This is a genomic window from Amycolatopsis iheyensis (assembly GCF_024703995.1).
In the GTDB taxonomy this organism is placed as follows: domain Bacteria; phylum Actinomycetota; class Actinomycetes; order Mycobacteriales; family Pseudonocardiaceae; genus Amycolatopsis; species Amycolatopsis iheyensis.
Genome location: NZ_JAMXQV010000012.1, coordinates 1 through 56,477, shown reverse-complemented (window position 1 = coordinate 56,477; position 56,477 = coordinate 1). Strand labels below are relative to the sequence as shown.

Genomic DNA, 56,477 nt, shown 5'->3' with positions numbered 1-56,477 from the left:
GAGCCAGCGCTTCCACCCGGTGAGGTGCGTCCAGTCGGTTTCCCAGTCGTCGTAGGGACCCGGCTGGCCCGGGACGTAGTTGTCCATGCTGCCCAAGAACAGGAAGGGCCGCGAGAGCCCGGACGCCGGCAACGGGACGTGGATGCTGCCGTCGATGTCGGCGCCCGCCCGGATGCGGCGGTCGGCCAGCATCGCCTGGGTGGTCACCGCCCCGCCCGCGGAGTGCCCGGTCATGCCGATGCGCGCCGGGTCGATCAGCGCGCCCCACTGCTTCGAGCGCAGCAGCTCGTCCAGCACGAACGACGTGTCCTTCGTGTGGACCTGGGCGTACTTCTCCCAGAAGCCGGGCTGGTCGTCCACCGCGCAGGCGTCGCAGCCGGTGACGTGCCCGTCCGGGAAGGTCGTGGCGCGGTTCTCGTAGGTGTGGTCGATCGCCGCGACGGCGTACCCGCGGCTGGCGAGGTCTTCGGCCAGCGCGGTGAGCGTGGCCCGCGGTTGCGTCCAGCCCGGCGAAAGGACGACCAGCGGCAGGTCGTGCGACCGCCCGGCCGGTTTCGCGTCGACGTGGGCGTTCGTCCGGACGGTGCTCAGGACGTCGAGCGGCAGCCCGGGGATGTTCTCCCGTTCGAGGTTGCGTTCGGATTCGAGCGGGGTCATGTACTGCTTGACCGGCCCGTGCGCCGAGGTCGCCGGGTAGAAGACGGAGACCATCAGCTCCCGGTAGGGCACCGACGGCACCCAGGGATCGGGCCGCGAAGTGTCCTTCAAGGACAGTGTGGTGACGCCGACGGGCGCGTGGCCGGTCGGGCGGGGCAGGTAAGGCGTCGTGGCCGCCGAAGCGACGGGCGACGCGGTCAAGGTGAGTGTCAAGGCGGTGGCTACCGCGAGGGTGTGCATGATTCCCCCAGTGGAATCGTCAGGACAGGTGGCGGACGCGGCGGAAGGAGAACCAGGTGAGCAGGGCGGTCATGGCGAGGTAGAGCGCGAGTTCGAGCCACTGCAGCGGCCAGAACCGCGAGCCGGGCTGGTAGGTCAGGCGCTGCTGGTAGCCGTGGGCGCCCAGCTGGGCCATGCACTGCTCGACGGTGCCGCGTTCCGGGATGGGGCCACCCGGACCGGGCAGGCAGTTCCGCACGAAGTCCGGCAGCGGGTCGGCCACGTTCCCGGCCGGGTCGATCGTTTCGTTCCCCAGCACCCACGCCCCGGGCGGGTTCCGCACGCCGATCTCCTTGACGCCGCTGGGATCGCCGTTGATGTTCGTGATGTTGTCGGTGATCGCGACGGTCAGCTGCTCCGGCGGCAGCAGGTACGGCCGCACGAAGCTCGTCACCACGAGCAGCACGGCGACGAGCGCCACGAGCGTGACGGCCATGGCGGCCACTGTCCGCTTCAGCAGCATCCCGACCGCGACACCGAGCGCGAGCGCGAAGGCCGCGTAGCCGATCGGGACGATGCCGCGTGCGCCGAACACCACCGGCGCGATGCGCGAGAGCATCCCGCGGTCGGTCTGCTGGGCCGCGAGCGCGTCGATCGGGCTCGCCCACCAGGACACCGCCACGCTCAGCAGGCCGGCCGCGACCATCGCGGCGAGCAGCCCGAACCCGAGCTTGGTGGTGAGCCACCGATTGCGCGTGACGGTCTGGTTCCACACCAGGCTGTGCGTGCCGGACTCCAGCTCACGCGTGATCATCGGGACGGCCCAGAACACGCCGATCACCGCGGGCAGCAGGTAGAGCGCCAGGATCGTCCCGCCGAACATCGTGTCTTCGTCGGAGAAGTTCGTGCGCCCGACCAGCTGCGGCCCGGTGATCGCGAGGATCACCGCGATCACGACCAGCGCGGCGAAGACGGACAACGCGGGAGTGCGGAACTGGCGCCAGGTCAGCCAGGTCATCGCAGCACCTCCAGGGTGGGACGGGCGGCGGCGGGGTTGCTCATGTACTCGAGGACCAGGTCCTCCAGGCCGAGCTGCCCGACGGTCCAAGCGGGATCGAGGATCGGCGCCTCGGTGCGGACGAGCACGGTGGTCTGGCGGTCGGTGTGCTTCGCGGAGATGACCTGCTGGTCCGCCGGCAGCGTCTCGATGTCCCGGCGCGCCCCGGTCAGCCGGTGGTGGGTGGCCAGCAGCTCTTCGACCTCGCCGATGACCCGGACCTGGGAGTCGACGAGCACGACGAGGTGGTCGCAGACGCGTTCGAGGTCGTTGACCAGGTGCGAGGACATCACGACCGAGAGCCCGTGTTCGGCGACGGCTTCCATCAGGTCCTGCAGGAACTCCCGGCGCGCCAACGGGTCCAGCGCGGCGACCGGCTCGTCGAGCAGCAGCAGCTCGGGCCGCTTGGCGATGCCGAGGGTGAGCGCGAGCTGCGCGCGCTGGCCGCCGGACAGCTTGCCGGCGTGCTGCTTCGGGTCGAGCCCGAGCCGCTCGATCCGCTTGGTGGCGAGGTCGTGGTCCCAGCGGGGGTTGAGGTGCGCGCCGAGGTGCAGGTGCTCTTCGATGGACAAACCGCCGTAGACCGGCGTGTTCTGGGCGACGTAGCCGACCTTCGCCAGCTGGGCCGGGCCGCTGCCGGGGATCCCGCCGCAGACCTCGATCGTGCCGGTCGTGGGCTCCAGCATGCCGGACGCGATGTTCAGCAGGGTGGACTTGCCGGCGCCGTTGGGGCCGACGAGCCCGGTGACGTGGCCGGCTTCGATTTCGAGCGTGCAGCCGGTCAGCGCCTGCTTGCGCTTGTACTTCTTGCCCAGTCCCTGGGCGCGCAGGACGGTCACGCTATGTCCTCTCTGGCGGAGTCGCGAAACGTGGACATCAACAGGGCCTCGATGCTCTCCTCGTCGAGACCGGCCTTGCGGGCCTTCGCCAGCCAGCGGCGCAGATCCTGGCGCAGCGGCCCGAGCACGGCGAACGAAGCCGCGCCGTTGAGCGTCGCGGTCACGAAGGTGCCGACGCCGGGCCGGGCCGAGACGAGCCCGTCGTGCTCCAGCTCGCGGTAGGCCTTCAACACGGTGTTCGGGTTGATCGCGAGGTTCGCGACCACGTCCTTGACCTTCGGGAGCTGGTCTCCCACTTCGAGCAGGCCCAGCCGGAGGGCGTGCCGCACCTGCTGCACCAGCTGCTGGTACGGCGACAGCCCCGACCGGGCGTCGAGGGTGAACTCGATCATCGGCAACTCCATTTATCTAGTTGCCTAGTACTATAGCTAAGTGGTGAGAGTCGGCGCCAGAGATTCTTTCGGGAACCCGTACCGCTCCGCGCGCGAAGTACCGGTGCAACCTCCGCGGGCGCCCGGCGTCTGGAGAGGTGATCGTTTCCGACGAAGGGATGGTTCGTGCGTCGTTTCACTGGGGGAGTGCGCGGCTTGGTCGTCGCACTCGGGATTTCGGCCGCCGTCGTGGCCGGGCCGGGCACCGCGTCGGCGTCCGTCGACAGCGTGCCGGCGCCGAAGCTGAGCTGGACCGGCTGCGAGGACGGGTTCCAGTGCGCCACCGCGTCGGTGCCGCTGGACTACGACCGGCCCGCCGGCGCGAAGATCGACCTCGCGCTCATCAAGGAACCCGCCACCGATCCCGCGCACCGGATCGGCACGCTGTTCGTCAACTTCGGCGGCCCGGGCGCGTCCGGCCTGCAACGGCTGCGGGAGCGCGGGAAGTGGCCGTGGCTGTTCTCCGACCAGCTGCGCGCGCGGTTCGACGTCGTTTCGTGGGACCCGCGGGGGATCGGCAACAGCACCGCCGTCCGGTGCTTCGACACGCTCGCCGAGCAGGAGTCGTTCTTCGGGGCGTTCCCGGAGCTGCCCGGCGACCCGAGCGGCAACGCCGCCTTCTACGCCAAGTCGAAGGAGCTGGCCGACCGCTGCGCGGCGAAGGCCGGCCCGATCCTCGAGCACGTCTCGACCGCGAACACCGCGCGGGACCTGGAGCTGCTGCGTCGCGCGGTCGGCGACCCGAAGCTGACCTACCACGGCATTTCCTACGGGACGCAGCTCGGCGCGACCTACGCCAACCTGTTCCCGAACCGCGTCCGGGCGATGGTCTTCGACGGCACGATGGACTTCGCCGGCAACGCGACCGGCCACGACGGCAGCGGCAAGAGCGTCCCGCTCGACACCCGCCAGGACGTCGCCACCGGCATCTCGCAGACGTTCGGCCAGTTCCTGAGGCTGTGCACCGAAGCCGGGCCGAAGTGCGCGTTCTCCTCCGGCGACCCGCAGGCCAAGTGGGCGGCGCTCACCGCACGGGCCAAGCAGGCCCCGATCACCGTCGACGGTGAAACCTGGACGTACTCCGGGATCATCAACGCGGCGGCCGACCTGTCCGACTCGCGGGGCTGGCCGGACATCGCGTCCTTGCTGCAGCGCCTGTACGACGCACCCGCCACACCCGCACTGCGTGCCGCGTCCGAGCCCTACACCTCGAACCGCACCGAGGCGTTCAACGCGATCCAGTGCAGTGACAGCGATGTCCCCACCGATCCGGCGATCTACAGCCGGTACGCGGAATCCGAGGACCAGCGGGTGCCGTACTTCGGCCGGATCGCCGTGCTGGACATGATGAGCTGCGCGTTCTGGCGGGCGAAGGACACCGACCGGTACACCGGCCCGTGGAACCGCCCGACGTCGGCGGAAATCCTGGTGCTGAACAACCGCTACGACCCGTCGACGCCGCTGCCCGGCGCGCGGGACGGCGCGGCGGAACTGGCGCGGGCACGCGTGTTCGTCACCGAGGGGTACGGGCATTCGTCGATGTACGTGCCGAGCACGTGCACCGAGCAGGTCAAGCGGGACTACCTGATCGCCGGTGTGTTCCCGGCCGCGGGCAAGACCTGCGCGATCGACGCCGGCCCCTTCGCGGGCTGACGCAAGGGCGGCACTTTCGTACCGAAAGTGCCGCCCTTGGGGGCTCAGCCGGCCAGCTCGATGAGCTGTTTCGCGGCCACCGCCGCGCCGTCGGTGCGGATCTCGACCCGGCTCGTCGCGGCGAACGCCCGGGTGAGCACGGCCGAGAGCGACTCGGTGGTCGGCACCGGATCCGGGTGGGCCGCGCCGATGCCCAGCTCGGTCACCCGCTCGGCCCAGTACGGCTGGTCCGCGATCCGCGGGACGATCACCTGCGGCGCCCCGGCCCGGGCCGCCGTCGTCGTGGTGCCCGCGCCACCGTGGTGCACCACCGCGGCCACCCGGCGGAACAGCGCCTGGTGGTTGACTTCGCCGACGACGAAGCAGTCCTCGGCGTCGTCGATCGAGGTCAGGCCCGCCCAGCCGCTGCCCAGCACGATCCGGCGGCCGTGCGCGCGGACCGCCTCGGTCGCCACCCGCGCGATGTCCGCGGGCGCGTGCGCGGCCATGCTGCCGAAGCCCACGTACACCGGCGGTTCGCCGGCGTCGAGGAACTGCGCCAGCCTGGCCGGCAGCGGCCGGTCGTCGGTCAGGACCCACGCTCCACTTCGGACGACGTCGAGGTCCGTCGGGCACAGCACCGGATCCGCGGCCAGCCACGGCCGGTCGGTGAAGACGTGGTCGCGCACGTTCGCCACGGGCGGCAGGCCGAGTGCGTCCCGGTGGCGGTGCAACGCCGGGCCGTACAAGGCGTTCACGCGCTCGGCGTCGTGCCGCCACAGCACCCGGTTGTCGGTCTCGCCCGCCGGCGACGGCGTGCCCGGCCGCGCACCCGGCGGCGTGTGCGGTGACGGCAGGCCGTGCAGGTGATAACACGCGTACACATAAGGGATTCCCGCCTGTTCGGCGACGTCCCGCGCGCCGGCGGGCAGGAGTCCCTGCGCCACTACGGCATCGCAGTCCGCCGCCACCTCGGTGAGCGTGGTGAACCGCGCGGTGACCAGCTCGTCGGCGAGTGCGAACGGGTCCGGCCGCTCGCGCGTCACCACCGAGCGCACCGACGGGCCAAGCGGCACGTGCGGCACGCCGGTCCGCTCCAGCAGCGCCGCGAAGTCCCCGTCCGGCGGTGCGCACACCACCGCGTCCGCGCCCAGCTCGCGCAGCGCCACGGCGAGCCCGGCCAGCGGCTCGACGTCCCCGCGCGAGCCCCACGTCGTCAACAGAAAACGCATTGCATTCCCCCTGTTTCGGCTGGTGAGCGGCCATTGTGGGGGACGACCCCGGCCTTGCGGCAAGCCCCGGGGTCGGCTATACCTTGAAGGGGGCGGGGAGTTCGTCGTTCCACTCAGGACGCGCGCCACCGGTCACGAAGGCGTCCCGCGGGTGCTGCACCGAAGCCAGCGAGAGGATGTCGCGGCCGAACAGCGCCGCCGTCAGCCACACCGCCAGCACGCGGATCTTGCGTTCCCAGCTCGGCACGGCCAGCACGTGGTAACCGCGGTGCATGAGCCACGCCGGCAGGCCGGTGAGCACCAGGCGCCGGTACTGGAAGATGCCGCGTCCGAGGCCCAGCGTCGCGATCGCGCCCAGGCTGTGGTGCACGTACGGCTTCGGCTCCCGGCCGCGCAGCGTCGCGATGATGTTGCGCGCCAGCAGTTTTCCCTGCCGGTAGGCGTGCTGCGCGTTGGGCACCGTGCGCGCCCCCGGGACCGGCGAGGCGAGGTCGGGCACCGCCGCGTCGTCGCCGGCCGCCCAGGCGTCGGGCACGCCCTCGACCCGCAGGTCGGGGCGCACGACGATCAGGCCGCGCTCGTCGACCGGGAGGTCGGTGTGCTTGCCGATGACCGGGTTCGCGCCGTTGCCCGCGGTCCAGACGATGAGCTCCGAGTCGAACTCCTCGCCGGTTTCGAGTGTCACGTGGCCGTCTTTCGCCGACGTGACCCGGGTGTTCAGGTGGACGTGCGCGCCGCGGCGTTCCAGCTCGCGCACGACCCAGCGGCCCGGGCGGTCGGTGACCTCGGGCAGGATCCGGCCCGACGCCTCGACGAGGTGGAAGGCGAGTTCGTCGCGGCGGAGCTCCGGGTAGCGCTTGAGCAGCGCCGTCGCGAGCGACAGCAGTTCGCCGAAGCCCTCGACGCCCGAGAAGCCGCCGCCGACGAAGGTGACCGTGAGCAGCTTGCGCCGCCGCGGGCCGTCGGGGAGCACAGCGGCGCGGTCGAACGAGGTGAGCAGCCGGTCCCGGATCGCGACGGCCTCTTCGACGTGCTTGAGGCCGATGGCCTGCTCGGCGACGCCGGGCACGGGCAGCTTCCGCGTGACGGCCCCGGCGGTGACGACGATCAGCTCGTAGCCGAGCTCCCGCGGCTCACCATCGGCCGGCTGCACGGTGACGACGCGGTGTTCGTGGTCGATGGCGGTCACGGTGCCGGCGATGATCCGCGTCCGGCGCAGGTGCCGCCGCAGCGACACGGCGGCGTGCCGCGCTTCGACGGCCCCGGCGACGACCTCGGGCAGGAAGGGCTGGTAGGTGAGGTAGGGCCGCGGGTCGACGAGGGTGACCTCGGCCTCGCCCTTGCGGAGCTTCTTCTCCAGCTTCCAAGCGGCGTAGAAGCCCGCGTAACCACCGCCGACGATCAGGATCTGGCGCATCTCGTCCTCTTTTCTCGCTTCACCCCGAGGACGAGGCAGCACCGGGCGACGTGACTGGGATCCGTGTCACAGCCCCGATCGACGAGTCACGGCCCCGATCACGCGAGTTCCGTCCCCAGTCACGCGAGTCACGGCCCCGATCACGCGGGTGACGGGTTCGGCGCACACGACGGCGGTGTGCCTCAGGACGGAACTCGCGTGATCGAAGGCGGAACTCGCGTGTCTGAAAGCGGATCTCGCGTGTTTGAAGCCGGAACTCGCTGTGGCGGGCTACGTGACTGGGATCCGTGTCACGGCGAGGATCCGCTCGCGGTGGTGCTCCTCGTGCAGGTCGCGCCGCCGGGCGTGCAGCAGCTGCGCGAGCGTGATCACCCCGCGCACCCGGTCCGGCTCCGCGCGGTCGACCACCACCGCCTGCGTGACGTGGCCCGTCGCCAGCTCGTTCGCGATCTCCCGCAGCGTGTTGTCGGGGTGGCAGCGGACGTGGGCGGGGGTCGTCGCGTCGGCGACCGTGCGGCCTTCGCACGTGAGCAGCGCGTGCCGGGTCGTCACGCCGGTCAGGCGGTCCTTGCCGTCCACCACTGGGTAGAGCGTCGCGTGGCGGGTGTGCGGCAGCGTCTCGTACACCGTTTCGGCGTTGCTCAGGACGACCGGGTTGGCCGTCATCACCTCGTGCGCGAAGAACGTCTCCAGCGGGTCGGTCGTGTACTCGCGCGTCAGGTGCAGCCGGCGCCGGGCGATCTTCTCGGTCAGCACCGACCGCTTGAGCAGCAGCACGGACACCGCGTAGGCCGACACCGACGCCACCACCAGCGGCAGCAGGTAGTTCCACGCGTGCGTCAGCTCGAGGGTGAACACGATGCCGGTCAGCGGCGAGCGCATGACGCCGCCGACCACCGCGGCCAGCCCGCATACCGCCCAGAACCCGGCCGCCACGTGCGGGAGCAATCCGCCCTCCGCGGCGCCGAGGGCCGCGCCGATCATGAACACCGGCGCCAGCACGCCGCCCGAGGTGCCCGAGCCGAGCGACAGCGACCAGATGAGCGTCTTCACGACCAGGATGCCGATGATCAGCGACGTCGTGGCCTGCCCGGTGAGCAGCTGGTCGATGACGTCGTAGCCGACGCCGAGGGCGTGCGGCTCGATCAGGCCGCCGACGCCGATGACGACACCGCCGATCGCGGGCCACCACATCCAGTGGAACGGCAGCCGGGCGAAGCCGTCCTCGGCGAGGTAGACCAGCGCCGTCGCGGCGATCGCGAGCAGGCCGCCGGTGATGCCGGGGACGAGCGCGAGCACGTCGGCGCCCGCGCCCGGCGCCGGGGCGGCGGGCAGGCCGAAGACCGGGTCGGTGCCGAGCAGGAAGCCGCGGCAGAGCGTGCTGGTGAGGACCGCGGCGGCGACCGGGACGAAGCTGCGTGGCCGCCACTCGAACAGCAGCAGCTCCACCGCCAGCAGGATCGAGGCGAGCGGGGCGTTGAACGTCGCGGCCATGCCGCCCGCGGCGCCGGCCACGAGCAGCGTCTTGCGTTCGTCCGCGGACAGGTGCAGCAGCTGGGCGAGGATCGAGCCGACGGCGCCGCCGGTCATGATGATCGGCCCTTCGGCGCCGAAGGGCCCGCCGGTGCCGATGCTGACCGCGGCGGAAACCGGTTTGAGGACGGCGACGCGAGGGGCCACCTTGCTTTCGCCGGTCAGGATGGCCTCGATCGCCTCGGGCATGCCGTGGCCGCGGATTTTCTCCGAGCCGAAGCGGGCCATCACGCCGATCACGAGCGCGCCGGCCACCGGCGCGGTCAGCACCAGCCACCACGGGTGCGCGGCGGCCCCGGGCGCCACGAGCGCGGTGTCGAACCGTTGGTAGAACACGAGGTTGGTGATCAACCCGATGAGCTTGAGCAGCGCCAGCGCGGCCACCGACGCGGCGGCCCCGACCGGGACGGCGAGCAGGGCGATCAGCAGCATGCGCGGCCGGACCTGGAAGTCGCCCAGGTGCGTGGCGCGGGGCTGCGCCGGGGTGCCGCCGCTCATCCGGCCTCCGTTCGCGAGAGTCATTGCAGTCAGCAATACTTGTAGCGGCGAACGGTTTGGGCAAGCCGGAGTGGCCTTGTTCACGCTGGTGGTGAAGCTCAGCCCCAGATGGCTTCGGGCGCGGCGGCGGCCGGGGGCTCGCCGCCCGCTTCGGCGAACGCCGTGAGCGCGTCGACCAGGCCCTGGCGGCTCTCTTCCGGCATCCGGGCGACGATCTTGGCGATCTCCTTGCGCCGCCGGGTCGTGACCTGGCGGACGATCCGGGCGCCCTCGCGGGTGATCTCCAGCACGATCTCGCGGCGGGACACCGGGCTGTGCTGGCGGTCGACGAGACCGCCGGCGACCAGCCGGTCGACCATGCGGCTCGCCGTCGACGGCGTGACCCCGAGGTGCTCCGCCAGCGTCGCGTGCTTGAGCGGGCCGCGGGTGTGCAGGACCACGAGGAGCCGGAACTGCGGCAGCGTCAGGCTGTCGGCGGCCGCGGTGACCGATCGGACGGACACCGCCACCAGCAGCCGGGACGCGGTGAGGACGGCGTCGGTCAGCGTGTCGAGGCTCGCGGCGTCGATGCCCGGGTTCGTGCGGGTCATCGGTCCAGTGTGCCGGAAACGGGAGTGCCCCGGCGGGGTGACCCCCGGCTTGACAGCGGGGCGCGCGTCTCGCACTATGCGAACAAGTGTTCGATGACTTTTTCTGGGTTCGCCCGGTGCGAGTACGTGGTGCTGGAGGTGAGCGGTGGTGGCGGTGCCGGAGGCGCTGGCCGGGCTCACGGCGATCCCGGGGGTGCGCACGGCCGCGCAGCTGGATCCGCCGGCGGCCGAGTTCTTGGCGGTGCTCCCACCACTGGCGGGGCTCTTGCCGGGCGGCGGGCTGCGACGCGGCACGACGGTCGCGGTCCGCGGGGCGACGTCGTTGGTGCTGGCCCTGCTGGCGGCCGCGACGCGCGACGGGTCCTGGGCGGCGGTGACGGGTCTCCCGGAGCTGGGCCTGGCCGCGGCGGCGGAGCTGGGCGTCGACCTGGAGCGGCTCGCGCTGGTGCCGCACCCGGGCGCGGAGCTGCCGGGGGTGGTGTCGGCTCTGGTGGACGGGTTCGACCTGGTGGTGCTGGGCCCGGCGCTGGTGGCGGGCATCCAGCCCCAGCTGGCCCGGCGCCTGTCGGGCCGGGTCCGCAACCGCGGCACGGTCCTGGTGACGGCGGGCCAGTGGCCGGGCGCGGAGCTGGAGCTGGGCGTCTCGGGCCGCCGCTGGCACGGCCTGACCCCGGACGGCTACGGACACCTCCGGGCTCGCGACGTGGTGGCGACCAGCCGCGGCCGCGGCCCGGCGGTCCGGCCCCGGGTGACGCCGCTGCGCTTGCCGGGGCCGGGTGGAGCGGTGGCGGCGGGCGAGCCACCGGGGCGACGGCTGGCCGAGGTGGCCGGATGAGTCCGGCGCCGCTGGGGCAAGTGCGGTGGGCGCCGGTTCCGGCGGCGCGAGGGTGTGGGCGGAAAGCGGTGCCGGGACCGACAGTTGCCGGCCGCCGCGAGTTGGCTGTGCGATTGGCCCGGGACTCGCGCGGTGCTGGGGCGGCTGCGCGGCCGGCCTGGAATCCGCGTGCTGCTGGGTGCCGCGAGTTGGCTGCGCGGGCGGCTCGGGACTCGCGTGGTGCTGGGTGCTGTGAGTCGGCCGGGGATCCGCGCGGTGCGGGGTGTGGCGGGTCGGCTGGGCGGGCGGCCCGGACCGCGCGCGCTGGGTGCCGTGGGTCGGCCGGGGACCCGCGCGCTGCTCGGCGTGCTGAGCCGGCCGGGAACCCGCGCGCTGCCGGGCGCTGCGAGCGAGCCGCGCGATCGGCCCGAAACCCGTGCGCCGCCGGGCGTCGAGCGCCGGACGTGCGGCCCGGCAGCCGGCGATCGGCTGTGGCCGCGGGGTGAACGGGTCTCCACGGCTGCTCGTGCTGTGGTGTCCCGACTGGCCGGTCGTCGCCGCCGGGGCCTGCTCGGGCACCCCTCCCTCCGCGGCCGCCGCCGTTTTCTCCGGCAACCGGGTGGTCGCCTGCTCCGCCGCCGCCCGGCGGCACGGGGTCGGGCGGGGGATGCGGCGGCGGGATGCCCAGTCGCGCTGTCCGGAGCTCGTTGTGCACCAGCACGATCCCGATCGCGATGCCCGGCTCTTCGAACCCGTCGCCGCCGCTGTCGAGGGGCAGGCCGTCGGGGTCGAGGTCGTGCGGCCCGGGGTCGTCGCCGTTCCGGTCGACGGCGCCGCTGCCTACTTCGGCGGCGAAGAAGCCCTCGCCGAGCTGCTCATCACCGAGGTCGAGGCCAAGGCCGGCGTCGAATGCCAGGTCGGGATCGCCGACGGGCTCTTCGCCGCGACCCTCGCCGCGCGCCGGTCGGCCTTCGTGCCGCGTGGCGACACCGGAACCTTCCTCGCGCCGCTTTCGATCGCCGAGCTCGACCAGCCGGGGGACGACCGCGGGGAGCTCGTCGGGCTGCTGCGCCGGCTCGGCCTGCGCACCCTCGGCGCGTTCGCCGCCCTCGCCGAACGCGACGTCGCCGGCCGCTTCCCGAAGGACGCCGTCACCGCGCACCGCCTCGCCCGCGGTCTTTCGCAACGCCCGCCGCTGCGCCGCGCCCTGTCGCCGGACCTGACCGTCACCGAGGAGTTCGACCACCCGCTGAGCCGGATCGACGAAGCCGCGTTCGTCGCGAAGACCCTCGGCGAACGCTTCTTCGCCGGCCTCGCGAACCACGGCCTCGCCTGCACCCGCCTGGCCATCGTCGCGGTCACCGAAGCCGGCGAGGAACGCGTCCGCGTCTGGCGCTGCGCCGAACCGCTGACCGCCCGCGCGACGGCGGACCGCGTCCGCTGGCAGTGCGAAGGCTGGCTCACCACCCGTGACCGGCCGAGCGCGGGAATAGTCCGGCTGCGCCTGGACCCCGAAGAGGTCGTCGGCGGCGAGGCACTGCAGCTGCAGCTCGGCTCGATGGGCCGCGACGCCGACGCCGCCGAACGCGCCGGCCGCGCCCTGGTGCGCATCCAGGGACTCCTCGGGCCCGACGCCGTCTTCACGCCCCTGCTCGACGGCGGCCGCGGCCCGGCCGAGCGCGTCCGGCTCGTCCCGTGGGGCGAACCGCGCCGGGCGGTCGCCGCGGACCAGCCGTGGCCCGGCCGGCTGCCCGCGCCGTCGCCCACCCGGGTGCCACCGACGCCACCCCCGGCCGCGGTGCTCGACGCGGTCGGCGACGTCGTCCGCTGCACCGAACGCGGCGAGCTCAGCTACCCGCCTTCGACGGTCGCCGTCGACGGCGGGCCGACGCGCCGCGTCCTGGGCAGTGCCGGTCCGTGGATCGTGCACCCGGCGCTGCCGGCGCACCGCGGCGAGCGGCCCACGGCCCGGATCCAGGTGGTGCTGGAAGGCGCGGAAGACGATCTCGCGCTGCTGCTGCGGGCGACGATCGGGCCCGATCCAGAGTGGAGGGTGGAGGGCGTTTACGACTAGCCGGAATGTCCACAGCGGACGCCGCCCTTTTCAAGGTATAGCGCACCCCGGGGCTTGCCGCAAGACCCCGGTCGTCCAGCAGAATCGCCGCCGAACCCGAAGAAAGCGAGTGACTTTGACTGACGTGATCGTCGTGGGCGCCGGACCGACCGGGCTGATGCTGGCCGCGGAACTGCGCCTGGCCGGCGTGCGGCCACTGGTCCTGGAGCGGCACCCGCGGCTGCGGGAGACCGCGAAGGCCGGTGGCCTCGGCGGGCAGATCCTGGAGCTGCTGCGCTACCGCGGGCTGCTGGAGCGCCTCGAAGCGGCTGTGACCGGCCCGGTCCCGCCGCCGGTGTTCCCGTTCGGCGGCCTGCACGTCGACCTCTCGGACCTGGCCGACCCGCCGATGCACGCGCTGCCGCTCCCGCAGGCCCGCCTCGAGCGACTGCTCGACGATCGCGCCCGCGAGCTGGGCGCCGAAATCCGCCGCGGGCACGAAGTCCTCGCGGTGACGCAGGACGGCGACTCGGTGACGGTGGGGGTCCGCGGCCCCGACGGGCCGTACGAGGTGACCGCGCGGTACGTCGTCGGCTGCGACGGGCCGCGCAGCCGGGTCCGGGAGCTGGCCGGCATCGGCTTCCCCGGCACGTCGTACCCGGAGGTCAACCGGATCGGCCAGGTCACCGTGCCGGCCGGGATCACCGTGCGGCCCGACGGCGACCTCGAAGTCCCCGGCCTGGGCACGGTCCACGCGGGCTTCACGCGCACCGACCGGGGCGTGTTCGGCTTCGGGTCGGTGACACCCGGGGTGCTGATGTTCTCGACCGTCGAAGAGGAGCCGGTCGAGTACGACGACGACGTCCCGATGGACCTGGCCGAGTTCCAGGCCAGCATCGGCCGCGTGCTCGGCGGCGAGTTCCCGCTGGGGGAGCCGCGCCGGCTGTCCCGCTTCACGTTCAAGGCCCGGCAGGCCTCGAGCTACGGCGCGGGACGCGTCTTCGTGGCGGGCGACGCGGCCCACCTGTTCCCGGCGACGGGCGTGGCCCTCAACGCGGGCCTGCTCGACGCGGTAAACCTGGCCTGGAAGCTGGCGGCCGGCGTCGACGGCTGGGCGCCACCCGGCCTGCTCGCCACCTACCACGAAGAACGCCATTTCGCGGGTGCCCGGACGATGCTGCACACGCAGGCCCAGGTGGCGCTGCGGCGTGGCCTCGACCCGGCGGCCGACGCGCTCCGGGAGGTCGTCGGCGAGCTGCTCACCGACGAAGTGGTGGTGCGCCGCGTGGGCGCGCTCATCGCGGGCACGGACATCCGCTACCCGGGTGGGGACCACCCCCTGACCGGCACGTTCGCGCCCGACCTCGCCCTGCACACCGACGACGGCCCGACGAGCGTCGCGGAGCTGCTGCGCCGGGCCCGGCCGGTGTTCGTGGACCTCGCCGGGCGCCCGGACCTGCGGGAGGTCGTCGCGGAGTGGCCGCGCGTCGAGGTGTGCGCGGCGAAGACGGACCGCCCGCCGGCCGACGCGCTGCTGATCCGGCCGGACGGGTACATCGCGTGGGCCGCGTCCGAGTCCCCGGCAGACGCGCTGCGGGCGGCGCTCACCGCTTGGTTCGGCTGAGCGGCTCGGGCCGGCGCTTCCGGGCCAGCAGGCGGGTCAGCCGCCGTCGCCACCGCCGGGCGGCGGCGAACTCCTGCTGGACCTCGGCGATGCGGGCGCGGAGGTAGGTCTCGGAAATCATCGTGGCTCCAGCTCTGTTCGGCAGTGCCGCCACGGTGCGCCGGGACCGTTCGGAAAACCTTGACCGGACCTTGTCCGGGCGGCGCCGATCCGCTAGTCCTGATGCAGGGAGGGGATCGGTCGTGGTGGAGCTGCGGGTGCTGGGCGCCGTCGAGGTGGTGGCCGGCGGGACCCGGTTCGACGTCGGGCACGCGCGGCAGCGTGACGTGCTGGCGGTGCTGCTCCTCGACGTCGGCCGGGTGGTGCCGGTCGACCGGATCGTCGACCGCGTGTGGGGGGACCGGCCGCCGCAGCAACCGAGGAATTCGCTGTACGCCTACGTCTCACGGCTGCGCGGGGTGCTGGCCGCGTTCGAGGGGGTGACGATCGAACGCGACCGCGGCGGGTACGTCCTCCTGGCCGACCCGCTGACCGTGGACATCCACCGGTTCGCGAGCCTCCTGGACCAGGCGCGGCGGACGCCGGACGACCACGCCGCGCTCGCGCTGTACGACGAAGCCTTGGCGCTGTGGCGGGGGACGCCGCTCAGCGAACTGGCCGGGCCGTGGGTCGACGACGTCCGCGCCGAGCTGGAGCACCAGCGGGAAACCGCTCTCCTGGACCGGGACGACCTCCGGCTGCGCACCGGCGCCCACACCGCCGTGCTCGCCGCGCCCGCACCGGACAGCGCGGCCGGCGAACGGGCGGCGGCGCAGCGGATCGAGGCGCTGTTCCTCGACGGGCGCCCGGCCGACGCGTTGCGCGAGTACGAGGTCGTCCGGGCGCGCCTGGCGGACGAGCTCGGCGCCGACCCGGGGCCGCGGTTGCGCGGGCTGCACGAGCGCATCCTGGCCGGGGACCGGCCGGACACCGGACGGCCGGCGCCCCGGCAGCTGCCGGCGGCGCCGCCCGCCTTCTCCGGCCGCGCCGGCGAGCTCGCGGCGCTCGAAGAGCTGCTTTCCGGCGACGCGGCGGTGGCGGTGATCTCCGGTGCGGGTGGCCTGGGGAAGACCTGGCTGGCGGTGCGGTGGGCGACCGACCACGCGGACCGGTTCCCCGACGGGCAGCTCTACGTCGACCTCCGCGGCTTCGACCCGGCCCACGAACCGGTGCCCGCCGACCGCGCCGTGCGCGGCTTCCTCACCGCGCTGGGCGTTCCGCCGGCGTCGATCCCGCCGGAGCCGGACGGGCAGGCGGCGCTCTACCGGAGTCTCACGGCGCGGCGCCGGCTGCTCGTGGTGCTCGACAACGCGCGCGACACCGGGCACGTCGTCCCCCTGCTCCCCGGCGGATCCGCGTGCTCGGTCCTCGTCACGAGCCGGCACGAGCTCGGTGGCCTGCTCACCACCCACGGCGCGAGCGCGCTGCCCCTGCGGACGCTCGACGAGCAGCAGGCGTGGGACCTGCTCGCGCACAAGCTGGGCGCGGCCCGGCTGGCCGAAGAACCCGAAGCGGGCCGGGAAATCGTGCGGCAGTGCGGGGGCATGGCCCTGGCGCTCGCGATCGCCGCCGCCCGGGTCGCGGCCCGGCCGGGGCGCCGGTTGTCCGCACTGGCCGCGGAACTGCGTGAAAGCCGGTTGGACGCCCTGGACACCGGGGAGCTGACCGCGAGCCTGCGGGCGGTGTTCGACGCTTCCTACCGGTCCCTCGACGACGCGTCCGCGGCCGCGTTCCGCCTGCTCGGGCTGGTGCCCACCGGCGACACCGAGCGGGCGGCCGCGACCGCGTTGCTCGGGAGCGCCCGGCCCCTGCGCGTGCTGTGCGCCGCCAACCTCCTGGAGGAGAACCCGCCGGGCCGGTTCCGGATGCACGACCTCGTCAAGCTCTACGCCGCCGAGCTCGGGACCGAGACGGACGACGCCGGCACCCGGCTCGCCGCGTCGAGGCGGCTGTTCGACCACTACCTGGGCCGGGCGGCGGCGGCCATGGACCGGTTCTCGCCCCACGAGCCCTACCTGCGGCCGGGCGGCCCGCGCCCGTCCTTTCCGGACGACGAAGCCGCGCGTGCGTGGCTGGACACCGAACGGGTCACCCTGCTGACGCTGGCCACCAGCGCTCCGGCCGAGCTGGCCGGGCACGTGGTCCGGTTGTCGGCGACGCTCTGGCGGTACCTGTACATCGCGGCGCACTACCAGGACGCGTTCACCCTCCACACGACCGCGCTCGCGCTGGCCCGGCCGGGCACGCCGGAGCACGGGTTCGCCGGACACGCCGTCGGCATGACCTTGATCCTGCTCGGCCGCTTCGACGAGGCCGCCGGCCCGATCGAGCAGGCGCTGGATCTCGCTTCGGCGCAGCAAAACGACCTTCTCGAGAGCATGGCCCGCAACAGCGTCGCGACGATCGACGACATCCGCGGCCGGCGCGCGGCCGCCCGGGCGCAGTACGAGCTCGCGCTCGCCGCCGCGCGCCGGACCGGTCACGCGCTGCTGGAAGGGATCGCGCTGTGCAACATCGGCGAGCACTACCGCTGGTGCGGCGACCACGAGAAAGCGATCGAGTACCTGGACGCCAGCGGCGCGATCGCGCTGGACCTCGGGTCGGCCGGACTGGGCGGGCCGGTGCTCGCCGCGCTGGGCAGCGCCTACGCCGGCCTGGGACAGGCCGCCGAAGCCGACGACCACTTCCGCCGCGCCCTGGACTTCGCCCGGACCGGCGGCAACGCGAACCTCGAACTCTCCACGCTCAACGACTTCGCGGCCACGAAGACCGGCGCCGAGGCGATCGGGCTGTACGAAGAGGCGCTGGCGCTCGCCCGGCGAACCGGGCACCTGCACGGGCTCGCGCTCGCCCACCACGGCCTGGGCGCCGCCCACCGCGCCGCCGGCCACGAGACCGAAGCGGCCGCCCACCTCGAAGCCGCGCTGGCCGCGTACACCGAGCTTCGCGTGCCCGAGGCCGACGACATCCGTGACCTGCTCGGCTCGTGAAGGGTGCCGCCGGCCGAAACCGGCGGCACCACCCCCGGACCGTCAGCAGGTGAGGTACGGCGAAAGCCAGTCGCCCCAGTCGCCGGCCGAGCCGTCACTCGCGTCGTCCACCGCGAGCGCCAGCACCTGCACTCCGGTCACCGGCACGACGAGGTGCTGCGCGGCGTCGCCGTGCCGCATGTCCCCGGTGGCTTCCAGCTCGACGCCGTCGCCGATGACCCGGAACCCGAGCGTCCCGGCCGGCCCGCGGTCGTCGACGCCGACGGTCGCGGTGAACTGCTTGCACTTGCCGCCCAGGTAGTACCGCACGACCGACGGCGCGTGCGCGCCCAGGCCACCGTGCGCGTCGGTCTTGCCGTTGACCGTGAGCGGGTGGCCGTTGTCGGTGCTGTCCCGCTCCACCGGGCCGAGGCCGTTCTCCGACGAGATCCACGGCTGCGTGTTGAGCAACCCGTTGGTGTAGGGCGGGTTCGGCGCGAGCATGAGCGGCGCCTCGGCCGACGCGGTCGCGGTCCGCGCGCCTTGCGTGGTCGTGTACGTCACGGTGGCCGGCATCTTGAACGCCTCGGTGGCGGGCGGGACCGGGTGCAGCGTCACCGCGGTTTCCCACGTGGCACCGGGTTCGACGGTGCCGGTGTTCGCCTCGGCGGCGCCGTCGAACTGCCACTGCGCGGGCGCGGTCAGCTGCAGGTGCGCGCCGGTGACCGGCGTCGAACCCGCGTTGGTGAACTTGACCGTGGCGGTCACCGGCTGCGCCGGCGGCACGGAGTCGGGCAGCTCGACGGTCAGCGACGTGCGCGGCGCGGCGGCCGGGGCGGTCGGCCACACACGCAGCACGGTGGCGGCGTGCCGCCCGACGGTGCCGCCGAGCGCGCCGGTCGTCTCGGTCTCGTCGCCGGTCCACAGGTCGCGCACGCGGTAGCCGGCCGCGGCGGGCAGCCCGGCGTCGGCGACGGAAGTGGTGATCGGCGCGGCCAGCTCACCGCGGTTGAACAGCACCAGCACGGCCGAGCCGTCGGACATCGGCTTGGTCCACACCTCGGTCCAGCCGGTGTCCCGGACCTTGTGCCCGCCGACCCCCGCCCAGTCCCGGTCGACGGCGATGATGTCGGGGTTGGCCATCTCGGCGGCCGGGAGCGTGACGTCGGCCGCGAGCGCCATGTCGGCCACCAGCGGCGCGTTGAGCACCGCCCACAGCCCGAGCTTGGCCTGACGCTCGGCGGTGTCGAGGTAGCTGAAGGTGAAGGAGCCGGGCATGTTCCAGCCGCCCGGGCCGTTGTAGCCGGCCAGGCCGTACTGCTGGTCGAGACTGTTCGTCGAGTAGCCGAAGTTGAAGGTCGCGTGGTCGAAGGTGCGCCAGACCTGCGCGCCGGCCGCCCGGGCCCACAGCCACGGGCTCTGGTCGCGGTCGTAGTCGTCGACCTCGAGGGTGATCGGCCGGCCGGTGCGCTGGAGCGCGTCGGCCATCTTCTTGACGCGGGCGGGGGCATCCCCGTTGACGCTGTAACAAGTGTCGTAGCGCAGGTAGTCCGCGCCCCAGGCGGCGAAGGTCTGCGCGTCGAGGTCCTCGTGGTCGAGCGAACCCGCCGCCGGGTAGGCACTGCAGGTCTTCGCGCCGGTGCCGCTGTAGAACCCGATCTTGAGCCCGCGCTCGTGGATGTAGGCGGCCAGCGCCGGGATGTCGGCGGAGAAGCTCGGCCGGGGCGTGAGCTTGCCGGCGGCGTCGCGCTGCGCCGATTGCCAGCAGTCGCCGAGCATGACGTATTCGTAGCCGGCGTCCCGCAGCCCGGAGGAGACGAGCTGGTCCGCCGCGGCTTTCACGGCGCTCTCGTTGAGCTGGTAGAGGCAGTAGGGATCCCCAGTCGCCCAGGTGATCCCCAGCGGGGGTCTGGCGCCGGGAACCGGATCGGGCGGCGGATCGGCCGCCGCCGGGACGGCGGTGGCGGTGGCGGTCAGGAAGAGCGCGCAGAGCAGCACGGACAGTCGTCGCACGGGATTCCCCTCGGAAAAAGCGGACAAGACTCCCAGGATCGCCTTGGCGCGCGAGAAAGGTCAAGGAGGGCAAAACTGCCCTTGCCCGCGCCCGCGACGTCGCTCACTCCCGAGTTGACACCGTGCGCTCCCCGACGCAGGATCACCTCACGTAGTCGGACATGTGTTCGAACAGTGACCGCTGGCTTCCCCTCAGCGAAGATCCTTGCAGGGAGCCGGTTTTGGCGTTCAACAACCCGAGTGTGCCGTGGTCCGAAGTGGAGCGGATCGCCTCCGGGCGGGCACCCGTGCCCGGCGACGGCAACGATGCTCCGGCGTGGTCGCGCAAACGCGAAGGGTATGCGGGGGCGCCCGAAGACCTGCGGGCGCGCCGAACCCGGGACGACGGTGGCGACCGGATCCGCGCGCCCTACGCCGAGCTGCACGTCCACTCCAACTTCAGTTTCCTCGACGGCGCCTCGCATCCCGAGGCGCTCGTCGAGGAGGCCGCGCGGCTCGAGCTCGACGCGCTCGTGCTCACCGACCACGACGGCGTGTACGGCGCCGTCCGGTTCAACGACGCCGCGCGGGAGCTCGGGGTGCGCGTCGGGTTCGGGGCCGAGCTGTCGCTCGGGCTGCCCGGGCCGCAGGCCGGGGCGCCCGATCCCGCCGGGTCGCACCTGCTCGTGATCGCGCGGCAGCAGGAGGGTTACCACCGGCTGTGCCGGGTGATCTCGCGCGCCCAGCTCGCCGGCGGGGCGAAGGGGCGGCCCGTCTACGACCTCGACGAGGTGGTCGACGAGCTGGCCGGGCACGTCGTCGTGCTCAGCGGGTGCCGCAAGGGCGCCGTCCGGCAGGCACTCGCGCGGCAGGGGCCCGCCGCCGCGCGGGCCGCGCTGGGCCGGCTCGTCGACCGGTTCGGGCGGGCGCACGTCGCCGTCGAGCTGATCGACCACCGGCAGCCGCTCGACGACGCCGCGAACGACCTCCTCGCCGAACTGGCCCGCGAGCTGGAGCTGCCGACGATCGTCTCGAACAACGCGCACTACGCCCGCCCGGACGATGCCGTCGTGGCGGACATGGTCGCCGCCGTCCGGGCGCGGCGCTCGGCCGAAGACCTCGAAGGCTGGCGACCGCCGTCGGGGCAGGCGTTCCTGCGGTCCGGGATGGAGCAGCGCCGCCGGTTCGAGCGCCGCTACCCGGGCGCGGTCGGCCGCGCCGCCGTCCTCGGCGTCGAGGTGGCGTTCGACCTCAAGCTCGTCGCGCCGGACCTGCCGCCGTTCCCGGTCGGGCCCGGGCACGACGAGATGTCGTTCCTGCGCGAGCTGACCTGGGCCGGCGCGGCGAAACGCTACGGGCGCCGGGAGGACGCCCCGAAGGCCTACGCCCAGCTCGACCACGAGCTCGCCATCATCGAGAAGCTCCACTTCCCCGGGTACTTCCTCGTCGTCTGGGACATCGTCCGGTTCTGCAAGGAGGCGAACATCCTCTGCCAGGGCCGCGGATCCGCCGCGAACTCCGCCGTCTGCTACGCGCTGGGCATCTGCAACGCCGACCCGGTGAAGTGGAACCTGCTGTTCGAGCGCTTCCTCGCCCCGGAGCGCGACGGGCCGCCGGACATCGACATCGACATCGAATCCGACCGGCGCGAGGAAGCCATCCAGTACGTCTACGCAAAGCACGGCCGCTTCCACGCCGCGCAGGTCGCCAACGTCATCACCTACCGGGCCGCGTCCGCGATCCGCGACGCCGCGAAAGCGCTGGGGCACAGCCAAGGGCAGCAGGACGCGTACGGCAAGCTCGTCGACCGGTGGGGTGGCACCCGGCAGCAGACCGCCGGCGAGATCCCGGCCGACGTCCTCGAGCTGGCCGCCCGGATCGAGGACTTCCCGCGCCACCTCGGCATCCACTCCGGCGGCATGGTCATCTCGAAGCAGCCGGTGTCCGAAGTGGTCCCGGTCGAATGGGCCACCATGGCCGACCGCAGTGTCCTCCAGTGGGACAAGGACGACTGCGCGGCCGTCGGGCTGGTCAAGTTCGACCTGCTCGGCCTGGGCATGCTTTCGGCACTGCACTACATGATCGACCTCGTCGGCGCACACCACGGGTCCACAGTGGACCTGGCGGACCTCGACCTGGCCGACCCGGCGGTCTACGACATGCTGTGCGCGGCCGACGCGGTCGGGGTGTTCCAGGTGGAGTCCCGCGCGCAGCTGGCGACGCTGCCGCGGTTGCGGCCGCGGAAGTTCTACGACCTCGTCGTCGAGGTGGCGCTGATCCGGCCCGGCCCGATCCAGGGCGGCTCGGTGCACCCCTACATCCGGCGCCGCCGCGGCGACGAGCAGTGGGCGCACGCGCACCCGCTGCTGGCGTCCAGTTTGGACCGGACGCTCGGCGTGCCGCTGTTCCAGGAGCAGGTGATGCAGATGGCCGTCGACGTCGCGTCGTTCACCCCGGCCGAGGCCGACCGGCTGCGGCGCGCGATGGGCGCCAAGCGTTCCAGCGCGAAGATGCAGGCGTTGATGGCGCGGTTCTTCGCCGGCTGTGCAGCCAACGGCCTCGACCGCGAGCTGGCGACGCGGATCTTCGAGCAGATCCACGCCTTCTCCGGCTACGGCTTCCCCGAGGCGCACTCGATGTCGTTCGCGCTGCTGGTCTACGCGAGCGCGTGGTTCAAGCGCTACTACCCGGCCGCGTTCTGCGCCGGGCTGCTGCGTGCGCAGCCGATGGGGTTCTACAGCCCGCAGTCCCTGGTCGCCGACGCCCGCCGGCACGGCGTCCGCGTCCGGCAGCCGGACCTGAACGCGAGCCTCGCGCACGCCACCCTCGAACCGGACGCCGAGAGTACCGGCGGGGTCGCGCTGCGCCTCGGGCTCGCCGGTGTCCGCCACCTGGGGGAGGCGGTGGCGGACGAGATCGTCGCCGAGCGCGAAGCGAACGGCCCGTACGCGGGGGTCGGCGACCTCACTCGCCGCGTCCAGCTGAAGAAGAACGCCGTCGAGGCGCTGGCGACGGCGGGCGCGTTCGGCGGCGACCGCCGGGGCGACCTCTGGGCGGCCGGCGCGGCGGCGGCGACCCGGCCCGGCCACCTCCCGGGCCTGGCCCCGGGCCTCGACGCCCCGGCGCTGCCGGGCATGACCCGGCTGGAGGTGACGGCGGCGGACCTGTGGGCGACGGGCGTGTCGCCGGACAGTCACCCGGTGGAGTACCTGCGCTCGATGCTGGCGGCCCGCGGCGCGATCACGACGGCGGAGCTGATCCGCGTCGAGGACGGCACGAGGGTGTGGGTCGGCGGCGCGGTGACCCACCGCCAGCGCCCGGCGACCGCGGGCGGCATCACGTTCTTCAACCTGGAGGACGAGACCGGCATGGCCAACGTGATCGTCTCGCCGGGGCTGTGGCGGCGGCAGCGCCTGGTGGCCCGCACGAGTGCCGCACTGCTGATCCGGGGACACGTCCAGGCGGCGGAGGGCGTGGTGACGCTGGTGGCCGACCGGCTGGAGCCGCTCGACCTGTCGATGCGGCCGGCGCCGTCCCGGGACTTCCGTTGACTTCCGGGCCCGGCACTGGTTCTCTGCTCTGAGAGCGCTCTCAGCCATCCGTTCGTCCCGACGAGAGGATGGTTCCTTCGATGACAGCAAGACGTCTGCGCTGGGCAGCGTGGCCGGTGGCGGCCCTGCTTGTGACGGCCGTGCCGGCGGCGGCCGCGGCGACCCCGCCCGTCGTCACCGTCACCGTCAACGCGAACGCGGGGCTGGCCACCGTGCCCGGCACCGCGGTCGGGGTCAACCACGCGGTGTGGGACAGCCGGCTCGGCACCGACACCGTCGCCGACCTGCTCGGCGGGGCCGGGGTCCGCACCATGCGCTACCCCGGTGGCTCCTACGGCGACATCTACCACTGGAAGGACAACACGGCGCCGGGCGGCTACGTCGCGCCCGGGACGGATTTCGACACCTTCATGGGCGGGGTCCGGCGGGCCGGGGCGCAGCCGATCGTCATCGCCAACTACGGCACCGGGACGCCGGAGGAAGCCGCCGGCTGGGTGCGCTACGCCAACGTCACGAAGGGCTACGGCGTCCGGTACTGGGAGATCGGCAACGAGCTCTACGGCAACGGCCACTACGGCGCGAACTGGGAGGCCGACAACCACGAGGACAAGAGCCCGGCCGGGTACGCCGCCGGGGTCGTCGCCTACGCCGACGCGATGAAGGCCGTCGACCCGTCGGTGCGGATCGGCGTCGTGCTGACCACCCCGGCGAACTGGCCGGACGGCATCGTCGGCGCCGGGGACACCGCCACCTGGAACCAGACCGTGTTGTCGATCGCCGGCCCGCACGTCGACTTCGCCGTGCTGCACTGGTACCCGAGCGGTGCGACGGCGGAAGAGGCGCTGACGCGGACCGAACAGGTCGACGACATGATCTAGCTGGCCCGCGAGCAGATCACGCGGTACGCCGGGCGGCCGCTGGGCATCGCGCTGACCGAGACGAACACCCCGGTCGGCATGAACACCCAGCCCGGCGCGCTGTTCGCCGCCGAGGCCTACAGCTCGCTGCTGGCGAACGGCGTGTTCACGGTGGACTGGTGGGACACCCACAACGGCGCGACCGCACTGTCACAGTGGCTGGACAACCGGACTACGGCGACTTCGGCCTGCTCTCCAGCGCGACCTGTCTGGACGGCGGCTGCGAGCCCGCGCTCGACACGCCGTTCGCGCCCTACTACGGCTTGAAGGTGCTGAGCGCGTTCGCCCGGCCCGGCGACCAGTTCGTCCGGGCGGCGGCGGACGACCCGCTGGTCGGCGCGCACGCCGTCCGGCGGCCGGACGGGAACCTCGCGGTGCTGCTGGTCAACAAGGACCCGGCCGAAGCCCGCTCGGTGAACTTCGCCCACCCGGGCGCTTCGGTCGTCGACGTGTCCACGTTCACGAACGGCGCAACATCGATCGCCAGGACGTCTTCGTGGGACGGAACGCTGCCGCCCTATTCGTTGACGACCCTGGTCCTGCACCCGGCGATGACGGTCACCGGCCCACCGGCCCCGGGTCAGCCGACGGCGACGACTACGGACCGCACCGCGACGATCAGCTGGCCGGCGTCGGCGCCGGGCGTGAAGTACGAGGTCTACCGCCAGCTGGGCACGACGAGCGAGGCGTGGGGCGAGACGACCGGCACGTCGCTCGCGGTCGGCAACCTGGTGCCGGGGATGCGGTACACGGTCAACGTGCTGGCACGCGACGCGGCGGGGAACGTGTCGTGGTCCTCGCCGCCGCTGACGCTGCGGACGGCCGCGCCGGCGTCGAGCAGCTGCACGGTGACGTTGACGGACACGAACGACTGGGCCGGCGGTTTCGTGGGCGGAATCCACGTGGCCTCGACGACGACGGCGGCCGACTGGACGCTGACGTTCACGTGGCCGACGGCCCGCCAGCGGGTGACGAGCGGCTGGAACGGCACGTGGACCCAGACGGGAGACGCGGTGAAGGTGACGTCGTCGGCACCGCTGCCGGCGGACGTCGGATTCGTCGCGGACTACGGAGGGCCGAACATCCTGCCGACGGCGTTCCGGCTCAACGGGGTGCTTTGCGCGGTGGCTTGAGCTGGAGCCGGGCGGCGGGTGCCGCCGCCCGGCGTTCGGCGCCTCAGCCCGAGTTGGCCAGCTGAGCCAGCGCCGACCGCAGCACCCGGCGCTCCTCGGCGCCGAGCCCGGCCAGCCGCTGGTCCTCCACCGCCCGGATCCCGGCGCGCGCCGCCGCGTGGCGGTGGGTTCCCGCTGACGTCAGGCGGACGATGCGGGCGCGGCGGTCGGCCGGGTCCGGGCCGCGGCTGACCAGGCCCGCCGCCTCCAAGCCGTCCAGCAGGGCGATCAAGCGGGTCTTGTCGTAGTGGATCTGCTGGGCCAGCACCAGCTGGCTCGGCGCCGCCCCCGGGGCCAGGGCCGACAGGACCACGTACTGCCACATCGAGAGCCCGTGCGCCTCGAGCACGGGCCGCTCGGCCTCGGCCAGGGCGCGGCCCGCCCCGGCGCAGAGCGCTCCGAGATCGTCGTCCTCGTTCACCGGGCGGATTTTACGCGTGGACAAATGATAAGCAGCTGCGTATCGTTTACCGCATGACATCAACCGGTCGCGCCCTGACGCGCACCATCTCCCTCGCCACTTCGCCCGGGAAGGTCTTCGACTACCTCTCCGACGCCCACCACCTGCCGGAATGGGCGCCCGGCTTCGCGCCCGCCGTCGAGCACGACCACGGTGACGTCTGGCGCATCCCGGCCGAACCCGCGCGGCAGGTCGCCGTCAAGGCCGCCAAAGCACAGGGGGTCGTCGACTTCGTGAGCCCCGACGCGCCGAACCTGGGCCTCTTCACGCGTGTGGTGCCCAACCTGGCCGGCGCCGAGCTGATCTTCAGCCTGTTCTTCCCCGCGGACACCGAGCCGGCCGCGGTCGACGCGCAGCTGGTGGTCGTCGAGGAAGAGCTGCGTGCCGTGCGCGAGCGCGTCGAGCGGTGAACCGGGACCTCCGGTCGGTCGACGACCTGCTGCGCATGCTCGACGAGCTCGTCGGCGGAGACCCGGCGTGGGACCGGTTCTACGAAGACCGCGACAAGCCGGTCCCGTTCTTCACCGAAGAACCCGACGAGAACCTCGACGCCTGGCTCCGCGACGGTCCCCTCCGCGGCGGCCGGGCCCTGGAGCTGGGCTGCGGCCCGGGCCGCAACGCGTTCCGGCTCGCGGCGGCCGGGTACGACGTCGACGCGGTCGACGGGTCGGCGGCCGCGCTGGCCTGGGCGCGGGAACGCGGCGGTGGCGTCCGCTTCCACCAGGCGGACATCTTCGCCGTGGACCTGCCGCACGAGACCTACGACCTGGTTTACGACTCGGGCTGCCTGCACCACCTCGCGCCGCACCGGCGACGCGAACTCCGGCACCGAGCTCCCGGACGCGCAGCTCTACCGCGACGGCAGCCTGCACGGCGGCCTCGCCTACACCCCGGACGAGCTGCGCCGGCTGTTCGACGGCTACACCGAGGTCGAACTCCGCCCGATGCGGGAGACGCCGGGCCGCTACGGCGTGCCGTTCCTACTCGCCGGACTGTTCCGGAAGGAGTGAGAACCCCGGCGGCAGCCGCAGGTCCGTCACCGCACCCGAGGCATCGATCGAGACGTCGAGGGTGCCGCTGGCCAAGGGGAGGCCTCGCACCCGCAGCGCGCCGACCGGGCTCGGCCGGGGCGGGGCCAGGGTGACCGTCCGGGCCGGGACGTCGACGTCGAGGCCGAGGAACGCCACCAGCAAGCTCACCGCGGCCGCCGCCGACCAGGCCTGGGGGCGGCACGACGCCGGGTACGGCAGCGGTGCCGACGTCTCCGCGGGGCCGTGGCCGGCGAACAGCTCCGGCAGCCGGTAGCCGAACGCCGGGGCCGCCGAAAGCAGCTGCGTCGCCAGGGAAGCGGCGCGCGTGGCCTGGCCCGACCGCTGGAGCCCCCGCACCACGATCGCCGTGTCGTGGGGCCAGATCGAGCCGCAGTGGTAGCTCAGCGGGGAATAGCCGGCCGTCGACGCGCTCATCGTGCGGAGCCCGAACCCCGACGCCAGCGACGAGTCCAGCAGCAGCGCGCCGAGCGACGAACTCTCGCCGTCGGAAAGCAGGCCGGTGCCGAGCAGGTGCCCGATGTTGCTGGTCAGCGCGTCGACCGGGCGCTTGTCGCCGTCCAGGGCCAGTGCCGGGTAGTGACCGTCCGATGTGGACACCCAGAACCGGTCGCGGAACCTCGACCGCAACGCCGACGCCCACTCGGCGAGCTCACCGCAAGGCTCGCCCAGGGCCGTCAGCAAAGCCACCGCGCGGACGACGGCTTCGTGCTGGTACGCCTGGACCTCGGCCAGCGCGATCGGCGGTTTCGCCTGCGTGCCGTCGAAGAAGCGGACCGCGTCGCCGGAGTCCTTCCAGCCCTGGTTCGCCAGCCCCCGGCCGCTTTCGTCGCGGTACTCGGCGAAGCCGTCGCCGTCGGAGTCGGCGGCGCCGGTGATCCAGTCCAGGGCGAAGCGCAGGGTCGGCAGCAGGTCGCGGACCTCGGCCTCGGCCAGGCCCCAGCGCCAGGCGTCGTGCAGCAGGCAGACCCACAGCGCGGTGGCGTCGACGGTCCCGTAGTACTCGGCGGGCAGCGAAGCGCTCAGCGCCTGGAACGGGTCCCGCCGCCGCTCGTGCAGGATCTTGCCCGGCGCCTCGCCGGTCATCGGGTCGTGCCGGGTGCCCTGGGCGCGGGCGAGCGTCCGGAGCGTGCCGCCGGCCAGGCCGGTCGACAGCGGCAGCGCGAGCCGCGCCGCCCACAGGCTGTCGCGGCCGAAGAGCGTGAGGAACCACGGCGCGCCGGCGCCGGCGAACGCGTCGCCGGGGTGCTCGCGCTCGGCCAGCAGCAGGCCGTCGAGGTCGCCGAGGGCGCGGTCGAGCAACGCGGTGAGCCGGCGGTCGTCGGCGTGCACTTCCGGCCGGGGCAGCCGGACGCCGCCGGGCACGAACAGGGCGCGCTCGTCGGACACCCGCAGCGACCAGCGCACGGTGGCCGAGCCGGTCACCGCCCAGCGCAGCCGGACGCGCGAGCCGTCGAACACCACTTCGGCGCCTTCGGCCGTCACTTCGGCGACCGCCGAGTCCGCGGTCCACCGCGGGCCGTCGGGCACCAGCGGGGACCGGCGGCCGCCCGCCTTGATCTCGTCGATCGGCGCGAAGTCGGCCGCCAGCACCACTTCCACCACGCAGTGGCGGGGCACTCCGTCGGTCGACACCAGCGAAAGCTCTTCGCTCATCCCGGTCGCCGTGACGACGCGGTCGCGCCGCAGCCACGCCGTCGGGTCGGGGCCCGGGCCGCCGAGCCGCCGCAGCAGCCCGGTGAACCGGGCGCGGTCGGCGGCCGGCTCGTCGCTCCCGATCGCCTCCGGCTCGTGGCCATTCACCGTCACGACCGCTTCGCTGAGCAGCCGCAGGTCACCGTGCAGCAGGCCCTGCGTCCCGCCCGCGCGGACCTGCCCGTCGCGCCCGGACAGGACGACGGTCGGCGCGCACAGGGCGATCGCGAGGTCGTGGAGGAGGGGCTGGAGATCGGCCATGCCTACGATTGGATCGATCAAACGAAAGAATGTCAACTGACTTCGAAGTCTTGACAGCTCAGCGCCACGGGTTCAGAGTGACCGGCAGTTGAACGTTCAAACCGGAGGCAAGACATGGGACGGCCCACGCTGAACTCGGTGGCGGAGGCGGCCGCCGTGTCGCGCCAGACCGTGTCCAACGTGATCAACTCGCCCGACGTGGTCAGCCCGGAGACGCGGGAGCGCGTGCTGGCCGCGATCGAGAAGCTGGGGTACCGCCCGAACACCGCGGCGCGGCAGATGCGCACCACGCGCTCGCAGATCATCGGGCTCTGCATCCCGCCGTCGGGCAACGGCGTCAGCGGCGTCGTGCTCGACCAGTTCCTGCACTCGCTGACCGCGACCGCGGAACGCTTCGACCACCGGATCATGCTGTTCACCGCGGCCGACGACGAGGCCGAAACCGCGGCGTACGCCGACCTGATCGCCTCGGTCGGCGTCGACGGCTTCGTGCTGACCAACACCCACCACGACGACCTGCGCACCCGCTGGCTGCTGGAGCGCGAGCTGCCGTTCGTCACGTTCGGCCGGCCGTGGGGCGCGGAGGACACCCACCCGTGGGTCGACGTCGACGGCGCCGCGGGCACCCGGCTGGCCACCGACCACCTCGTCCGCCAGGGGCACCGGAAGATCGCGTTCGTCGGCTGGCCGGAGGGCTCCGGCAGCGGTGACGACCGCCGCGCGGGCTGGGCGGCCGGGCTGGCCGCGGCCGGCCTCGGCGACGGGCCGCGGGCCGCGGTGTTCGACGGCGTGGAGGGCGGCCGCTCGGCCGCCGGCCGGCTGCTCGAGGCCCACGAACCCACCGCGTTCGTCTGCGCCAGCGACTCCCTGGCCCTCGGCGTCACCGCGGAGCTGCGCGATCGCGGCATCCGGCCCGGCGCCGACGCGGCCGTGATCGGCTTCGACGACACGCCCACCGCGTCCGTGCTCGGGCTGAGCAGTGTCGCGCAGCCCATCGCCGACGTCGCCGCCGAATGCGTCCGGCAGCTGCGCACGACGCTGCGCGGCGAGGCCGGCGCCGAACCCGCGACCACCCTGTTCACCCCGCACCTCGTCCTGCGCACGACCTGAGTCCCCGCGCGATCAAGGAGGATCGATGCTTCCCCGCCGAACTGTGGCCGCCTTCGCGGCGGCCGGCCTGCTGCTCCCGCTTTCCGCCTGCGGCAGTGGTTTCGACGACTCGGCCCAGCCCGCCACCCAGCAGGCCGGGCCCGCCACGCTCAAGGTGATGATCGCCGCGAGCGGCGGCGCCGAGCTCAAGGCCATGCAGGACGCCGCCGCGGCGTGGCACCCCGACGGCTCGAAGGCCGAGGTCGTCAGCGCCAACGACCTGCCGCAGCAGCTCAGCCAGGGCTTCGCGGCGGGCAGCCCGCCGGACGTCTTCGCCGTCGACGCCACCAAGTTCCAGGGCTACGCCGACGAGATGCTCCCGTACGGCGATGGACTGTCCTACAAGGAAGACATCTACCCGACGCTGCGCACGACGTTCACCAAGGACGGCAAGCTCTACTGCGCCCCCAAGGACTTCTCCACCCTCGCGCTCGCGATCAACACCGACGACTGGACGGCGGCCGGGCTGACCGACAACGACGTCCCGAAGACCTGGGACCAGCTCAAGACCGTCGCCCAGAAGCTGACCACCGGCGGCCGGACCGGGCTCGTGTTCAACGACTCCCGCGACCGCATCGGCTCCTTCATGGTCCAGGCCGGCGGCTGGTCGGTCGACGCCGACCAGAAGAAGGCGACCGCCGACACCCCGCAGAACCTCCAGGCCCTGACCTACGTCCGCGACCTGCTCGCCTCAGGCGTCGCCAAGTACCCGAAGCAGATCGGCGCCGGCGACTCCAGCGAGGCGTTCGGCCAGCACAAGGCGTCGCTGAGCATCGACGGCAACTGGATGGCCGGCGGGATGAAGAAGGACTACCCGAACGTCAAGTACCGCGTCGTCGCGCTGCCCGCCGGGCCGGCCGGACCCGGGACGCTGTCGTTCACGCAGTGCTGGGGCATCGCCGCCAAGAGCAAGTTCCAGGAGCAGGCCAAGCAGCTCGTCGACTCTTTCATGCAGCCGCGGCAGCAGCTCGCGTTCGCCGAAGCGTTCGGCGTCATCCCGTCGCGGCAGTCGGTGCGGGCGCAGTACGAGCAGAAGTTCCCGGCCCAGGCGGCGTTCGTCGCCGGGGCCGAGCACGCGCACGGGCCCGTCACGCTGGCCAAGATGGACCCGGTGCTGACCGACTTCGACGCCCAGCTGCAGCAGCTGCCGGGCGCCGACCCGAAGCGGATCCTGCAGCAGCTGCAGCAGAACACCGCGGCCGCGCTGGGGCAGTGACGCCATGGGCACACTGCTCACCACGCCGGTGACCCCGGGTGCCGCACCCCTGCGCGGCGCCCGGGGCCGCCGCCCCCTCCGGCGCGACGGCCGGGCCGGCTGGCTCTTCCTCACCCCGACGCTGGTCGTGCTCGGCCTGTTCATGGTGCTGCCGATCCTGATGGCGCTCTGGGTGAGCGTCAGCGACTGGACCGGCAACGGCAGCCCGTTCTCCTCGCGGGTGAACTTCGTCGGCGCGGACAACTACGCCGCGCTGCTCACCGAACCCGGGCTGACGCGCCAGAACTTCGCCACGAGCGTCCGCAACAACGGCTACTTCGTGCTGTTCGTGGTGCCGCTCCAAACCGCCCTCGCCCTCTTCCTGGCCGTGCTTCTTAATCAGCGAAAGCTGCGGGGCCGCCAGTTCTTCCGGACCGCGTTCTACTTCCCGACCGTCACCAGCTCGGTCGCGATCTCCGTGGTGTTCCTGTTCCTCTTTTCCAGTACGGGCACGGTGAACGCGGCGCTGAAGCTGTTCGGAGTGGACGGTCCGAGCTGGTTCGCCGACCCGCGCGGCATCTTCCACCTCGCGCTCGGCGACCCCGCGAGCCCGCCGTCGGCGCTGGCGGGCCACGGGTTCCTCGGCCTGTCCTGGTGGGACTGGCTCTCCGGCCCCAGCGTCGCGATGTGCTCGATCATCGTGCTCGTCGTCTGGACTTCCACCGGCGGCTTCATGCTGATGTTCTACGCGGCACTGCAGAACCTGCCGCCGTCGGTCGACGAGGCCGCGCTGATCGACGGCGCCACCACGTGGCAGCGGTTCTGGCGGGTCACGCTGCCGCAGCTGCGCCCGACGTTGTTCCTCGTGCTGACGCTCGGCCTGATCGGCACCTGGCAGGTCTTCGACCAGGTGTACGTCCTCAGCCGCGGCAAGCCGGCCAACACCACGCTCACCCCGGCGTACCTGTCGTACTCGTCGTCGTTCGTCGGGCACCAGTGGGGTCAGGGCGCGGCGATCGCGTTCCTCCTGTTCGTCGTGATCGTGGCCTTCACGCTGGTGCAGCGCTGGGCCCTGCGGGAGCGCAAATGAAGAAGCGCTGGCTCGGGTACGCGGCCCTCGTCCTGGTCGCGGCGCTGTACATCTACCCCTTCCTCATCCAGCTCGCGACGGCGTTCAAGACCGACGCCGACGCCACCGCGCACCCGCTCCTGCCCTGGCCGCACCAGTGGTCGGTCAGCGTCTTCCGGACGCTCGCCGAGCAGGACTTCCCGCGCTGGGCGGCGAACTCGGTGTTCGTCTCGGTGACGATCACCGTCGGCCGGGTCGTGTTCAACTCCCTGGCCGGCTACGCCCTGTCCCGGTTGCGGTTCCGCGGCCGGAACGCGGTCTTCGGCGCCGTCCTGGCGGTCATCGCGGTGCCGAGCGTGGTGCTGCTGATCCCGAAGTTCCTGGTGCTGAACCAGTTCGGGATGTACGACAGCTACGCGGGCATGATCATCCCGCTGCTGGTCGACGGCACCGGGGTGTTCATCATGAAGCAGTTCTTCGACACCGTGCCGGTGAGCGTCGAGGAAGCGGCCCGGATCGACGGCGCGGGCCCGTTCCGGACGTTCTGGTCGGTGGTGCTGCCGATGTCCAAACCGGCGTTGATCACCGTGACCATCCTGTCGTTCCAGGGATCGTGGAATGAGCTGCCGCACTACATCGTGTCCCGCCAGGACCCGGCGCTGAACACGCTGACCAGCGGGGTGGCGAGCCTGGTGTCCGGCGAACTGGGCCAGGGCAACCAGTTCCCGCTGAAGCTCGCCGCGGCGCTGCTGATGACGGTGCCGGTGGCGGTCGTCTACTTCGTGTTCTCGCGCCGGTTCACCCGAGGAAGCTACGAAGGGGTCGACAAGTAGCTCAGCGGATCAGCTCGTCAGCGACCCACCGCGCGACGCCGTCGGGGTACGGGTTCGCCAGCCCGAGCACGACGTGGCCGAACCCGGCGTCGACCGCCTCGGCGATCTTTTCGCGGGTGGCGGCGGGCTTGTCGTAGTCGACCGGCAGGAAGATCGAACGCGTGATCTCCCGCGGGTCGCGGCCGATCTCGGCGCAGTAGCGGTCGAGCAGCCTGCTGCGGCCCGCGAGGTCCTCGATGTCGCCGCCGCCGGGGATGTTCCACTGGTCGGCGTGCTCGGCGACCACGCGCAGCGTCGCGCTCGCCCGGCCGCCGATCATGATCGGCACGTGCGGCTGGACCGGCTTCGGGTTCCCGAAGGCGCCCTCGAGCTTGACGTACTCGCCGTCGAAGTCGAACGGTTCCTCGTCCGTCCACAAACGACGGATGACGGTGCACGCCTCGGCGAGCGCGGCGACGGCGTCGTCCTGGGTGTGGTAGGGCAGGCCGTGGCCGTCGTACTCGCGGCGGGCCAGGGGATGGCTCGGCCGCGAGCCGGCGCCGATGCCGAAGTCCAGGCGCCCGCCGGAGACGACGTCCACGGTGGCCGCGATCTTCGCGAGCACGGCGGGCGGCCGGAAGCGGTTGCTGGTCACCAGCAGGCCGAGCCGGATCCGCTCGGTCTGCGCCGCCAGCGCCGAAAGCAGCGTCCAGCCTTCGAAGATCGGGCCGTCCGGGTCGCCGCCGATGGGCATGAGGTGGTCGAACAGCCAGGCGTGCTCGATCTCGGGGATCGCGTCGGCTTCGCGCCAGACGCGCCGGAGTTCGTCGTAGCCCACGTTCATGGGCGCGGTCAGGATGCCGAAGCTGGTCATCATCGCCTCCGGAGGGACTTCTCGAGCAGGGCGGGCGGGGTGTCGAACTTCTCGTGCGCGGCCAGGTCGACACCGGGCGCGACGATCGTGTCGATCTCGTCGAGGACGTCGGCGGTCAAGACGGTGTCGGCGGCCGCGAGCTGCGCCTGGAGGTGGCCGAGCGTGCGTGGGCCGATGAGCGCGCTGGTCACGCCCGGGTGCGCGGTGACGAACCCGAGCGACAGCTGAATCAGCGAAAGCTGCGCTTGGTCGGCGAGCTTGGCGAGCTTCTCGACGGCGTCGAGCCGGGCCTGGTTGGCCGGGTCGGTGAGGTCGAAACGTTGCGGCAGGACCTGCGCGCGGTTGGTGCTGATCTCCCGCCCGGCGCGGACCGCGCCCGAAAGCCAGCCGGACGCGAGCGGGCTCCAGGCCAGCACGCCGAGGCCGTACTCCTGGGTCACCGGGAGCACGTGGGCTTCGATGCCGCGTTGCAGGATCGAGTAGCTGGGCTGCTCGGTGACGTACCGGCTCAGGTGGTGTTCCCGCGCGGCCCACTGGGCCTGGACGATCCGGTACGCCGGGAACGTCGACGAGCCGAAGGCGCGGATCTTGCCCGCGCGCTGCAGGTCGGTCAGCGCGGAAAGCGTTTCCTCGTCACTCGTCGCGGGGTCCCAGCGGTGCATCTGGTAGAGGTCGACGTGGTCGACGTCGAGCCGGCGCAGGCTGTCGTCGAGCGCGCGGACGACCCAGCGCCGCGAGGTGCCGCGGTGGTTGCGCTCGTCGCCCATCGGCATCGCGGCCTTGGTGGCGAGCACGACGTCGTCTCGGCGGTTCTTGATCGCCTTGCCGACCATGACCTCGGACTCGCCCTGGCCGTACATGTCGGCGGTGTCGATGAGGTTGATCCCGCCCTCGAGGGCGGCGTCGACGATGGCGGTGGCCTCGTCCTGGGTGGTGCGCCCGATGGCGCCGAAGTTCATCGCGCCGAGCGCGAGGGTGCTGACCTGGACGCCGGTGCGCCCCAGGGTGCGGTACTGCATTTCGGTGGCCTCCGTGACAAGATGGCAAACGGAACGTTGCTCCGCTAACGATACGGAGCATTGTTCCGGTTAGCAACCCGGGAGGTGTGATGGGCAGGCCCAAGCGTGCCGACGCGCAGCGCAACGAGAAGACGCTGCTGGACGCGGCGGCGGCGGTGTTCGTCGCGTCGGGGGTCGACGCCCCGGTCCGCGACATCGCGGCGAAGGCCGGCGTCGGGATGGGCACGATCTACCGCCACTTCCCGACCCGGGCCGACCTGATCGTCGCCGTCTACCGGCACCAGGTGGAGGCCTGCGCCGACGCGGGTCCCGTGCTGCTGGCGAAGGCGGCTTCGCCGCACGCGGCACTAACGGAGTGGATCGATCTGTTCGTCGACTTCCTGGTGACCAAGCACGGGCTGGCCGGCGTCCTGCAGGGCGACGGCTTCGCCTCGCTGCACGCGTACTTCCTCGATCGCCTGGTCCCGGTGTGCGCGCGGCTGCTGGAAGCGGCCGAGCTGACCGACCGGGTGCGGCCGCTGGAGCTGATGCGCGGGGTGGGCAACCTCTGCATCGGCGCGGAGGACGACAACCCCGACTATGACGCTCGCCGCCTGGTCGGGCTCCTGATCGAGGGGCTGCGGGCGTGATCGAGCAGCTCACGACCGACCCGTACCCGCTGCTGGCCCGGCTCCGGGCGACCGAGCCGGTGGCCTGGCTGCCGGACCTGAACGGCTGGCTCGTCACCCGGCACGACCTCGCGCTGCGGGTCATGCGTGACGCCGAGACCTTCACCGTCGACGACCCGCGCTTCTCGACCGCCCGGGTCGTCGGCCCGTCGATGCTCTCGCTCGACGCCGATGCGCACACCCGCCACCGGACGCCGTTCGCGCGGCACTTCCGGCCCCGGGAGATCGCCGAGCGGTTCGAAGGGTTCGTCCGGGCCGAGTGCGCCCGGCTGGTCGACGGGTTCGCCGCGGCCGGGCAGGCCGAGCTGCGGCGGGCGCTGGCCGGGCCGCTGTCGGTCGCGGTCGTCGGCGAGGCATTGGGCCTGGCCGACACCGACACCGCGCGGGTACTGGCCTGGTACGACGCGATCGTGTCCACAGTGGACGACATCGCGGCCGGCCGCGTGCCGGACTCCCGGGGCACGACGGCGTTCGGTGAGCTGCGGGCGCACCTCGAGGGCTCGGTCGGCCGGCGCTCGCTGCTGACCGAGGCGGCTTCGACGCTGGACTTGCCGGAGGTGGTCTCGAACGCCGCGGTGCTGATGTTCGGCGGCATCGAGACCACCGAGGGCATGATCGCCAACCTGTTGTCGCACCTGGAGCACCTGGACCGCGCGCGTCTCCCGGCGGCGATCGAGGAGTCGCTGCGGCTGGAGCCCGCGGCGGCGGTGGTCGACCGGTACGCGACCCGCGACGTCGCGCTCGCGGGTGCGTCGATCGCCCGCGGCGACCTGGTCACGGTGTCGCTCACGGCCGCCAACCGGGACCCCGCGGTGTTCGAGGACCCGGACGTGTTCGACCCGGGCCGCCCGAACCTGCGCAAGCAGCTGGCCTTCGCGCACGGCCCGCACTTCTGCCTCGGCGCCGACCTCGCCCGGCTGGAGACGCGGATCGCCGTCGAAACGGTGCTCGACCGGTTGCCGGGCATCACCCTGGCGGAGCCGGCCGCGGTGTCCGGGCTCGTGTTCCGCAAACCCGGCGGCGTCCACGCGCGGTGGCTGCCATCATGACCACATGACGGCGTGGCGTGAGTTCGAAGCGGCGGAACCGGAGTTCGCGAGGCGCGTGCAGGAGCTGTTCGACGCGCACCGGCACAAGACGATGGCGACGGTGCGGGCCGACGGCTCGCCCCGGATCTCGGGCATCGAAATGAAGTTCGCCGACGGCGAGCTGACGTTCGGCTCGATGCCGAACGCGCGCAAGGGCGCGGACCTGAAGCGCGACCCGCGGCTGGCGCTGCACAGCGCGACGGTCGACCCGGTCGACGGCGAAGAGGCGAAGTGGCCGGGAGAGGCGAAGATCTCCGGTCGGGCGGTCGAGGCGGGTGACCGCTTCCGCGTGGACGTCGCCGAGGTGGTGCACACACACCTGAACCCGGCGGCGACCCTGCTGGTCGTGGAGTGGTGGACGCCCGAGGCCGGCCTGCGCAAGGTCGAGCGCGAATAACCGCCGCGCGCGCCGGCGACGTTCTCTTGTCAGCGAGATTTAAGTCAAGCGCTTGACGTAATCAAGGTTCGTCGCCATGCTCGTCGTAGGGGTCATTCACCAACGAGGAGTCCGACGTGACGCAAAGCCACACCGATCTGCCCCGCTTCCCGTTCGCCGCCGACACCGCGCTCGAGCCGCCCGCGGAATGGGCCGAGTTCCGGGAGAAGTGCCCCGTCGCGCACGTTCGGCTGGCCAGCGGGGACGAAGCCGCCCTGATCACGCGCTACGCCGACGTCAAGAGCGTGCTCTCCGACCCGCGGTGGACCCGGCCCACCCCCGCCGACAACGCCGCGCGCGTCGCCGACACCGAGTCCGGCGGGGTGTTCAACAGTGAGATGGCCACCGTCCTCCCGCAGCACGGCGAGGGCCACCTGACCTGGCGCCGCACGCTCGGCAAGTGGTTCACCGCCAAGCGGATGAACGCCCTGCGCCCCGGCATGGCCGCGATGGCCGAGCAGCTCATCGACGACCTGGTCGCCAAGGGCGCGCCCGGCGACCTCAAGGCCGGGCTCGCCTTCCCGCTCCCGGTCTGGGTCATCTGCGACATGCTCGGCGTGCCCGACGCCGACCGCGACCGGTTCGCCCACTGGTCCGACGTCATGCTCAGCATGACCCGCTACACCCAGGCCGAGTTCGACGCCGCGCAGCAGGACTTCGGCCGGTACATGGGCGGGCTCATCGCCGAAAAGCGCGCCGACCCGGGCGAGGACATCCTCAGCGCGCTGCTGCCCGAGGGCTGGTCCGACGCCATGCTCACCGCCACCGGCATCGGCCTGCTGATCGCCGGGCACGAGACCACCGCGAACATGATCGCCAAGATGGTCGCGATGCTGCTCGCCGACCGGACCCGGTGGGAGCGGCTGCTGGCCGAACCGGCGCTGGTGCGCACCGCCGTCGAGGAGTCGCTGCGGCTGGACGCGAACGCGGGTGTCGGCATGATGCGCTACTTCACCGGCGAGTTCGAGGTCGGCGGCGCCGTGCTGCCCGGCGGCACCACCGCGATGTGCAGCATGGCCGCGGCCAACCGCGACGAACGCGCGTTCGAGAACGCCGCCGAGATGGACCTGGGCCGCAGCCCGAACCCGCACCTGTCCTTCGGCGCCGGCGCGCACGCGTGCCTCGGGCAGCCGCTGGCCCGCACCGAGCTGCAGGTCGTCCTGGAAGTGCTGCTGCGCAAGCTGCCGTCGCTGGAGCTCGCCGTCCCGGCGGCCGAGCTGCGCCGCGTCGAGGGGCTCGCCGTCGGCGGACTGCGGGAACTGCCCGTCCGGTGGTGACCGCGGTGGACCGGGCGTACGCGACGCGCGAGGCGATCCTCACGGCGGCGGAACGGCTCTACGCCGAACACGGCGTGCTCGCGGTGTCGAACCGGCAGATCAGCGAGGCCGCCGGGCAGGGCAACAACACCGCCGTCGGCTACCACTTCGGCACCCGCGCCGACCTGGTCCGGGCCATCGCGCGCCGGCATTCCGCGGCGGTCGAGCGGCTGCGCGCGCGGATGCTGGCCGACGTCGGCGACAGCGTGGACCTGCGGGACTGGATCCGCTGCCTGGTCCACCCGTCGACCGAGTACCTGGCCCGGGCGGGCTCGCCCAGCTGGTTCGCCCGGTTCACCGCCCAGGTGATGACCGAGCCGTCGCTGCGGCCGGCCGTCGCCGAGGAAACGCTGGCCTCGCCCGCGCTCGCGGCGACCGTGGCCGGGCTGACCCGGTGCCTGCCCGAGCTGCCGCCCGACGTCCACGCCGAACGCAACGCCATGACCCGGCAGCTGCTGATCCACACGATGGCCGAGCGCGAACGCGCGCTCGGCGAAGGCGGCGCCACCCCTAGGGCCAGCTGGCGCGAAGCCGCCACGGGCCTCACCGACGCACTGGTGGGGCTGTGGCTCGCGCCCGTGACACCCCGAACCGAAGGAGAACAACCGTGAAGGTCACCGTCGACGAAGGCAAGTGCTGCGGCGCGGGCACCTGCGTGATGCTGGCGCCGGACGTGTTCGACCAGCGCGACGACGACGGCATCGTGGTCCTGCTCGACGAGACGCCGGGCGCCGAGCTGCACGCGACCGTCCGCGAGGCGGCCAGCGTGTGCCCGGGCGTCGCGATCTCGGTGAGCGAGGACGCGTGACGGTCCTGGTCGTCGGCGCGTCCGCCGCCGGGCTCGCCACGGTGGAAGCGTTGCGCCGCAAAGGTTACGCCGAGCACGTGACCGTGCTGGGCGCCGAGGCGCACCGGCCGTACGACCGGCCGCCACTGTCCAAACAGGTCCTCGCCGGCGACTGGCCGCCCGAACGGGCGAGCCTGCGCACGCCGGAGCACCTGGCCACCTTGGACGCCGAGTTCGTGCTCGGCGACCCGGCGGCGCGGCTGGACGCGCGCACGCGGACCGTCCGGACCCGGAGCGGCCGGACGCTGAGCGCCGACGCCGTCGTGCTGGCCACCGGGTTGCGGCCGCGCACCCTGCCCGGCCAGGAGGGGCTCGAGGGCGTCCACGTGTTGCGAACCCTCGACGACACCCTGGCCCTGCGGGCGGACCTGACACCGGGCAAGCGGGTGGTGGTCGTCGGGGACGGCGTCCTCGGCGCGGAGATCGCGGCCACCGTGTGCGGCCTGGGCGTGCCGGTGACGCTGGCCGGCCCGCAGCCCGCGCCGCTGGCCTACCAGTTCGGGCCACTGGCCGCGGGGTTGCTGGCCGAGCTGCACACCGCCCGCGGTGTCCACTTGCGACTGGGCGCGGCGGTCACCGGGCTGTCCGCATCGGACGGCCGGGTGACCGGAGCGGGCCTGGCGACCGGCGAGGTGCTGCCCGCCGACGTCGTCGTGGTGGCGTTCGGCGCCGCGCCCGCGACCGAGTGGCTGGCGGGCAGCGGGATCCTGTGCGACAACGGCATCGTGTGCGACTCGCGGTGCCGCGCCGCCGACGGGATCTACGCGGCGGGCGACGTCGCCCGCTGGCACCACGAAGGCCTCGACGTCCTGCTGCGGCTGGAGAACCGGACCAACGCGACCGAGCAGGCGGTCGCCGTCGCGGGGAACATCCTCGGCGACGACCGCCCGTACACGCCGGTGCCGTACTTCTGGACGAACCAGTTCGACGCGCGGATCCACGTGTACGGCCGGCTGTCGGCCGTCGCCGAAGTGTCCGTTGTGGACGGTTCAGTGGCCGGTGGCCGGTTCGTGGCCGAGTACCGCGAGGACGGCCGCGTGACCGGGGTGCTCGGCTGGAACATGCCCAAGCAGGCCCGGGTTCACTCCACGGTGACCGACTTGGCCAGGTTGCGCGGCTTGTCGATGTCGTAGCCCAGCGTCAGCGCGGCGTGGTAGGCGAGCAGCTGCAGCGGGATGGTCAGCAGGATCGGGTCGAGCTCCGGTTCGGTGCGCGGCACCACGATCCGCGGGACGTCGAGCTCGCCGAAGTCGACGTTCTCGTGCGTCACCGCCAGCACCGCGCCGCCGCGGGCACGGATCTGCTGCATCGCCGCGAGGTTGCGGTCGGCCAGCTCGTCGGCCGGTACGATCGCCACCGTCGGGAGCGAGTCGTCGATCAGCGCCAGCGGGCCGTGCTTCAGCTCGGACGTCTGGTAGGCCTCCGCGTGGCGGTAGGAGATCTCCTTGAACTTCTGCGCGCCTTCCCTGGCGACCGGGAACCCGCGGACGCGGCCGATGAAGAACAGGCTCTTCGCGGTGGCCGCGGCCTTCGCATGCTCGGCGATCGCGGGCTCGTCGTCCAGGACGGCCTTGATCTGGCCCGGCAGGGCGCGGATCGCGTCGATGATCCGCTGACCGTCCGCATTGGACAGGTCGCGGACGCGGCCGAGCGACAGCGCGATCAGCGCGAAGCCGACGGCCATGTTGGTCAGCGCCTTGGTCGAGGCGACCGCGATCTCCGGGCCGGCGTGCAGGTAGACGCCGCCGTCGCAGGCGCGGGCGATGGTCGAGCCGACGACGTTGACCAGGCCCACGACCCGGCCGCCCTTGCGCTTGATCTCCTCGACGGCGAACGCGGTGTCGATCGTCTCGCCGGACTGGCTGACCGCGATGTAGAGCGTGTCCGCCTCGATGATCGGGTTGCGGTAGCGGAACTCCGACGCGGCTTCGGCGTCGGCCGGGATCCGGGCGAGCTCCTCGATCATCGTCGCGCCGATCTGGCCGACGTAGTACGCCGAACCGCAGCCGAGGATCTTCACGCGGCTGAACCCGCGCAGCTCCCGGGGCGTCAGGTTGAGCCCGTCGAGGCGCGCGACGCCGAACCGGTCGTCGAGCCGGCCGCGGATCATCCGTTCCACGGACTCGGGCTGCTCCTGGATCTCCTTGGCCATGTAGTGCGGGAACCCGCCGAGGTCGAGGTCTTCAGCGGCGATGTCGATCTCGGTGGCCGGCTTGGTCGTGTCGCTCTCGTCGACGGTGAAGGTGCGGTAGCCGGTGGCGAAGACGGTCGCGAACTCGCCGTCGTCGAGGTGCGCGACCTGCGAGGTGTGCCGGACGAGCGCGGCGAGGTCGCTGGCGACGAACATCTCCCGCTCGCCGACGCCGATGATCAGCGGCGAGCCGTTGCGCGCGATCACCAGCCGGTCCGGGTACGCGGCGTCGGTGACGGCGATCGCGTACGTGCCGGTGATCCGCGAGACCGCCTCGACGACCGCGTCTTCCAGGGTGGCGGCGCCCGACCGCGCGATCAGGTGGGCGAGGACCTCGGTGTCGGTCTCGGAGGTGAGGGTGACCCCGGCGTCGGCGAGCTGGGCGCGCAGGGCGTCGGCGTTGTCGATGATCCCGTTGTGCACGACGGAGATCCGGCCGTCTTCGGAGGTGTGCGGGTGGGCGTTGGCCTCCGACGCGGGCCCGTGCGTGGCCCAGCGCGTGTGGCCGATGCCGACCTTGCCGGTCAGGCGCTTGGGCAGCGCGGCGGCGAGGTTGCGGACCCGGCCGACGACGCGGTGGACCTGCACGGTGTCCTTGGGGCCGAGGACGGCGATGCCCGCGGAGTCGTAGCCGCGGTACTCGAGCCGGGTCAGGCCCTCGATCAGGATGGGGGCGGCGTTCTGGCCGCCGATGTAGCCGACGATCCCGCACATGGCGAACCTCTTCTGCTGGGGGCTGGGTCTCAGCCGTAGACGATGCGGCGCAGCTGGCGCTGCGACAGGTCGGGCGCGGCGACGAGCCGCCCCCGGAGCTCGCCGGCGATCAGCGGGAAGATTTCCGGGTTCTTCCGGCCTTCGGCCTGCAGCTCGGCGTGCCTGCGGCGCACGTACTGCTCGGTGGGTGTCCGGTAGAAGGCCAGGACGTCGTCGACGACGCGGGCGGCGACCCCGGGCGGCAACCCGGTGGACGCGGCCACGCGCTCGACGATGTCGGTGTCCTCCACGCCGGCCATCATGCCCTGCGGACGTCGCGAACTTCAAACTCTTGCCCGAAATCGGGCAAGTTCTAAGCAGCAGACTCGATCAGCGGCAGCCGGACCGCCGCGTGCGGGATGATCCCGCGCTCGGCCAGCGCCGCCTTGGCCGCCGTCGTCCCGGGACCGCAGCGCATGATCGACTCCGTCAGCGGCAGCAGCGCGGTCTGGATCTCGCGCGCCGTCTCGAGGTCGCCGCGGCGGACGGCGCCGATCAGGGCCGCCGTGCGGTCCGCCGCCACGTTCGCCACCACGCTGACCAGGCCCGCCGCGCCGCAAGCGAGGTAGGGCAGGTTCAGCTCGTCGATGCCGCAGTAGTACGCCAGCGACGTGCCGGCCATGACCGTCATCGCCTCGAACAGGTCGCCCTTGGCGTCCTTGACCGCCCGGATCCGGGGGTGGCCGGCCAGCTCGGCCAGGGTCTCCGGCGTCATCGCGAGGCCCGCCCGCGCGGGGACGTCGTAGAGCATCACCGGCAGCTCGGTCGCGTCGGCGACCGCCACGCAGTGGGCGATCACCCCGGCCTGCGTCGGCCGCGAGTAGTAGGGGCAGACCACCAGCAGCCCGTCCGCGCCGGCCGCCTCGGCTTCGCGGGCGCGCCGGACGCTCGCGGCCGTGTCGTAGGTGCCGACGCCGGCGATCACCCGCGCCCGGCCGGCGACCCGGGTCACCACGCTGCCGACCAGCCCGGCGGCTTCGGATTCGGTCAGGGTGGGGGACTCGCCGGTCGTGCCGCCGACGACCAGGCCGTCGCACCCGGTGGCCAGCAGGTGGTCGACGAGGTTCGCGAGCCCGGGTTCGCTGAGTGCGCCGCCGGGCTCCATGGGGGTCACCATCGCGACGAGGTTCGCGCCGAATTCGGTCATGCGTCGACCTTGGCGCGATTCGACTACGGCGGTCCAGCGATGCTTTTTTTCCGATAATGCGTAGCCTTGCTTCATGATTGAAGTCGGTGCGCTGCGGGCGTTGCGTTCGGTGGCGGCGCTGGGGACGCTGGCGCGGGCGGCGGAAGAGCTCGGCTACACGGCTTCCGCGGTCTCGCAGCAGATCAAGCGGCTCGAACGCCAGGTCGGGGTGCCGGTGCTGGCGCCGGCCGGCCGCGGGGTCGTGCTCACCCCGGCCGGGCAGGCCATCGCCGACTCGGCGCCGGCGGTGTTCCAGGCGCTCGAACGCTGCGCGGAAGCGGGCCAGTCGGTTTCGGAAGGTGCGCCACGCGGGACGCTGCGGGTGGTGGCGTTCTCGACCGCCATCCGGGGGCTGCTCGCCCCGGTGCTGCGGAGACTGTCGGCGCGCTGCCCGGACCTGCGCGTCCACATCACCGAGCAGGACCCGGACCAGGCACTGCACAGTGTCGACGCGGGCACGGCCGACCTCGCCCTGGTCCACGACGCCGACGGGCTGCCGGCCGCCCAGCCGCCGTCACTGACGCAGCGGCTCGTGCACACCGACGTCGGCGACGTCGTGCTGAGCCGGACGCACCCGCTCGCGGCGGCCACCGCACCACTCGGCCGCGCCGACCTCGCCGGGCACGCGTGGGTGACCAGCCCGCCGGGAACGGTGTGCCACCAATGGTTCCGCCGCCTGTTCGCGGAAGCCCCGGCCGAGCCGGACGTCCGCCACCTGGTCGACGACTTCGCGTCGCAGCTGTCGCTGGTGGCATCCGGCGAGGTGCTCGCGCTGATCCCGCGCCTGGCCCGGCCACCACTGGGCGAGCACCTGATCGCCCGCCCGCTGCGGCGGCCGCCCAAGCGGGAGGTGCACGCGGCGTGGCGGCGGAGCGCGGACACGAGCCCGGCGATCCGGGCGCTGCTCACCGAACTCGGGTGAGGTCATCCACTGTGGACGGATGGGGGCAGGTGCCGGGTGCGGCTCAGGTGGGCGGTCACCAAGGGACGACGTCGCCGTGGCGGTCCAGGAACCGCAGGCCCGGGGTGCCGGCCTGCGCTTCGAGCACGTCGACCACGGCGGGGATGCTCTCCCGGGGGTCGAGGGGCGCGTCCGGGCCGCCGAGCCGCGTCCGGTTGTGGCCGGGGTCGATGAGCAGCTTGGTCCGCCCGTCGGCGGCGTGCCGGGTGGCGTAGCTGCGCATCAGCTGGTTGAGCGCGGCCTTGCTGGCCTTGTAGAGCTCGTACCCGGGCTCGGTGTTGCGGGAGACGCTGCCCTGCTCCGACGACATGACCGCGACGGTGCCGCCGGGCGCGACCAGGTCGCGCAGCGCTTCGAGGGCCCGCAGCGGGCTCAGCGCGTTGGTGATCATGACCTCGGTGAACATCGCCTCCGGCACTTCGTCGATGGCGAGGTTCCCGCGGTCGATCGCGGCGTTGACGAAGAGCAGGTCGAGCGGGCGGCCCTCGAGGCGCTCGCGCAGGACGGCGAGCTGCTCGGGGCTGGTCAGTTCCAGCGGCTCGACGGCCAGCGGGAGGGCGTTCAGCTCGGCGCTTTCCCGGCGCGTGGTGGCGATGACCTCCCAGCCGCGGTGGGCGAGCTCGCCGGCGAGGACGAGGCCCAGCCCGCGCGAGGCGCCGATGACGAGAGCTCTGCGGTGCGACACGGTGACTCCTTGACGGTGCGGAATTTGTCTAGACGAGACGTTGCGTCCAGACAATAACACGGCCGCGTCCCGGCCGGCGGGTATCGTGCTCCGCATGGCCGCCGCGAACCCCCAGCCCCGCCGGGCGCACTCCGGCAGCCGCCGTGACGAGGCCGCCCGGCTCGCGGTCCTGCACGCCGCCGACGACCTGCTCGTCGAGCACGGGTTCGGCGCGCTGACCATCGAGGCGATCGCGCGGCGCGCGGGCGTGGCCAAGCAGACGATCTACCGCTGGTGGCCCTCGAAGGTCGAGATCCTCCTCGACACGCTCATCGAGGACACGGAAAAGCGCCTGCCCGTGCCGGACAAGCCGACGGCCGAGGGGATCCGCGGCTACCTGCGCGCGTTCGCCCGGTTCGTCACCCGCGACCCGGTGGGCCAGGTCCTGCTCGCGCTCATCGCCGAAGCACAGCACAGCCCCGGCACGGCCGAGCGCTTCCACCAGCGCTACCTCGGCCCCCGCCGCGCCCTCGAGCGCGACCTGCTCGCCCGCGCGACCGACGCGGGCGAGATCTCACCGCGGCTCGGCCCGGACGCGACGCTCGACGCGCTCACCGGCCCGATCGTCTACTGCGCCCTCACCGGCGCGAGCGTGCCGCGCGGGCTGGTCGACACCCTGTGCGCGGCCCTGCTCGTCCCGGCTTCCTGACGGCTATCGGACCACCAGCAGGGCGTCGCCGACCGGGCGTTCGCCGGTCGCGTCCGACGGGGAGCTGACCAGCTTGCCGCCGATCGCCATCGCCGTCGAGCCGCCGCCGTCGAGGTTGATCGCGGTCACCGCGCCGAGCTTCGCCATCAGCTGCGCGCCCTCGACCAGCGAAAGCCCTTCGGCGAAGCCGGGCTGGCGCCCGTCGGCGGTGACGATCAGCAGCCGGCCGCGGCGGTCGAGGCCGACCATCGTGCGCGGGTTGCGCTTGACGCCCCAGCCGTAGACGAACGACGGGTCGCCCGGGTGCACGACACCGTCGGCCGCGGCGTCGACCGCGACCCGGCCGTCGCGGACCAGCCACGGGCCGCCGTTGACCACGCCGGCCGGGTGGATCGTGCGGTGGCCGTCGACGATCCGCGTGCCGACGCTGAGTTTCACGCCCGGCCGTGCGTGCCCGGTCAGCCAGGTCGCCGCCGCGCCGATGCCCTGGACGGTGTGCCCGCCCGCGGGCACCTCGCCGCCGGCGGGCCGCACCGCCGTGACGACGTCGTGGGTGTCCAGAACAGCTTCGACGCCGTCGCCCGCCGGGGTCGGCGTGCCGAGCTGGGGCGTGAACAGCACGAGCTCGTCCGGGTGGGTGCAGGTGGTGTCGTGCAGCGGCCGGTCGGTCGGGACGTCGCCGGGCTCGCCGCAGTTGCGGATCAGGCCGGGCTTGCGGTTGACGCCGTTGACTTCGCGGCCGCCGACGGTGACCACGGTCCGCGGCACGCCGATGGACGCGTGGTCGCCGTCGTCCAGGAGCAGCGCGGGCCGGCCGGCGGTGGCCTCGCTCTGCAGGCGGCCTTGGTAGACGCCGACGCCGGCGGGTTCGCCGGGGATGCCGTCGCGCGGGTCGATGACGAAGAAGCCGCCGTTGGTGCCGAGCAGCGCCCCGGCCGCCAGCGCGGAGGTGGTGCGCCGGCCCGACACGGACTCGCCGTGCGAGGCGACGACCTTGCCGTGGAACGACCGCGGATCGACCACGGCGACCCGCATCCGCTGCGGGCCTTGTGCCTCGGGACCGTCCTGGCCGGTCCACTCGGCGGCGCCGGCGAAGCCGTTCGCGGCCATGGCGCTCGCGGTGGCGGCGGCCCGCGCCCGGTCGGCGAAGGCGCCGACCCGGACCCGCCAGCCCAGCGCACCCCGCGGGGTGTCGGCGAAGGCGGGCCAGCCGACTTCCTCGGCGCGTGCGGCGAAACCCTTGCCGCGCAACGCGGTCACCAGCGCGTCCGCGTGCTCGCGGGTGCCGAGCGCGGCCGGCGGCGCGTCCGGGTCGGGGCTCGCCCCGCCGGGCACCTGCACCGTCACGGTCCAGAAGCTGTGGCCGGTGCCTTCGCCGGTGACCACGGTGGTGACGGTCAGCCCCGGCGCGAGCACGTCACCCGCGGCCGACGCGGGGGTGCTCAGCGCGAAGGTGAGCGCGGCGGACAGGGCCAGGGCGAGCGGCATCCTCGTCTTCACGCGAGGCAAGCTACCCCGCCGGGGTGGACCGCGTGCGGGTTCCGGGTGAACTCCGCGCCTCAGCCGCCGACGTGGATGCCCGGCCGGCGCTCGGGGTCCTTCTCCGCGCTGCGGATGATCTCGCGGACCACCGGCGCCGTGTCGCCGCGGCCGAGGATCAGGTACCGGAACAGGTGCCCGAGCGGGTTTCCTTCCGCCCACTCGAAGTGGCACTGCGGCCGGACCCCCGTCACGTCGCGCAGGGCCAGCAGGATCGCCGCGATCGCGTTCGGCGCCGCCGGGCTGTTCGCGCGGAGGATCCGGTAGCCGTCGATGTCGACGCCGCGGACCTCGAGGACGTTGCTGAACTCCGACGGGTCCACCACGTCGATCTCGAGGAAGAGCACGTCGGCGGCGCCGGGGACCGGGTTCATCGAGCGCTGTTCGGCTTCCTTGGCCGAGTACTCGGCTTCGTCGCCACCCTGGCGCCGGTTGGCGATGATGTGCAGGTTGCCGTCGTGGGCCAGGGAGTCGGTGATGAACCCGCGCGCCGTCTCGTCGAACTCGATGTGTTCGGCCCGTAGCTCCGTCGTACGCGAGACCCGCGAAACCAGGGAGACGACGATGATCCCCAGGATGAACAACGCGGAAATGGCGATGCCGTCGGGCTTTTCGATGACGTTCTCGACGAGCGCGTACAGCAGCACCAGGGTCAGGACGCTGAACCCGATCGCGGCCCCGCGCTGCCGCCGCCGGAGTGCCGAGATGCTCACCGCGACCGCGCCCGACACCATCATCGCCAGGATGCCGGTGGCGTAGGCCCCGGCCTGCGCGTTGACGTCGGCGCCGAACGCGACGGTGATGAGGATGCTGATCACCGTGTAGACGATCACCACCGGCCGCACCGCGCGGCCCCACTCCGGCGCCATGCCGTAGGAGGGCAGGTACCGCGGGACGATGTTGATCAGCCCGGCCATTGCCGACGCACCCGCGAACCACAGGATCAGAACGCTGGAGATGTCGTAGGCGGTGCCGAAGATCTCGCCCAGCTCGTGGTGGGCGAGGTAGGCCATCGCGCGGCCGTTGGCCTCGCCGCCGTCCTTGAACGCGTCGGCCGGGATCAGCACGGTCGTGATGAAGCTGGTCGCGATCAGGAACACCGACATGATCAGCGCGGCCGCGGTCAGCAGCTTGCGCGTGTTGCGGATCCGCGACTCGAGCTTCTCTTCCGGCGTCTTCCCCTTCGCGGCGACCAGCGGCATCATGCTGACCCCGGTTTCGAACCCGGACAGGCCCAGCACCAGCAGCGGGAACGCGATGATCGCCGGCCCGATGACGCCGGTGAACCCGCCGCCGCCCGAGGTCAGCGCGTCGGTCCAGCGGGAGAGGTCGGCGGAGTCGCCGAGCAGGTCGACGACGCTGACGACCGTGACGATGGCGTTGAGCAGCAGGAAGACCGCGACGAGCGGGATGGCGACGCCGACCGCCTCGCTGAAGCCCAGCAGGAACACCCCGCCGAGGATCAGCAGCAGCACGACGGTGATGAGCACGGCGTGGCCGTGCAGGAAGCCCGGCAGGTACGGGTTCTCCAGCATGTGCACGGTGGCGTCCGCCGACGACAGCGTGATCGTGATGATCCACGACGTCGCGACGAACCCGAGCAGCGTCAGCACGAACAGCTTCCCGCGCCAGAACGGCAGCAGGTCCTCCAACATCGCGACCGAGCCCTGCCCGTGCGGGCTTTCGTGGGCGACGCGGCGGTACATCGGCAGCATGCCGAGCAGCGTCAGCGCGACGATCAGCAGCGTCGCCAAGGGCGAGAGCGCCCCGGCGGCGAGCGCGGCGATCCCGGGCAGGTAGGACAGCGTGGAGAAGTAGTCGACGCCGGTCAGGCACATGACCTTCCACCAGGCCTGCGGCGTGCCGTGGTCCTCACCGCCCTGGCGGCCGACCGGCGCCACCCGGTGCTCCAGCAGCCAGCGCGCCAGGCCGGTGGCCGGTGGCTTCGGCGGCACCGGGCTGTCGACGCTCGCCGGCACGGTCACCTCGGGTGAAGCACCCATTGTCGTCCCCTCGTCCCTGGACACCGGTCCCCAGGATGCCGGACCCCGGTGGACCGGCGCGCCGCAGGTCGCTCAGCCGAATTGATGATCCGGAATCGATGACAGAACGATGCAGCCGACTTAGGGTCGGCACGGGCGGAAGGAGGGGGTCGTGACCGACGAGCCGACGTTGCGGGTGCGGGTGCACTCCGTGCCCGAAGCCGTCGTCGTGGTGGCCGAGGGTGATCTCGACCTCGGCAGCGCGCCGACGTTGCGCGGCCGCAGCCGGGCGGTGCTGGCCGACCGGCCGGGCGCGCTCATCGTCGACCTGGGCGGGATCGCGTTCTGCGGTTCGGCGGGCCTGCAGGTGCTGGCCGAGCTCGCCGCGGTGGCGGAGACCGGCGACGTGCCGTTCGCGGTGGTCGCCGACCGGCACTCGGTGCTGCGTGTCCTGCGGCTCACGCGACTGGACGAGGTCGTCCAGCTGCACCGGACGGTGGACGCCGCCCGCGACTGGCTCCGGCGGCGGCCCCCGTCCTGACATTTCAGCGGCTGAAGTTCCGGGCGGCGACGGCGGCCGCGGCGAACCCGTGCTCGAGCATTTCCCGTTCGTAGGACCGCACCGCGTCGAGCAGGGGCGCGCCCGAGACGAGCCGCGCGGCGAGCCGGCCCGCTTCGTGGATCGCGACCCCGGCGCTGATCCCGGCCGGCGGCATCGGGTGCGCGGCGTCCCCGACGAGGGTGACCGGCGCGGGTGCCCACAGCTCAGGACGTTCGGAGACGGCGATGGTCGCGGGCACGGCGTAGGCGGGGTCGCCGAGCCCGATCAACGCGCTCACCGAGGGATGCCAGTCGGCCAGCGTCTTCGCGGCCAGCTCCTGCAGGTCCGGGCCGTTGAGCTCGAAGAACGCGGGCCCGTAGGTGCTCGCCGACGCCGTGACGGCCCACATCACGTAGTCCTCGGCGGCCGGCAGCCCGAACTCCGCGGGGTCGCGCCGGAACAGCTGGGCGGCCAGCGCGAGGCCGCGGCCGTCCGGCCCGCCCAAGCCGAGGAAGCCGCCCAGCGCGGGCGCGGGCGTGAGGTCGCGGGCCTGTTCGGTCAGCGGGGTGCGGCCGTAGATCAGCCGGCTGTCCTGGACGCGCATCGAGAAGTCCGGCAGCAGCTGACGCCGCACCCCGGAGCCGACCCCGTCGGTCGCGACGAGGAGGTCGCCCTCGGCGGTGGAGCCGTCGGTGAGGTGGACCCGGACGGTCCCGTCGTCGAGCAGCTCGTAGCGGTCGAACCCGGCACCGAACCGGGTGATGTCACCCAGGTCGCGCAGCATGATCCGGCGGAGCGTGAGGCGGTCGACGGTGAGGCCGGCGGCACCCGGCGGCAGCTCGATTTCGGTGAACCCGGCGAGGTCGGGCCCACCGGTGGCCACGCCGCGGCTCGTCACGCAGGAGGTGGCGACGGCCTGGTCGTAGGCCTCGGCGGGCAGCCAGTCACGCAACGCCGCGGCACCGTCCCCGCTGATGTGGATCCGGTAGCCCTGCGCGCGGGCGTCGACGGCCGGGTCTCGTTCGAAGAGCTCGACGTCGACGCCGTGCCGGCGCAGGCCGTGGGCGAGGCACGGGCCGGCGAGGCCGGCGCCGCTGATCAGGACACGCATGATGTACCCCCTATGAGATCATCTCAGATGAGACTGTCTCTGATGGTAGCGTCAGGTCCATGGAGGCTCAACCGGTCGAACCGTCGGCACTCGGCTTTCTGCTCTACCGCGCCCACCAGCTGGCCCGCGGCCGGGCCAACCAGGCGGCCCGCCCCACGGGCCTGGAGCTGTCCCACGCGGCGGTGCTGTCGACGGTCCGCTCGGGCGGCGTCCGCAGCCAGCGCGAGCTGGGCGCGACGCTCGGTATCGACAAATCCACCCTGGTCCGCATCGTCGACGACCTGGAGCGCAGAGGTTTGGTGAACCGCCGCCGAGCTCCGGAGGACCGCCGGGCGTACGAAATCGTCCTGACCGACGCGGGCGAGCAGCGCCTGACGGAGGCGGGCGAGTTGTTCAGCGGCGCGATGACGGGCTTGCTGGAGGTGCTGGCGGAGCCGGAGCGGCGGCAGCTGCACGACTTGCTGACGCGGTTCGTCGACCAGCCCTGAGTGCTTTTCTCCGGGCCGCACTGACGTTTGTCACAATTCTTCGTGGTGGATATTGTCGCATTGTCGGCGGGGTCGTGAAGTTTTGTTCTCCCCTTCTTTCTGGAGGCAGAACATGCGCATTCTCGCTCTCTTGACAGTGTTCGCGGCGTTTTCCGTGGCTGGCGCGGCACCGGCGGCCGCGTCGGTCACGAAGGACCTCACGTTCACCTGCGAATTCCCGTTGATCGGCGCCCACCAGGTCGCGGCGACGGTGGTGGCGGGATTTCCGGAATCGGTACCGGCGGGCACACCGATCACGGTAAGCGATTTCGCGGTGAACGTATCGTTGACGGGCGACGTGATCACGGCCCTGCAGCTGATCGGAGCGGCAACGGTGGAGGGAACAGCCGCGGCCAACGTGGACGTCGACTACAACGGAACGGAGCTCGGCGTGACGTTGAACGGCCTGGGCTTCCCATCGACCCCGGTGCCGGCAACCGGCCCGATGGCGCTGGCCATCACCGGCCCGATCCCGGGCCTGACGGTGAAGAACCCGGGCACGGTGGCGTTCGGGGTGGGTAGCACGTTCACGGGCGAGGTGACGCCGAAGCAGGCTGACGGGACACCGACGGGGCTGGGGACGTTCGAGCTGCCGTGCACGATGGACGCCGGTCAGGATCCTGCGCTGGCGACTGTCGCGGTGAGCTGAGGCTGGTTTTTGTTGCTGGGCGGGCGGTGTGGGTGTGCGCCGCTCGCCCTGCTGGGGTTGATTTGTTGGGGCGCAGAGTTTTGCGGTGGTGACTTGGTGCGGCCGGGGGCTGTGGTGGCTTAGCGCGGGTTGTTGCGGTGGGTGCTGATCGGGCGGTGCGCCTTGGTGCGGTGGTTGGGTGGTTGTTGGTGCGGGTGGGGGCCGGGTTGGGTTGCGGCTCGGTGTGGTGGTTGGCGGGTGCTGGGGTTGGGTGGGCGCTGGGTTGTGGTGTGGCCTGGTGTGGTGGGTGTTGGAGTTGGTTGTTGGTGTGGGTGGGCGGCGAGATGGGGTGCGGCCCGGTGTGGTGGTTGGTGGGCGCTGGGTTAGTGGTGTGGCTTGGCGTGGTGGGTGTTGGAGTTGGTTGTTGGTGTGGGTGGGCGCCGGGTTGAGGTGTGGCCTGGTGTGGTGGGCGTTGTAGTTGGCTGCTGATGCGGGTGGTGCAGAGATGGGGTGCGGCCCGGTGCGCTGGCTGGCGGGCGCTGCGGTCGAGTGGGCGCTGGTTTGGTGGCGTGGCCCGGTGTGGTGGTTAGGTGCCGGGTGCCGGGTGCCGGGTGCCGGGTGCCGGGTGGCGTTCTTGCGAGTGAGCGGTGGTGCGATCTTGCGATGGGCGTGGGCGGGCTACGCGTGTTGATTTGGGCATGGGTGTGGGCCCGTAGCCGGTTGGCTGCGGGCCTGTCCCATGTTCGGTTGTCAGGCTGCGGTGGGTATGGGTTGGTGGAGGTTGTTGCGCCGGGGTTGTCGGCGTTTGTCCAGCCAGACCGGCGGTAAGAACTCCGGGAGCCCGTCGGGGGCGATGCGGACCTCCCAGCCGGAGCGGTGCAGCAGTCGGTGGTGGTGGGCGCACATCAACGCCAGGTTGTTCAGGTCGGTGGGGCCGCCGTCGGCCCAGTGCCGGATGTGGTGCCCCTGGCAATGCCGCGGTGGGCGATGGCAGCCTGGGAAGGCGCAGCCGCGGTCACGCAGGTAGAGGGCGTTGCGGATGTGGGTGGGGATCAAGCGACGGGCGCGGCCCAGGTCCAGTGGGGCGCTGGCGCTGTCCAGGACGGCGGGGATGAGTTTGCAGTCGCAGGCGTGGATGCGGGCCTCGGCTGCGCTCATGGTGCCGGTGTCACCCAGCAGGGCCGTGCCGAGGCCGGAGGTCAGGTTCTCCAGCGGGATGGTGACCATCACGTGGGCTCGCTCGCCGGCCTGGGTGGGCAGGTCGGGGGTGTTCAACGCGAGGTCGATGGCGTCGGAGAACGCATCGCCGTAGCGCTCGGCTGGGGACCGGTGGTCCTCTGAGCCGCGCCGCTGGGCCAGCGAGTCCAGCAGCGCGCTGGCCCGGGTGCCGGTCTCATCGTCGAAGTGACCGGTGAGTTCCCAGATGCCGGTCTTCTTGCGGCGGAGGGAGAGTTCGCGCTGGGGGGTGGCGGGTTCGGTCTCTTCGGGTGCGGTGCCGTCGGGGTCGAGGTGGGCCACGATCCGCGCGCCCAGGGCCGCGACCTGCTTGTGCCCGGCGTCGTCGGCGTAGCTGAGCAGGCTCTGCTCGGCTTCCTCGCGATGCTCCGGTGGGATCTGGGTCAGTGTCTCGACGATCGTGTCGATCATCGGGTTGCTCAGCGAGCCAGACGCGGCAACCGAGCCGGTGGCGGACGCGATCGCCGGGATCGGGGTACCGTCCAGGGCGCGGGAGGAATTGATGGTCCGGGCCCGCTTGAGGAGCTTCTCGGCGGCTGATTTGGGGATGTCGGCCAGTTGTGCCAGCAGGTGGGGAACGGAGCGGTAGCCGAAGAGTTCCAGGACGCCGCGGGATTCGATTTCCACGAGCAGCGACCCAAGTTCGGCTTCGGCGGTCCGCACGACGCCCAGCAGGGTGCTGATCCGGTCGGCGAGGGCGACCGCATCGGCTTGCCAGGCGAAGTTTCTGTCCACACCCCAAGATTACCGGGGTTCGAACACCAGTTCATCACACGAAGGGGTGGCAGGTTAACGAACTGTCCGGACCACAGAACACCAGCCACAGCAGCAAGGCAGGGGAGAGATTCGTTGCGTGGGGAATCGGCGCTACCAGCCACACCAGGAATAGACCACAGGGCGCCGATTTCCCACGCCACGGCGAAGCCGTATCAGTAAAATCAACCCTGAAGAACTCGAGTTAAACCATGAGCTTCCCGAAGAAGCAAAGCCCCAAGCTCAACCCGCCGCTCCTCCCGAAACCGAGACTCAACCCCAGTAAGAGTAAGAGCCCAAGCAGGCTCCCCAGAACGATTGAAAACAGCAGCAGCCATCCCCCAGGAACCCTCGACAACAAGCCCAGGATTGACGGAGTAACCATCCCGCCGAGTAAGCGCGATCCGAGCACGAACCGAAGAAACAGAATGAGCATCACCAAAAGAAGAGGAGAGATCAACCCGAGAAAGATAGGCATCGACCTCCCGATCGGGAAGCATGGCCAAAATGACAAGCCCAGCCGAAACAACCCCGAGCGGAAACCGAGCCCCCTCGTAGAGAACGAACGACCGAATGGGAAAAGCCCCGTCCTCGCGAATCAAGCAAACCGTCTCCGAACCCCGCCGAGCGGAGAAGAACGCGCTCTCCCCAGTAGCGACAGCGAGCCGGTGGACGCTCGAACGGGCGTGGTGCGTGACGTCGTACCGCTGCGCCGCCACCTCGCCCAGCAGGTACAGCTCCGGTCCGAGGTACCACTGGCCGTCCCGCTGGTCGCGGTCCACGTAACCCTCCGAAGCCAGTGCGGCCAGGAGGCGGTGCGCCGTCGGGCGGGCGAGGCCCGTGTCGCGGGCCAGTGCCGACGTCGTCGCGCCGCCCGCCTGGTGGGCCGACAGCGCGCGCAGCAGCGCGGCGATGCGGCCGGTGATCGTCACGGGCGGGGTGCTCACCCGCACAGCATACGTCCACTGAGTGAACGCACTGAGTCGAGAAGTCCGGCGAGTGAGCGAAAGATAGGGCCTGAGCTGCGGAAAGGATAAAAGAAGAGCCAGTCACTCAATGGACAGGGAGAAGCGAGCGTGCACAGCAGCGCAGCCGAAGCACTGTCGGACGTGCTCCGCGACGGCATCACCATCGCCGTCGGGGGGTTCGGGTTGTCCGGCAACCCCCATGACCTGATCGAAGCCGTCCGGGATGCCGGGGTGCGGGAGCTGACCGTCGTGTCCAACAACATGGGCGTCGACGGGAAGGGCCTGGGCCTGCTGCTCGAGAACCGGCAGGTCCGGAAGGTCGTCGCGTCCTACGTCGGGGAGAACAAGCTGTTCGCGCAGCAGTACCTCGACGGTGAGATCGAGGTCGAGTTCGCGCCGCAGGGCACGCTCGCCGAACGGCTGCGGGCCGGCGGCGCCGGGATCCCGGCCTTCTACACCCGGACCGGGGTCGGCACCCCGGTCGCCGAGGGCAAGCCGCACGCCGACTTCGACGGTGTCACCTACGTGCAGGAACGCGGCATCGTCGCCGACGTCGCCCTCGTGCACGCCCACACCGCGGACCGGGCCGGGAACCTCGTCTACCGGTTCGCCGCGCGGAACTTCAACCCGCTGGTCGCCACCTGCGGCCGGGTCACCGTCGCCGAGGCCGAGTTCGTCACCGACACCCCGCTCGACCCGGACCGCGTCGTCACGCCCGGGGTCTTCGTCAACCGCCTGGTGCGTGCCCGCGACCGGGTCAAGGACATCGAAAAGCTGACCGTGCGGTCGAGGGCGGAGGTCTGATCATGGGCTGGACACGCGACGAGATGGCCGCGATCGCGGCCCGCGAACTGCACGACGGCGACTACGTCAACCTCGGCATCGGGATCCCCACCCTGGTCGCCAACCACGTGCCCGACGGCGTGAACGTGACGCTGCAGAGCGAGAACGGCATCCTCGGGCTGGGCCCGTTCCCGGTCGAGGGCGAGGAGGACGCCGACCTGATCAACGCGGGGAAGCAGACCGTCACCATCAACCCGGGCGGCAGCTTCTTCGACTCCGCGACGTCGTTCGCGATGATCCGCGGCGGGCACATCGACATCGCGCTGCTCGGCGCGCTGCAGGTCGGCGCGAACGGCGACCTCGCCAACTGGATGGTGCCGGGCGCGCTGGTCAAGGGCATGGGTGGCGCGATGGACCTGGTCGCGGGCACCAAGCGCGTCGTCGTCATCACCGATCACGTGGCGCGCGACGGCCGCCCGAAGATCGTCGAGCGCTGCGACCTCCCGCTGACCGGCGCTCGCGTGGTGGACCGGATCATCACCGACCTCTGCGTCCTCGACGTCACGCCGGCGGGACTCCGCCTGGTCGAGACCGCGCCGGGTGTCGACGAGGCCGAGATCCGCGAGAAGACCGGCGCCGAGGTGCTAGTGTCCTGAGTCTTAATTTCGTGGCCAGTGTCTAGGATGCTGTGATGCCGAGCCCGAAGCTGCCGCCGTTGGTGTTGAGCGATGAGGAGCGCGAGACGTTGCTGCGGTGGTCGCGTCGCCCGAC

At 72.3% G+C, this 56,477-nt stretch carries 51 protein-coding genes and 1 pseudogene (1 of these 52 running past the window's edge); 29 read left to right on the top strand and 23 right to left on the bottom strand.

Annotation, left to right across the window (positions count from 1 at the left end; all coding sequences use genetic code 11):
• The 4 genes in view from M8542_RS22605 to M8542_RS22590 are tightly spaced (at most 19 nt apart) and all read right to left on the bottom strand, a layout consistent with a single transcriptional unit that may run on beyond the window.
• A protein-coding gene (locus M8542_RS22605) for an alpha/beta hydrolase family protein (RefSeq protein ID WP_257922205.1) crosses the window boundary here: on the bottom strand, nt 1-897 show its 5' portion. It extends 216 nt beyond the left edge of the window; the window shows 897 of its 1,113 coding nt (coding positions 1-897); its start codon is at nt 895-897; the stop codon falls past the left edge of the window.
• Between the two features lie 19 nt (nt 898-916).
• Complete coding sequence (locus tag M8542_RS22600) at nt 917-1,894, bottom strand: ABC-2 membrane transporter-related protein (RefSeq protein ID WP_257922204.1); 978 nt, start codon at nt 1,892-1,894, stop codon at nt 917-919.
• Nucleotides 1,891-2,772: an ABC transporter ATP-binding protein gene (locus tag M8542_RS22595; protein WP_257922203.1), complete on the bottom strand. Its 882-nt coding sequence runs from the start codon at nt 2,770-2,772 to the stop codon at nt 1,891-1,893. Before M8542_RS22595 ends, M8542_RS22600 begins: the two co-directional genes overlap by 4 nt.
• A complete protein-coding gene (locus M8542_RS22590) occupies nt 2,769-3,164 on the bottom strand; it encodes a GntR family transcriptional regulator (RefSeq protein WP_257922202.1) in 396 nt (131 codons plus the stop codon). The genes M8542_RS22595 and M8542_RS22590 overlap by 4 nt, the downstream gene beginning before the upstream one ends.
• A gap of 186 nt (nt 3,165-3,350) precedes the next feature.
• Here M8542_RS22590 and M8542_RS22585 point away from each other — a divergent pair, with 186 nt between their 5' ends.
• Complete coding sequence (locus tag M8542_RS22585) at nt 3,351-4,856, top strand: alpha/beta fold hydrolase (protein WP_308210281.1); 1,506 nt, start codon at nt 3,351-3,353, stop codon at nt 4,854-4,856.
• 44 nt (nt 4,857-4,900) lie between these two features.
• On the opposite strand, the gene M8542_RS22580 is transcribed toward M8542_RS22585, so the two are convergent.
• The 4 genes from M8542_RS22580 to M8542_RS22565 all read right to left on the bottom strand — a co-directional run bounded on the left by M8542_RS22580 (nt 4,901) and on the right by M8542_RS22565 (nt 10,105).
• Entirely contained in the window at nt 4,901-6,067 is a 1,167-nt protein-coding gene (locus M8542_RS22580) for a glycosyltransferase (protein WP_257922200.1), read from the bottom strand.
• A gap of 76 nt (nt 6,068-6,143) precedes the next feature.
• Nucleotides 6,144-7,484 carry an NAD(P)/FAD-dependent oxidoreductase gene (locus tag M8542_RS22575; protein ID WP_257922199.1) on the bottom strand — a complete coding sequence of 447 codons (1,341 nt, stop codon included), beginning with the start codon at nt 7,482-7,484 and terminating at the stop codon, nt 6,144-6,146.
• Between the two features lie 270 nt (nt 7,485-7,754).
• Nucleotides 7,755-9,515, bottom strand: coding sequence for a chloride channel protein (locus M8542_RS22570; RefSeq protein ID WP_257922198.1), 1,761 nt, complete (start codon nt 9,513-9,515; stop codon nt 7,755-7,757).
• A gap of 98 nt (nt 9,516-9,613) precedes the next feature.
• On the bottom strand, nt 9,614-10,105 hold the full coding sequence (locus tag M8542_RS22565; RefSeq protein ID WP_257922197.1) for a MarR family winged helix-turn-helix transcriptional regulator: 492 nt from the start codon (nt 10,103-10,105) through the stop codon (nt 9,614-9,616).
• A 145-nt stretch (nt 10,106-10,250) separates the two neighbouring features.
• Here M8542_RS22565 and imuA' point away from each other — a divergent pair, with 145 nt between their 5' ends.
• The 3 genes from imuA' (at nt 10,251) to M8542_RS22550 (ending at nt 14,596) form a co-directional block, all read left to right on the top strand.
• Nucleotides 10,251-10,940 carry a DnaE2-dependent mutagenesis accessory factor ImuA' gene (gene imuA', locus M8542_RS22560; RefSeq protein ID WP_372508579.1) on the top strand — a complete coding sequence of 230 codons (690 nt, stop codon included), beginning with the start codon at nt 10,251-10,253 and terminating at the stop codon, nt 10,938-10,940.
• Between the two features lie 499 nt (nt 10,941-11,439).
• On the top strand, nt 11,440-12,993 hold the full coding sequence (locus tag M8542_RS22555) for a DNA polymerase Y family protein (RefSeq protein ID WP_257922435.1): 1,554 nt from the start codon (nt 11,440-11,442) through the stop codon (nt 12,991-12,993).
• A 109-nt stretch (nt 12,994-13,102) separates the two neighbouring features.
• On the top strand, nt 13,103-14,596 hold the full coding sequence (locus M8542_RS22550; RefSeq protein ID WP_257922195.1) for an FAD-dependent monooxygenase: 1,494 nt from the start codon (nt 13,103-13,105) through the stop codon (nt 14,594-14,596).
• Here the strand turns inward: M8542_RS22550 and M8542_RS22545 are convergent.
• Nucleotides 14,577-14,717 (bottom strand): hypothetical protein, encoded by a 141-nt coding sequence (locus M8542_RS22545; protein WP_257922194.1) that lies wholly within the window; start codon nt 14,715-14,717, stop codon nt 14,577-14,579. The genes M8542_RS22550 and M8542_RS22545 overlap by 20 nt on opposite strands.
• Before the next feature lie 121 nt (nt 14,718-14,838).
• Between M8542_RS22545 and M8542_RS22540 the strand changes: the two genes are divergently transcribed.
• Nucleotides 14,839-17,625 carry an AfsR/SARP family transcriptional regulator gene (locus M8542_RS22540; RefSeq protein ID WP_257922193.1) on the top strand — a complete coding sequence of 929 codons (2,787 nt, stop codon included), beginning with the start codon at nt 14,839-14,841 and terminating at the stop codon, nt 17,623-17,625.
• Between the two features lie 42 nt (nt 17,626-17,667).
• On the opposite strand, the gene M8542_RS22535 is transcribed toward M8542_RS22540, so the two are convergent.
• Entirely contained in the window at nt 17,668-19,617 is a 1,950-nt protein-coding gene (locus tag M8542_RS22535; protein WP_257922192.1) for an NPCBM/NEW2 domain-containing protein, read from the bottom strand.
• 221 nt (nt 19,618-19,838) lie between these two features.
• On the opposite strand from M8542_RS22535, the gene M8542_RS22530 reads away from it, so the two are divergent.
• The 3 genes from M8542_RS22530 to M8542_RS50395 all read left to right on the top strand — a co-directional run bounded on the left by M8542_RS22530 (nt 19,839) and on the right by M8542_RS50395 (nt 25,197).
• Complete coding sequence (locus tag M8542_RS22530; protein WP_257922191.1) at nt 19,839-23,147, top strand: error-prone DNA polymerase; 3,309 nt, start codon at nt 19,839-19,841, stop codon at nt 23,145-23,147.
• Nucleotides 23,148-23,227: 80 nt separating this feature from the next.
• Nucleotides 23,228-24,025 carry a hypothetical protein gene (locus M8542_RS22525; RefSeq protein WP_257922190.1) on the top strand — a complete coding sequence of 266 codons (798 nt, stop codon included), beginning with the start codon at nt 23,228-23,230 and terminating at the stop codon, nt 24,023-24,025.
• Between the two features lie 194 nt (nt 24,026-24,219).
• On the top strand, nt 24,220-25,197 hold the full coding sequence (locus tag M8542_RS50395) for a cellulose binding domain-containing protein (RefSeq protein WP_257922189.1): 978 nt from the start codon (nt 24,220-24,222) through the stop codon (nt 25,195-25,197).
• 43 nt (nt 25,198-25,240) lie between these two features.
• Here M8542_RS50395 and M8542_RS22515 read toward each other — a convergent pair whose 3' ends face one another.
• A complete protein-coding gene (locus M8542_RS22515) occupies nt 25,241-25,657 on the bottom strand; it encodes a MarR family winged helix-turn-helix transcriptional regulator (RefSeq protein WP_257922188.1) in 417 nt (138 codons plus the stop codon).
• Between the two features lie 53 nt (nt 25,658-25,710).
• On the opposite strand from M8542_RS22515, the gene M8542_RS22510 reads away from it, so the two are divergent.
• The 3 genes and pseudogenes from M8542_RS22510 to M8542_RS22500 all read left to right on the top strand — a co-directional run bounded on the left by M8542_RS22510 (nt 25,711) and on the right by M8542_RS22500 (nt 26,706).
• Nucleotides 25,711-26,106 (top strand): hypothetical protein, encoded by a 396-nt coding sequence (locus M8542_RS22510; protein WP_257922187.1) that lies wholly within the window; start codon nt 25,711-25,713, stop codon nt 26,104-26,106.
• Nucleotides 26,107-26,141: 35 nt separating this feature from the next.
• Nucleotides 26,142-26,465, top strand: a pseudogene (locus tag M8542_RS22505) (class I SAM-dependent methyltransferase); the annotation flags it as partial.
• On the top strand, nt 26,401-26,706 hold the full coding sequence (locus M8542_RS22500) for a hypothetical protein (protein WP_257922448.1): 306 nt from the start codon (nt 26,401-26,403) through the stop codon (nt 26,704-26,706). The pseudogene M8542_RS22505 and the gene M8542_RS22500, both read left to right, overlap by 65 nt.
• Here M8542_RS22500 and M8542_RS22495 read toward each other — a convergent pair.
• Nucleotides 26,677-28,701 (bottom strand): glycogen debranching N-terminal domain-containing protein, encoded by a 2,025-nt coding sequence (locus M8542_RS22495; protein ID WP_257922186.1) that lies wholly within the window; start codon nt 28,699-28,701, stop codon nt 26,677-26,679. The two genes, M8542_RS22500 and M8542_RS22495, sit on opposite strands and share 30 nt — an antisense overlap.
• A 114-nt stretch (nt 28,702-28,815) precedes the next feature.
• On the opposite strand from M8542_RS22495, the gene M8542_RS22490 reads away from it, so the two are divergent.
• Genes M8542_RS22490 through M8542_RS22475 form a run of 4 tightly spaced genes read left to right on the top strand, consistent with a single transcriptional unit; the run spans nt 28,816 to nt 32,947 of the window.
• Nucleotides 28,816-29,811 carry a LacI family DNA-binding transcriptional regulator gene (locus M8542_RS22490; protein WP_257922185.1) on the top strand — a complete coding sequence of 332 codons (996 nt, stop codon included), beginning with the start codon at nt 28,816-28,818 and terminating at the stop codon, nt 29,809-29,811.
• A gap of 25 nt (nt 29,812-29,836) precedes the next feature.
• Nucleotides 29,837-31,066 carry a sugar ABC transporter substrate-binding protein gene (locus tag M8542_RS22485; RefSeq protein ID WP_257922184.1) on the top strand — a complete coding sequence of 410 codons (1,230 nt, stop codon included), beginning with the start codon at nt 29,837-29,839 and terminating at the stop codon, nt 31,064-31,066.
• A gap of 4 nt (nt 31,067-31,070) precedes the next feature.
• Nucleotides 31,071-32,135: a carbohydrate ABC transporter permease gene (locus M8542_RS22480; RefSeq protein WP_257922183.1), complete on the top strand. Its 1,065-nt coding sequence runs from the start codon at nt 31,071-31,073 to the stop codon at nt 32,133-32,135.
• Nucleotides 32,132-32,947 carry a carbohydrate ABC transporter permease gene (locus M8542_RS22475; protein WP_257922182.1) on the top strand — a complete coding sequence of 272 codons (816 nt, stop codon included), beginning with the start codon at nt 32,132-32,134 and terminating at the stop codon, nt 32,945-32,947. Before M8542_RS22480 ends, M8542_RS22475 begins: the two co-directional genes overlap by 4 nt.
• 1 nt (nt 32,948) lies before the next feature.
• On the opposite strand, the gene M8542_RS22470 is transcribed toward M8542_RS22475, so the two are convergent.
• A complete protein-coding gene (locus M8542_RS22470) occupies nt 32,949-33,803 on the bottom strand; it encodes an LLM class flavin-dependent oxidoreductase (protein ID WP_257922181.1) in 855 nt (284 codons plus the stop codon).
• On the bottom strand, nt 33,800-34,819 hold the full coding sequence (locus M8542_RS22465; protein ID WP_257922180.1) for an aldo/keto reductase: 1,020 nt from the start codon (nt 34,817-34,819) through the stop codon (nt 33,800-33,802). Before M8542_RS22465 ends, M8542_RS22470 begins: the two co-directional genes overlap by 4 nt.
• A gap of 89 nt (nt 34,820-34,908) precedes the next feature.
• Here M8542_RS22465 and M8542_RS22460 point away from each other — a divergent pair, with 89 nt between their 5' ends.
• The 7 genes from M8542_RS22460 (at nt 34,909) to M8542_RS22430 (ending at nt 40,307) form a co-directional block, all read left to right on the top strand.
• The gene (locus tag M8542_RS22460) at nt 34,909-35,448 is read left to right on the top strand and encodes a TetR/AcrR family transcriptional regulator (RefSeq protein ID WP_257922179.1); all 540 of its coding nucleotides are present in this window, start codon (nt 34,909-34,911) and stop codon (nt 35,446-35,448) included.
• Nucleotides 35,445-36,536 (top strand): cytochrome P450, encoded by a 1,092-nt coding sequence (locus M8542_RS50390; protein WP_257922178.1) that lies wholly within the window; start codon nt 35,445-35,447, stop codon nt 36,534-36,536. The genes M8542_RS22460 and M8542_RS50390 overlap by 4 nt, the downstream gene beginning before the upstream one ends.
• A gap of 4 nt (nt 36,537-36,540) precedes the next feature.
• A complete protein-coding gene (locus M8542_RS22450) occupies nt 36,541-36,972 on the top strand; it encodes a pyridoxamine 5'-phosphate oxidase family protein (protein ID WP_257922177.1) in 432 nt (143 codons plus the stop codon).
• A gap of 116 nt (nt 36,973-37,088) precedes the next feature.
• Nucleotides 37,089-38,288 carry a cytochrome P450 gene (locus M8542_RS22445; RefSeq protein ID WP_257922176.1) on the top strand — a complete coding sequence of 400 codons (1,200 nt, stop codon included), beginning with the start codon at nt 37,089-37,091 and terminating at the stop codon, nt 38,286-38,288.
• Nucleotides 38,285-38,938, top strand: a complete 654-nt coding sequence (locus M8542_RS22440; protein ID WP_257922175.1) for a TetR/AcrR family transcriptional regulator — start codon at nt 38,285-38,287, stop codon at nt 38,936-38,938. Before M8542_RS22445 ends, M8542_RS22440 begins: the two co-directional genes overlap by 4 nt.
• Nucleotides 38,935-39,135: a ferredoxin gene (locus tag M8542_RS22435; protein WP_257922174.1), complete on the top strand. Its 201-nt coding sequence runs from the start codon at nt 38,935-38,937 to the stop codon at nt 39,133-39,135. Before M8542_RS22440 ends, M8542_RS22435 begins: the two co-directional genes overlap by 4 nt.
• Entirely contained in the window at nt 39,132-40,307 is a 1,176-nt protein-coding gene (locus M8542_RS22430) for an NAD(P)/FAD-dependent oxidoreductase (protein ID WP_257922173.1), read from the top strand. Before M8542_RS22435 ends, M8542_RS22430 begins: the two co-directional genes overlap by 4 nt.
• Here the strand turns inward: M8542_RS22430 and glmS are convergent.
• Genes glmS through dapA form a run of 3 tightly spaced genes read right to left on the bottom strand, consistent with a single transcriptional unit; the run spans nt 40,256 to nt 43,265 of the window.
• Nucleotides 40,256-42,079, bottom strand: a complete 1,824-nt coding sequence (gene glmS, locus M8542_RS22425) for a glutamine--fructose-6-phosphate transaminase (isomerizing) (RefSeq protein ID WP_257922172.1) — start codon at nt 42,077-42,079, stop codon at nt 40,256-40,258. The genes M8542_RS22430 and glmS overlap by 52 nt on opposite strands.
• Before the next feature lie 29 nt (nt 42,080-42,108).
• On the bottom strand, nt 42,109-42,381 hold the full coding sequence (locus M8542_RS22420) for a hypothetical protein (protein WP_257922171.1): 273 nt from the start codon (nt 42,379-42,381) through the stop codon (nt 42,109-42,111).
• Nucleotides 42,382-42,431: 50 nt separating this feature from the next.
• A complete protein-coding gene (gene dapA, locus M8542_RS22415; protein WP_257922170.1) occupies nt 42,432-43,265 on the bottom strand; it encodes a 4-hydroxy-tetrahydrodipicolinate synthase in 834 nt (277 codons plus the stop codon).
• 73 nt (nt 43,266-43,338) lie between these two features.
• Between dapA and M8542_RS22410 the strand changes: the two genes are divergently transcribed.
• Nucleotides 43,339-44,226: a LysR family transcriptional regulator gene (locus M8542_RS22410; RefSeq protein ID WP_257922169.1), complete on the top strand. Its 888-nt coding sequence runs from the start codon at nt 43,339-43,341 to the stop codon at nt 44,224-44,226.
• Between the two features lie 55 nt (nt 44,227-44,281).
• On the opposite strand, the gene M8542_RS22405 is transcribed toward M8542_RS22410, so the two are convergent.
• Nucleotides 44,282-44,950: an SDR family NAD(P)-dependent oxidoreductase gene (locus tag M8542_RS22405; protein ID WP_257922168.1), complete on the bottom strand. Its 669-nt coding sequence runs from the start codon at nt 44,948-44,950 to the stop codon at nt 44,282-44,284.
• A gap of 94 nt (nt 44,951-45,044) precedes the next feature.
• On the opposite strand from M8542_RS22405, the gene M8542_RS22400 reads away from it, so the two are divergent.
• Nucleotides 45,045-45,638, top strand: a complete 594-nt coding sequence (locus M8542_RS22400) for a TetR/AcrR family transcriptional regulator (RefSeq protein ID WP_257922167.1) — start codon at nt 45,045-45,047, stop codon at nt 45,636-45,638.
• Nucleotides 45,639-45,641: 3 nt separating this feature from the next.
• Here M8542_RS22400 and M8542_RS22395 read toward each other — a convergent pair whose 3' ends face one another.
• Both M8542_RS22395 and M8542_RS22390 read right to left on the bottom strand, forming a co-directional pair.
• Complete coding sequence (locus M8542_RS22395) at nt 45,642-47,138, bottom strand: phosphodiester glycosidase family protein (protein ID WP_257922166.1); 1,497 nt, start codon at nt 47,136-47,138, stop codon at nt 45,642-45,644.
• 59 nt (nt 47,139-47,197) lie between these two features.
• The gene (locus M8542_RS22390; protein ID WP_257922165.1) at nt 47,198-49,180 is read right to left on the bottom strand and encodes an APC family permease; all 1,983 of its coding nucleotides are present in this window, start codon (nt 49,178-49,180) and stop codon (nt 47,198-47,200) included.
• Nucleotides 49,181-49,331: 151 nt separating this feature from the next.
• Between M8542_RS22390 and M8542_RS22385 the strand changes: the two genes are divergently transcribed.
• Nucleotides 49,332-49,700 carry an STAS domain-containing protein gene (locus M8542_RS22385; RefSeq protein ID WP_257922164.1) on the top strand — a complete coding sequence of 123 codons (369 nt, stop codon included), beginning with the start codon at nt 49,332-49,334 and terminating at the stop codon, nt 49,698-49,700.
• Nucleotides 49,701-49,704: 4 nt separating this feature from the next.
• On the opposite strand, the gene M8542_RS22380 is transcribed toward M8542_RS22385, so the two are convergent.
• Nucleotides 49,705-50,811 carry an FAD-dependent oxidoreductase gene (locus M8542_RS22380; protein WP_257922163.1) on the bottom strand — a complete coding sequence of 369 codons (1,107 nt, stop codon included), beginning with the start codon at nt 50,809-50,811 and terminating at the stop codon, nt 49,705-49,707.
• Nucleotides 50,812-50,870: 59 nt separating this feature from the next.
• On the opposite strand from M8542_RS22380, the gene M8542_RS22375 reads away from it, so the two are divergent.
• Nucleotides 50,871-51,299: a MarR family winged helix-turn-helix transcriptional regulator gene (locus M8542_RS22375; RefSeq protein ID WP_257922162.1), complete on the top strand. Its 429-nt coding sequence runs from the start codon at nt 50,871-50,873 to the stop codon at nt 51,297-51,299.
• Nucleotides 51,300-51,411: 112 nt separating this feature from the next.
• A complete protein-coding gene (locus M8542_RS22370; RefSeq protein WP_257922161.1) occupies nt 51,412-51,987 on the top strand; it encodes a DUF6801 domain-containing protein in 576 nt (191 codons plus the stop codon).
• A gap of 729 nt (nt 51,988-52,716) precedes the next feature.
• Here M8542_RS22370 and M8542_RS22365 read toward each other — a convergent pair.
• Complete coding sequence (locus tag M8542_RS22365) at nt 52,717-53,937, bottom strand: HNH endonuclease signature motif containing protein (protein ID WP_257922160.1); 1,221 nt, start codon at nt 53,935-53,937, stop codon at nt 52,717-52,719.
• 203 nt (nt 53,938-54,140) lie between these two features.
• Nucleotides 54,141-54,902, bottom strand: coding sequence for an IclR family transcriptional regulator (locus M8542_RS22360; protein WP_257922159.1), 762 nt, complete (start codon nt 54,900-54,902; stop codon nt 54,141-54,143).
• A 129-nt stretch (nt 54,903-55,031) separates the two neighbouring features.
• Here M8542_RS22360 and M8542_RS22355 point away from each other — a divergent pair, with 129 nt between their 5' ends.
• On the top strand, nt 55,032-55,727 hold the full coding sequence (locus M8542_RS22355) for a CoA transferase subunit A (RefSeq protein WP_257922158.1): 696 nt from the start codon (nt 55,032-55,034) through the stop codon (nt 55,725-55,727).
• A gap of 2 nt (nt 55,728-55,729) precedes the next feature.
• Nucleotides 55,730-56,362, top strand: coding sequence for a CoA transferase subunit B (locus tag M8542_RS22350; RefSeq protein WP_257922157.1), 633 nt, complete (start codon nt 55,730-55,732; stop codon nt 56,360-56,362).
• The last annotated feature ends 115 nt before the right edge of the window (nt 56,363-56,477 follow it).

Coding starts and splice junctions, on each gene's coding strand:
- M8542_RS22600 (WP_257922204.1), bottom strand. CDS start 1,894: ATGACCTGGCTGACCTGGCGCCAGTTCCGCACTCCCGCGTTGTCCGTC.
- M8542_RS22590 (WP_257922202.1), bottom strand. CDS start 3,164: ATGATCGAGTTCACCCTCGACGCCCGGTCGGGGCTGTCGCCGTACCAG.
- M8542_RS22580 (WP_257922200.1), bottom strand. CDS start 6,067: ATGCGTTTTCTGTTGACGACGTGGGGCTCGCGCGGGGACGTCGAGCCG.
- M8542_RS22575 (WP_257922199.1), bottom strand. CDS start 7,484: ATGCGCCAGATCCTGATCGTCGGCGGTGGTTACGCGGGCTTCTACGCC.
- M8542_RS22570 (WP_257922198.1), bottom strand. CDS start 9,515: ATGAGCGGCGGCACCCCGGCGCAGCCCCGCGCCACGCACCTGGGCGAC.
- M8542_RS22565 (WP_257922197.1), bottom strand. CDS start 10,105: ATGACCCGCACGAACCCGGGCATCGACGCCGCGAGCCTCGACACGCTG.
- M8542_RS22545 (WP_257922194.1), bottom strand. CDS start 14,717: ATGATTTCCGAGACCTACCTCCGCGCCCGCATCGCCGAGGTCCAGCAG.
- M8542_RS22525 (WP_257922190.1), top strand. CDS start 23,228: ATGACAGCAAGACGTCTGCGCTGGGCAGCGTGGCCGGTGGCGGCCCTG.
- M8542_RS22510 (WP_257922187.1), top strand. CDS start 25,711: ATGACATCAACCGGTCGCGCCCTGACGCGCACCATCTCCCTCGCCACT.
- M8542_RS22495 (WP_257922186.1), bottom strand. CDS start 28,701: ATGGCCGATCTCCAGCCCCTCCTCCACGACCTCGCGATCGCCCTGTGC.
- M8542_RS22490 (WP_257922185.1), top strand. CDS start 28,816: ATGGGACGGCCCACGCTGAACTCGGTGGCGGAGGCGGCCGCCGTGTCG.
- M8542_RS22485 (WP_257922184.1), top strand. CDS start 29,837: ATGCTTCCCCGCCGAACTGTGGCCGCCTTCGCGGCGGCCGGCCTGCTG.
- M8542_RS22480 (WP_257922183.1), top strand. CDS start 31,071: ATGGGCACACTGCTCACCACGCCGGTGACCCCGGGTGCCGCACCCCTG.
- M8542_RS22475 (WP_257922182.1), top strand. CDS start 32,132: ATGAAGAAGCGCTGGCTCGGGTACGCGGCCCTCGTCCTGGTCGCGGCG.
- M8542_RS22470 (WP_257922181.1), bottom strand. CDS start 33,803: ATGATGACCAGCTTCGGCATCCTGACCGCGCCCATGAACGTGGGCTAC.
- M8542_RS22465 (WP_257922180.1), bottom strand. CDS start 34,819: ATGCAGTACCGCACCCTGGGGCGCACCGGCGTCCAGGTCAGCACCCTC.
- M8542_RS22460 (WP_257922179.1), top strand. CDS start 34,909: ATGGGCAGGCCCAAGCGTGCCGACGCGCAGCGCAACGAGAAGACGCTG.
- M8542_RS22450 (WP_257922177.1), top strand. CDS start 36,541: ATGACGGCGTGGCGTGAGTTCGAAGCGGCGGAACCGGAGTTCGCGAGG.
- glmS (WP_257922172.1), bottom strand. CDS start 42,079: ATGTGCGGGATCGTCGGCTACATCGGCGGCCAGAACGCCGCCCCCATC.
- M8542_RS22420 (WP_257922171.1), bottom strand. CDS start 42,381: ATGATGGCCGGCGTGGAGGACACCGACATCGTCGAGCGCGTGGCCGCG.
- dapA (WP_257922170.1), bottom strand. CDS start 43,265: ATGACCGAATTCGGCGCGAACCTCGTCGCGATGGTGACCCCCATGGAG.
- M8542_RS22410 (WP_257922169.1), top strand. CDS start 43,339: ATGATTGAAGTCGGTGCGCTGCGGGCGTTGCGTTCGGTGGCGGCGCTG.
- M8542_RS22400 (WP_257922167.1), top strand. CDS start 45,045: ATGGCCGCCGCGAACCCCCAGCCCCGCCGGGCGCACTCCGGCAGCCGC.
- M8542_RS22390 (WP_257922165.1), bottom strand. CDS start 49,180: ATGGGTGCTTCACCCGAGGTGACCGTGCCGGCGAGCGTCGACAGCCCG.
- M8542_RS22380 (WP_257922163.1), bottom strand. CDS start 50,811: ATGCGTGTCCTGATCAGCGGCGCCGGCCTCGCCGGCCCGTGCCTCGCC.
- M8542_RS22375 (WP_257922162.1), top strand. CDS start 50,871: ATGGAGGCTCAACCGGTCGAACCGTCGGCACTCGGCTTTCTGCTCTAC.
- M8542_RS22370 (WP_257922161.1), top strand. CDS start 51,412: ATGCGCATTCTCGCTCTCTTGACAGTGTTCGCGGCGTTTTCCGTGGCT.
- M8542_RS22350 (WP_257922157.1), top strand. CDS start 55,730: ATGGGCTGGACACGCGACGAGATGGCCGCGATCGCGGCCCGCGAACTG.